The 55,316-nt window shown below is 70.8% G+C and carries 51 protein-coding genes and 7 pseudogenes (1 of these 58 running past the window's edge); 28 read left to right on the forward strand and 30 right to left on the reverse strand.

The genetic code is table 11. From position 1 onward, the window contains the following. Positions 1-525: 525 nt before the first annotated feature. Positions 526-765 (reverse strand): hypothetical protein, encoded by a 240-nt coding sequence (locus ACPU2J_RS35315; RefSeq protein WP_423835059.1) that lies wholly within the window; start codon positions 763-765, stop codon positions 526-528. A 256-nt stretch (positions 766-1,021) separates the two neighbouring features. Here ACPU2J_RS35315 and ACPU2J_RS35320 point away from each other — a divergent pair, with 256 nt between their 5' ends. After that, positions 1,022-3,556 (forward strand): Helicase associated domain protein, encoded by a 2,535-nt coding sequence (locus ACPU2J_RS35320; protein ID WP_423835060.1) that lies wholly within the window; start codon positions 1,022-1,024, stop codon positions 3,554-3,556. Between the two features lie 31 nt (positions 3,557-3,587). On the opposite strand, the gene ACPU2J_RS35325 is transcribed toward ACPU2J_RS35320, so the two are convergent. Together ACPU2J_RS35325 and ACPU2J_RS35330 are read right to left on the reverse strand one after the other, a co-directional pair. After that, entirely contained in the window at positions 3,588-4,358 is a 771-nt protein-coding gene (locus ACPU2J_RS35325; protein ID WP_423835061.1) for a hypothetical protein, read from the reverse strand. 76 nt (positions 4,359-4,434) lie between these two features. Beyond that, positions 4,435-4,626 carry a hypothetical protein gene (locus ACPU2J_RS35330; RefSeq protein ID WP_420077933.1) on the reverse strand — a complete coding sequence of 64 codons (192 nt, stop codon included), beginning with the start codon at positions 4,624-4,626 and terminating at the stop codon, positions 4,435-4,437. Between the two features lie 339 nt (positions 4,627-4,965). On the opposite strand from ACPU2J_RS35330, the gene ACPU2J_RS35335 reads away from it, so the two are divergent. After that, complete coding sequence (locus tag ACPU2J_RS35335) at positions 4,966-5,178, forward strand: hypothetical protein (RefSeq protein ID WP_420077934.1); 213 nt, start codon at positions 4,966-4,968, stop codon at positions 5,176-5,178. 56 nt (positions 5,179-5,234) lie between these two features. Here the strand turns inward: ACPU2J_RS35335 and ACPU2J_RS35340 are convergent, their stop codons facing one another. From ACPU2J_RS35340 to ACPU2J_RS35350, 3 genes are all read right to left on the reverse strand, one after another. Then, on the reverse strand, positions 5,235-5,690 hold the full coding sequence (locus tag ACPU2J_RS35340; protein ID WP_420077935.1) for a MarR family transcriptional regulator: 456 nt from the start codon (positions 5,688-5,690) through the stop codon (positions 5,235-5,237). Beyond that, complete coding sequence (locus ACPU2J_RS35345; RefSeq protein WP_423835062.1) at positions 5,687-6,172, reverse strand: MarR family winged helix-turn-helix transcriptional regulator; 486 nt, start codon at positions 6,170-6,172, stop codon at positions 5,687-5,689. Before ACPU2J_RS35345 ends, ACPU2J_RS35340 begins: the two co-directional genes overlap by 4 nt. A 99-nt stretch (positions 6,173-6,271) precedes the next feature. Next, positions 6,272-6,919: a TetR/AcrR family transcriptional regulator gene (locus tag ACPU2J_RS35350; RefSeq protein WP_423835063.1), complete on the reverse strand. Its 648-nt coding sequence runs from the start codon at positions 6,917-6,919 to the stop codon at positions 6,272-6,274. 161 nt (positions 6,920-7,080) lie between these two features. On the opposite strand from ACPU2J_RS35350, the gene ACPU2J_RS35355 reads away from it, so the two are divergent. Together ACPU2J_RS35355 and ACPU2J_RS35360 are read left to right on the forward strand one after the other, a co-directional pair. Next, positions 7,081-8,568: a serine hydrolase domain-containing protein gene (locus tag ACPU2J_RS35355; RefSeq protein ID WP_423835064.1), complete on the forward strand. Its 1,488-nt coding sequence runs from the start codon at positions 7,081-7,083 to the stop codon at positions 8,566-8,568. A 161-nt stretch (positions 8,569-8,729) separates the two neighbouring features. Continuing rightward, positions 8,730-9,164, forward strand: coding sequence for a MarR family winged helix-turn-helix transcriptional regulator (locus ACPU2J_RS35360; protein ID WP_423835065.1), 435 nt, complete (start codon positions 8,730-8,732; stop codon positions 9,162-9,164). Between the two features lie 162 nt (positions 9,165-9,326). Here the strand turns inward: ACPU2J_RS35360 and ACPU2J_RS35365 are convergent, their stop codons facing one another. Next, the gene (locus ACPU2J_RS35365; protein ID WP_420077940.1) at positions 9,327-9,878 is read right to left on the reverse strand and encodes a dihydrofolate reductase family protein; all 552 of its coding nucleotides are present in this window, start codon (positions 9,876-9,878) and stop codon (positions 9,327-9,329) included. A gap of 78 nt (positions 9,879-9,956) precedes the next feature. After that, positions 9,957-10,502 (reverse strand): dihydrofolate reductase family protein, encoded by a 546-nt coding sequence (locus ACPU2J_RS35370; protein ID WP_423835066.1) that lies wholly within the window; start codon positions 10,500-10,502, stop codon positions 9,957-9,959. Between the two features lie 171 nt (positions 10,503-10,673). Between ACPU2J_RS35370 and ACPU2J_RS35375 the strand changes: the two genes are divergently transcribed. The 4 genes and pseudogenes from ACPU2J_RS35375 to istB all read left to right on the forward strand — a co-directional run bounded on the left by ACPU2J_RS35375 (position 10,674) and on the right by istB (position 14,789). Next, positions 10,674-11,597, forward strand: a complete 924-nt coding sequence (locus tag ACPU2J_RS35375) for a LysR family transcriptional regulator (RefSeq protein ID WP_399823656.1) — start codon at positions 10,674-10,676, stop codon at positions 11,595-11,597. Between the two features lie 256 nt (positions 11,598-11,853). Then, positions 11,854-12,323: pseudogene (locus ACPU2J_RS35380) on the forward strand (transposase); the annotation flags it as partial. 139 nt (positions 12,324-12,462) lie between these two features. After that, complete coding sequence (locus tag ACPU2J_RS35385; RefSeq protein ID WP_423835067.1) at positions 12,463-14,019, forward strand: ISL3 family transposase; 1,557 nt, start codon at positions 12,463-12,465, stop codon at positions 14,017-14,019. After that, positions 14,016-14,789 carry an IS21-like element helper ATPase IstB gene (gene istB / locus ACPU2J_RS35390; protein ID WP_420077943.1) on the forward strand — a complete coding sequence of 258 codons (774 nt, stop codon included), beginning with the start codon at positions 14,016-14,018 and terminating at the stop codon, positions 14,787-14,789. Before ACPU2J_RS35385 ends, istB begins: the two co-directional genes overlap by 4 nt. Before the next feature lie 105 nt (positions 14,790-14,894). Here the strand turns inward: istB and ACPU2J_RS35395 are convergent, their stop codons facing one another. The 4 genes from ACPU2J_RS35395 to ACPU2J_RS35410 all read right to left on the reverse strand — a co-directional run bounded on the left by ACPU2J_RS35395 (position 14,895) and on the right by ACPU2J_RS35410 (position 17,815). Beyond that, complete coding sequence (locus tag ACPU2J_RS35395; protein WP_423835068.1) at positions 14,895-15,617, reverse strand: anti-sigma factor; 723 nt, start codon at positions 15,615-15,617, stop codon at positions 14,895-14,897. Continuing rightward, positions 15,601-16,149 carry a sigma-70 family RNA polymerase sigma factor gene (locus ACPU2J_RS35400; protein WP_420082259.1) on the reverse strand — a complete coding sequence of 183 codons (549 nt, stop codon included), beginning with the start codon at positions 16,147-16,149 and terminating at the stop codon, positions 15,601-15,603. The genes ACPU2J_RS35395 and ACPU2J_RS35400 overlap by 17 nt, the downstream gene beginning before the upstream one ends. Before the next feature lie 56 nt (positions 16,150-16,205). Further along, positions 16,206-16,901, reverse strand: coding sequence for a class F sortase (locus ACPU2J_RS35405; protein WP_423835069.1), 696 nt, complete (start codon positions 16,899-16,901; stop codon positions 16,206-16,208). 83 nt (positions 16,902-16,984) lie between these two features. After that, positions 16,985-17,815, reverse strand: a complete 831-nt coding sequence (locus ACPU2J_RS35410) for a DUF4397 domain-containing protein (RefSeq protein WP_423835070.1) — start codon at positions 17,813-17,815, stop codon at positions 16,985-16,987. A gap of 222 nt (positions 17,816-18,037) precedes the next feature. Between ACPU2J_RS35410 and ACPU2J_RS35415 the strand changes: the two genes are divergently transcribed. From ACPU2J_RS35415 to ACPU2J_RS35425, 3 genes are all read left to right on the forward strand, one after another. Beyond that, positions 18,038-18,574, forward strand: a complete 537-nt coding sequence (locus ACPU2J_RS35415; protein ID WP_420077947.1) for a hypothetical protein — start codon at positions 18,038-18,040, stop codon at positions 18,572-18,574. Positions 18,575-18,843: 269 nt separating this feature from the next. After that, positions 18,844-19,158, forward strand: a complete 315-nt coding sequence (locus ACPU2J_RS35420; RefSeq protein WP_423835071.1) for a hypothetical protein — start codon at positions 18,844-18,846, stop codon at positions 19,156-19,158. 63 nt (positions 19,159-19,221) lie between these two features. After that, the gene (locus ACPU2J_RS35425; RefSeq protein WP_420077949.1) at positions 19,222-19,494 is read left to right on the forward strand and encodes a hypothetical protein; all 273 of its coding nucleotides are present in this window, start codon (positions 19,222-19,224) and stop codon (positions 19,492-19,494) included. A 99-nt stretch (positions 19,495-19,593) separates the two neighbouring features. On the opposite strand, the pseudogene ACPU2J_RS35430 reads toward ACPU2J_RS35425, so the two are convergent. Further along, positions 19,594-20,741, reverse strand: a pseudogene (locus ACPU2J_RS35430) (IS256 family transposase); the annotation flags it as partial. A gap of 1,016 nt (positions 20,742-21,757) precedes the next feature. Here ACPU2J_RS35430 and ACPU2J_RS35435 point away from each other — a divergent pair. Continuing rightward, entirely contained in the window at positions 21,758-22,345 is a 588-nt protein-coding gene (locus ACPU2J_RS35435) for a hypothetical protein (protein WP_420077950.1), read from the forward strand. Between the two features lie 230 nt (positions 22,346-22,575). On the opposite strand, the gene ACPU2J_RS35440 is transcribed toward ACPU2J_RS35435, so the two are convergent. Continuing rightward, entirely contained in the window at positions 22,576-23,025 is a 450-nt protein-coding gene (locus ACPU2J_RS35440) for a hypothetical protein (protein ID WP_423835072.1), read from the reverse strand. Positions 23,026-23,499: 474 nt separating this feature from the next. Between ACPU2J_RS35440 and ACPU2J_RS35445 the strand changes: the two genes are divergently transcribed. Further along, positions 23,500-24,114 carry a hypothetical protein gene (locus ACPU2J_RS35445; RefSeq protein WP_423835073.1) on the forward strand — a complete coding sequence of 205 codons (615 nt, stop codon included), beginning with the start codon at positions 23,500-23,502 and terminating at the stop codon, positions 24,112-24,114. Positions 24,115-25,064: 950 nt separating this feature from the next. Here ACPU2J_RS35445 and ACPU2J_RS35450 read toward each other — a convergent pair. The 4 genes from ACPU2J_RS35450 to ACPU2J_RS35465 form a co-directional block, all read right to left on the reverse strand. Then, positions 25,065-25,697 carry a hypothetical protein gene (locus ACPU2J_RS35450; RefSeq protein WP_423835074.1) on the reverse strand — a complete coding sequence of 211 codons (633 nt, stop codon included), beginning with the start codon at positions 25,695-25,697 and terminating at the stop codon, positions 25,065-25,067. Between the two features lie 802 nt (positions 25,698-26,499). Then, positions 26,500-27,654, reverse strand: coding sequence for a hypothetical protein (locus ACPU2J_RS35455; protein WP_423835075.1), 1,155 nt, complete (start codon positions 27,652-27,654; stop codon positions 26,500-26,502). 313 nt (positions 27,655-27,967) lie between these two features. Continuing rightward, a complete protein-coding gene (locus ACPU2J_RS35460; protein ID WP_420077971.1) occupies positions 27,968-28,141 on the reverse strand; it encodes a hypothetical protein in 174 nt (57 codons plus the stop codon). Between the two features lie 447 nt (positions 28,142-28,588). Further along, positions 28,589-28,804 carry a hypothetical protein gene (locus ACPU2J_RS35465; RefSeq protein ID WP_423835076.1) on the reverse strand — a complete coding sequence of 72 codons (216 nt, stop codon included), beginning with the start codon at positions 28,802-28,804 and terminating at the stop codon, positions 28,589-28,591. Between ACPU2J_RS35465 and ACPU2J_RS35470 the strand changes: the two genes are divergently transcribed. Continuing rightward, positions 28,797-29,075, forward strand: coding sequence for a hypothetical protein (locus ACPU2J_RS35470; RefSeq protein WP_423835077.1), 279 nt, complete (start codon positions 28,797-28,799; stop codon positions 29,073-29,075). The two genes, ACPU2J_RS35465 and ACPU2J_RS35470, sit on opposite strands and share 8 nt — an antisense overlap. A gap of 277 nt (positions 29,076-29,352) precedes the next feature. Here ACPU2J_RS35470 and ACPU2J_RS35475 read toward each other — a convergent pair whose 3' ends face one another. Then, the gene (locus tag ACPU2J_RS35475) at positions 29,353-29,667 is read right to left on the reverse strand and encodes a winged helix-turn-helix domain-containing protein (RefSeq protein WP_420077974.1); all 315 of its coding nucleotides are present in this window, start codon (positions 29,665-29,667) and stop codon (positions 29,353-29,355) included. Further along, positions 29,667-30,140, reverse strand: coding sequence for a hypothetical protein (locus ACPU2J_RS35480; RefSeq protein WP_420077975.1), 474 nt, complete (start codon positions 30,138-30,140; stop codon positions 29,667-29,669). Before ACPU2J_RS35480 ends, ACPU2J_RS35475 begins: the two co-directional genes overlap by 1 nt. Positions 30,141-31,083: 943 nt before the next feature. On the opposite strand from ACPU2J_RS35480, the gene ACPU2J_RS35485 reads away from it, so the two are divergent. The 3 genes from ACPU2J_RS35485 (at position 31,084) to ACPU2J_RS35495 (ending at position 34,002) form a co-directional block, all read left to right on the forward strand. Then, a complete protein-coding gene (locus ACPU2J_RS35485; protein ID WP_423835078.1) occupies positions 31,084-31,845 on the forward strand; it encodes a hypothetical protein in 762 nt (253 codons plus the stop codon). A gap of 552 nt (positions 31,846-32,397) precedes the next feature. Further along, on the forward strand, positions 32,398-33,720 hold the full coding sequence (locus ACPU2J_RS35490) for a hypothetical protein (protein WP_420077978.1): 1,323 nt from the start codon (positions 32,398-32,400) through the stop codon (positions 33,718-33,720). Positions 33,721-33,777: 57 nt separating this feature from the next. Next, positions 33,778-34,002, forward strand: coding sequence for a hypothetical protein (locus ACPU2J_RS35495; RefSeq protein WP_423835079.1), 225 nt, complete (start codon positions 33,778-33,780; stop codon positions 34,000-34,002). Positions 34,003-34,285: 283 nt separating this feature from the next. Here ACPU2J_RS35495 and ACPU2J_RS35500 read toward each other — a convergent pair. After that, a pseudogene (locus ACPU2J_RS35500) lies at positions 34,286-36,029 on the reverse strand (AfsR/SARP family transcriptional regulator); the annotation flags it as partial. Between ACPU2J_RS35500 and ACPU2J_RS35505 the strand changes: the two are divergent. After that, a pseudogene (locus tag ACPU2J_RS35505) lies at positions 36,030-36,200 on the forward strand (alpha/beta hydrolase); the annotation flags it as partial. A gap of 238 nt (positions 36,201-36,438) precedes the next feature. Here ACPU2J_RS35505 and ACPU2J_RS35510 read toward each other — a convergent pair. Next, a pseudogene (locus ACPU2J_RS35510) lies at positions 36,439-36,864 on the reverse strand (MerR family transcriptional regulator); the annotation flags it as partial. Positions 36,865-37,130: 266 nt separating this feature from the next. On the opposite strand from ACPU2J_RS35510, the gene ACPU2J_RS35515 reads away from it, so the two are divergent. Continuing rightward, positions 37,131-37,775 (forward strand): NAD(P)-dependent oxidoreductase, encoded by a 645-nt coding sequence (locus ACPU2J_RS35515; protein ID WP_423835080.1) that lies wholly within the window; start codon positions 37,131-37,133, stop codon positions 37,773-37,775. Between the two features lie 3 nt (positions 37,776-37,778). After that, positions 37,779-39,092 carry a multidrug effflux MFS transporter gene (locus tag ACPU2J_RS35520; protein ID WP_423835081.1) on the forward strand — a complete coding sequence of 438 codons (1,314 nt, stop codon included), beginning with the start codon at positions 37,779-37,781 and terminating at the stop codon, positions 39,090-39,092. Positions 39,093-39,111: 19 nt separating this feature from the next. On the opposite strand, the gene ACPU2J_RS35525 is transcribed toward ACPU2J_RS35520, so the two are convergent. Further along, positions 39,112-39,276 (reverse strand): hypothetical protein, encoded by a 165-nt coding sequence (locus ACPU2J_RS35525; RefSeq protein WP_423835082.1) that lies wholly within the window; start codon positions 39,274-39,276, stop codon positions 39,112-39,114. An 862-nt stretch (positions 39,277-40,138) separates the two neighbouring features. Here ACPU2J_RS35525 and ACPU2J_RS35530 point away from each other — a divergent pair. After that, positions 40,139-40,903: a hypothetical protein gene (locus ACPU2J_RS35530; RefSeq protein WP_423835083.1), complete on the forward strand. Its 765-nt coding sequence runs from the start codon at positions 40,139-40,141 to the stop codon at positions 40,901-40,903. Between the two features lie 643 nt (positions 40,904-41,546). Further along, the gene (locus tag ACPU2J_RS35535; protein ID WP_423835084.1) at positions 41,547-41,819 is read left to right on the forward strand and encodes a hypothetical protein; all 273 of its coding nucleotides are present in this window, start codon (positions 41,547-41,549) and stop codon (positions 41,817-41,819) included. Between the two features lie 132 nt (positions 41,820-41,951). On the opposite strand, the gene ACPU2J_RS35540 is transcribed toward ACPU2J_RS35535, so the two are convergent. The 3 genes from ACPU2J_RS35540 to ACPU2J_RS35550 form a co-directional block, all read right to left on the reverse strand. After that, positions 41,952-42,824 carry an alpha/beta fold hydrolase gene (locus ACPU2J_RS35540; RefSeq protein WP_423835085.1) on the reverse strand — a complete coding sequence of 291 codons (873 nt, stop codon included), beginning with the start codon at positions 42,822-42,824 and terminating at the stop codon, positions 41,952-41,954. After that, positions 42,821-43,414: a TetR/AcrR family transcriptional regulator gene (locus ACPU2J_RS35545; protein ID WP_423835086.1), complete on the reverse strand. Its 594-nt coding sequence runs from the start codon at positions 43,412-43,414 to the stop codon at positions 42,821-42,823. Before ACPU2J_RS35545 ends, ACPU2J_RS35540 begins: the two co-directional genes overlap by 4 nt. 231 nt (positions 43,415-43,645) lie before the next feature. Continuing rightward, positions 43,646-45,142, reverse strand: coding sequence for a DHA2 family efflux MFS transporter permease subunit (locus tag ACPU2J_RS35550; RefSeq protein ID WP_399823646.1), 1,497 nt, complete (start codon positions 45,140-45,142; stop codon positions 43,646-43,648). A 301-nt stretch (positions 45,143-45,443) separates the two neighbouring features. Here ACPU2J_RS35550 and ACPU2J_RS35555 point away from each other — a divergent pair, with 301 nt between their 5' ends. The 3 genes from ACPU2J_RS35555 to ACPU2J_RS35565 all read left to right on the forward strand — a co-directional run bounded on the left by ACPU2J_RS35555 (position 45,444) and on the right by ACPU2J_RS35565 (position 47,243). After that, positions 45,444-45,737 carry a hypothetical protein gene (locus ACPU2J_RS35555; protein WP_423835087.1) on the forward strand — a complete coding sequence of 98 codons (294 nt, stop codon included), beginning with the start codon at positions 45,444-45,446 and terminating at the stop codon, positions 45,735-45,737. A 200-nt stretch (positions 45,738-45,937) separates the two neighbouring features. After that, on the forward strand, positions 45,938-46,276 hold the full coding sequence (locus tag ACPU2J_RS35560) for a hypothetical protein (RefSeq protein ID WP_420077986.1): 339 nt from the start codon (positions 45,938-45,940) through the stop codon (positions 46,274-46,276). Between the two features lie 157 nt (positions 46,277-46,433). Continuing rightward, positions 46,434-47,243: a class I SAM-dependent methyltransferase gene (locus ACPU2J_RS35565; protein ID WP_423835114.1), complete on the forward strand. Its 810-nt coding sequence runs from the start codon at positions 46,434-46,436 to the stop codon at positions 47,241-47,243. A 38-nt stretch (positions 47,244-47,281) separates the two neighbouring features. Here the strand turns inward: ACPU2J_RS35565 and ACPU2J_RS35570 are convergent. Continuing rightward, a pseudogene (locus ACPU2J_RS35570) lies at positions 47,282-47,416 on the reverse strand (RidA family protein); the annotation flags it as partial. Between the two features lie 445 nt (positions 47,417-47,861). On the opposite strand from ACPU2J_RS35570, the gene ACPU2J_RS35575 reads away from it, so the two are divergent. The 3 genes from ACPU2J_RS35575 to ACPU2J_RS35585 all read left to right on the forward strand — a co-directional run bounded on the left by ACPU2J_RS35575 (position 47,862) and on the right by ACPU2J_RS35585 (position 52,379). Continuing rightward, positions 47,862-49,499 (forward strand): PQQ-binding-like beta-propeller repeat protein, encoded by a 1,638-nt coding sequence (locus ACPU2J_RS35575; RefSeq protein WP_423835088.1) that lies wholly within the window; start codon positions 47,862-47,864, stop codon positions 49,497-49,499. 117 nt (positions 49,500-49,616) lie between these two features. Then, positions 49,617-51,668: an ATP-binding protein gene (locus ACPU2J_RS35580; protein WP_423835089.1), complete on the forward strand. Its 2,052-nt coding sequence runs from the start codon at positions 49,617-49,619 to the stop codon at positions 51,666-51,668. A gap of 108 nt (positions 51,669-51,776) precedes the next feature. Beyond that, a complete protein-coding gene (locus ACPU2J_RS35585; protein ID WP_420077990.1) occupies positions 51,777-52,379 on the forward strand; it encodes an HD domain-containing protein in 603 nt (200 codons plus the stop codon). A gap of 364 nt (positions 52,380-52,743) precedes the next feature. Here ACPU2J_RS35585 and ACPU2J_RS35590 read toward each other — a convergent pair whose 3' ends face one another. From ACPU2J_RS35590 to ACPU2J_RS35600, 3 genes and pseudogenes are all read right to left on the reverse strand, one after another. Then, entirely contained in the window at positions 52,744-52,902 is a 159-nt protein-coding gene (locus ACPU2J_RS35590; protein WP_420082534.1) for a hypothetical protein, read from the reverse strand. A 111-nt stretch (positions 52,903-53,013) separates the two neighbouring features. After that, a pseudogene (locus ACPU2J_RS35595) lies at positions 53,014-53,235 on the reverse strand (anthrone oxygenase family protein); the annotation flags it as partial. Between the two features lie 180 nt (positions 53,236-53,415). Next, positions 53,416-55,316 carry the 3' portion of a tetratricopeptide repeat protein gene (locus ACPU2J_RS35600; RefSeq protein WP_420077991.1) on the reverse strand. 19 nt of this gene lie beyond the right edge of the window, so the window shows 1,901 of its 1,920 coding nt (coding positions 20-1,920); its start codon lies off the right edge, out of view; its stop codon occupies positions 53,416-53,418.

Consider the following 55,316-nt stretch of genomic DNA (forward strand, 5'->3'; position numbering starts at 1 on the left):
AAAGTTGAAGTGGCGCAGGCAGGGTAACCGAGCGCTGGCGCGCTCAGGAGAGACGCCCTCCGCTGCGCTCCGGGCGGGCGGTGCTGACGCACCGCCGGATTCCCGCGCAGGCGCGGGAATTGATGGGCCGCGAGCGGCCCATCGAGAAGCTCGGCGCAAGCGCCGAGCTGGTGGCGCTGACGCACCACCAGATGCCCGCGCAAGCGCGGGCATTGACGGGCCTTCGGCCCGCCAGGGGTGTCCGCTTACGCTCCCACCCGATCCTTCCGGCTGCGCCTCCAGGATCCGGCCCGCTGCCGCGGGCGCCGGCAGCAGTGGGGTGCACTGGTGGTGTCAGTGGCCCCGGTTAACGTCCTCCTTCGACGGGGTCGGTGGCGAAGCCTCCAGCACGGGAAACCAAACGGCATCAACCTCCCGGCTTGCGCGGGGGTGGTTACGGCCTAACCGGCGCCGGGGCAAAAGGGCCACGCGAACGCTTGCCGGCGCCGACCCAGGCCCGGATCGCGGAGAGCTAGGACGCTCGGCCTACTGCCGCCAGGCTTCATCCTCCAGGCGGTCCAACCGCGCCTTGGTCGACTCCTTGCTGCGCACGAGCTTCCACGTCTCCTTCATGCACTCCCAGAACGCAGCTATGCCGCCGGCGATGAAGAGCAGCCGGAAGGGAAGCCACCAGCCTTCCTCGGACAGTCCGACACCGCACATGCACACGCCCATGAACAGTGGCCCAACGATCTTGCGCAGCCACAGCTCGAACCCGTCCAGCAACTTCCCCACCCCTACCTGAACCGAGCTCACCCCCGGACGGGGTGATGCTCCAGGTTCATGATCAGGCACCCGTGATGAGCGCGGACCCATCGGGGCTGAGTCGGATCGAATCGGGCGGCTGGGCCAGTCGGCCGCGGTACAGTCTTCTGTGTGCATCACGCTGTATGTGATGCGTGTAGGTGTGTAGGATCCCGAGAACATCGCCACCCCCTCCCTGGCGGGTCTGCCCGCCGCTTCTAGTTCCGTGGAGTGCCGAGTGCAGAAGTCTGGTGACATCGTGCTGCGTCCTCACCAGGAGGAGGCGGTGGAGGCGATTGTCGGGGGGCTGGATATCCCGCCGGGAAAGCGGATTCCGGAGGCGGGACTACGGGCTACGGTCGTTTCCGCGTGCGGGACCGGGAAGACTTTTATCGCCGCGGCGGCGGCGCTCCGGCTGGCGCGGCACGGGCGGGTCCTGGTGCTGCTACCGACGCTCGATCTGCTGACGCAGACGGTGCGGGAGTGGCGGCTCGCCGGACACACCGGGCCAGCTGTCGCGGTCTGCTCCCTGGAGGACGATCCGCAGCTGTGGCAGGACGGTGTACGGACAACGACGTCGGCGCCCCAGCTCGGGCTGTGGCACGGGCGCGGCCCGGTGACGGTGTACGCGACCTACGCGTCGCTGCCGGTCATCGCCGAGGCGCATGAGGGCGCGTACGGGCTGCCGATGGACGTCTTCGACCTGGTGATTGTCGACGAGGCGCACCGCACGTCCGGGTCGGCGGGGAAGGCGTGGGCGGACGTCCACCGCCAGGAGGTCATCCCCGCGATGCGTCGGCTCTACATGACCGCGACCCCAAGGGTCTGGATGGAGCGGGCGCCGCGGTCCCGGGCGCAGGAGCGGGGGCAGGAGGAGGCCCGCCGGCGCGCAGAGGAGGAGCGGAGGGAGGGGGCTGAGGCGGAGGGGCGGGTGTACGTGGCCCGGCCGCGGTGGGACCGGCTGCCGAAGGACCTCGCCTGCTCGATGGACGATCCAGCAGTGTTCGGGCCTGTTGTCTATGAGCTTTCGCTTGCTTCGGCTATTTCCCGGGGGCTTTTGGCGAAGTATCAGATTGTGGTGGCGGAACTCACCGACCCTGTCGTCACACCGCAGCGGCTGAATAGTGAGGAGCGGTACGAGGAGCAGTTGCGGGGGCAGCGGCTGGCGGCGACGCAGACCGCGCTGCTGGAGACGATGGCCGAGCACGGGCTCCAGACCACCATCACGTTCCACCACCGGACCATGGAGGCGGAGGCCTTTGCCGTAGGGCTGGAGCGGGTCGCGTCGCGGCTGCACGCCGTCGACCCCGGGCGGCATCCCGGGCGGGTGTGGGCCGGCTGGCTGTGCGGGGAACACGACGGCTCCCACCGGCAGACGGTCCTCGCGGACTTCGGGCGCAGGGCAGGGCGCGCCGTGCTCTCGAACTGCCGGGTCCTGGGCGAGGGCGTCGACATTCGGGCCACCGACAGCGTGGCTCTGATCGATCCGAAGGGGTCGGCCGTCGATATCGTCCAGGCGATCGGTCGGGCATTGCGGCAGAAGCCCGGTGAGGGGAAAATGGCCACCCTGATCGTGCCTGTTTTTCTGCGGGAAGGCGAAAAGCCGGAGGACATGCTTTCGTCGGATTCCTATAGGCCTTTGGTGCGGGTTTTGGCGGGATTGCGGGCGCATGATGAAAAGGCTGTGGAAATGCTTGCTATTCCGCAGGCGAATCAGAAAAGGATCGTGGACCCGTCTCGGCCGGTCGGGCAGGAGCCGGAGGAGGGTGAGGAGGAGTCGCGGCTGCTGCTGAAGTTCGCGACGCCGCGGGACCCGGCGCTGATCGCGAAGTGGATCAGCTACCAGGTGATCAACACCGAACGGCAGGACTGGCGTCGGGGAGCCGAGGCCGCGCACCGGTACCGGCAGCGGGAAGGGGATCTGGAGGTCCCGTACGAGCACGTGGAGGCGGCGGGGGCGTTCCCGCTGGGGCGGTGGCTGTCGGACCAGCGGCGGGCGTACCGGGCCGGGACCATGACCGGCGAACGGGCGGCCGAGCTGGAGGGGCTGGGGATCGTGTGGGACACCGCCGACGCCGGCTTCGCAGCCAACCTCGGCGCGGCGCGGGCCTACTACGAGCTCCACGGGAGCCTCGCGGCGCCGCGGGGCGCCACGATCATGGACGTCCAGATCGGGCAGTGGCTGACGAACATCCGCCGCCCCGGCGGGCTCGGGAAGGACCCCGTACGCGCGCAGCGGCGGGCCGCGGCGCTGGCCGCGGTCGACCCGGACTGGAACCCGGCCGCACTGGGGTGGACCGTGGACTGGCAGCGGCACTACGCCTACCTGACGCAGCTCCTCGCCGAGGGCGCGCGCCTGGCCGCGGTCGTGCCCGGGGTGACCCGGCACGGGGACGACGTCGGGCGGTGGCTCGCCACGCAGCGCAGGAACTGGGCGCGGCTCAACGCCGAGCAGCAGCGCCGGCTCGGCGAACTCGGCGTGAAGAAGGCCTCACGAGCCCGCAAGACGGCGGTGAAGACGGGTGCGGCGTCCGGGCCGCGGGCCGGTGGGGAGGCCTTCCAGAAGGGCTTGCAGGCCCTCGCGCAGTACGTGGCGCGTACGGGATCGGTGACGGTCCCCAGGGGACATGTCGAGACCGTGAACATCGACGGCACCGAGCACGCCGTGAAACTCGGCATCTGGCTGACCAACACCAAGAGCAGGCGGGCCAAGCTCAACCAGACACAACTCGACCTTCTCGCGGAGCTCGGCATCCACTGGGCGCAGCCGTAGCGGGGCGGCTGCTTGTGAGGAGGCCGTGGCGTCAGTGGGCTGTGGCCCGCATGGTGTACCTGTTCTGGACGTGTTTCAGGAAAGCGTGGGTGTGTTGAGTGAGCGGCCGGTGCTCGCTCTCGTCGATGACCAGCGCCATGAGCACATGGTCGGGGCCTCCGGGTACGGCGTCGCGCAGCATGGAGGCGCGGAGGTTGGGCCAGTAGCGGCCGTGGGCGAATCCTGAGGCGGCGCGCCAGGCTGCGCTGACCTGGCGGGACTGGAGGCCGATGCCGTCGGCGGCTTCCGCTATCAGTTTCCCCGCTTCCGGCTTGGCGAGTCTGCCCTGGATGCCCAGGGACGAGGCCAGGTCGTCGATGTCCTGGACGCGTTCCCGTCCCGTCTTGCCACCAGCGGTCGGCACGTGGTTGGTGTCTTTCTCATGCTGAGCACGGTTTCTCATGTCCTCTCGCCACAGGCGCAGGGTCCGTTGGCGACGCTCGGCACGGTCGTTGCCCCCGAGGAGCCAGGTAGCGGTCGCAAGGTTCTCCAGAGCGCCGCGCATGAGGGTCCACGGACTCGAGGGATCCACTTCGCCGTGCAGCACGATCCTGCGCAGCGCGTCCGCGTGCGCGACTGCCGCGGTGAACGAGTTACGGATCAGCGTGGATGCGGCGTACGGGCCCAGCGGCGCGTCGTCCGTGGCCAGGCTGCTCGATGGCTGCGGCGCTGGCAGCTGCCGGTACGCACCCTCCCCTCGCAGACGCTCGATGTCCGCGAACAGAGGCTGAAGATAGCCGTACTTGAATCCAGGCGGTGTCATGGCCGCAGGGTAGAACCGCCCACTGACAAACAGGCCGGGCCTGAACGCGTGGCACCAAGGACCAGCACCGGCGGGGTTACCTGTAGTGGGCTGCCCCGTTGTAGGACATGCCCAAGGCCGCGGTGAGCTGTTTGATGTCGAGTTCGGCGGCGAGGGGGAGCAGTCGGGTGGAGCGCAGGATGCGCGGCAGCAGGCCGGCCGGGGCGAGGCTGTCGCGGGTGTGGGCCGCGCCGGCTGGTTCTTGGGTGGTTCTGGTCAGGCGCGTCACGGGGATGTGCGGGTTGTCCGTGCGCAGCGAGGTTCGGTGGCGGAGGCACCCGCCACGCAGTCCGCTTTCCCGGACGCACCCTCGACCTCACACTCGATGAGGCAACGTGGAAGGCGCTGACAGCCTCGCCGGCACCGACATCACCCAAGCCTCTGCAGGCGAGCGAGCCGCACTGCGGCTGCGCACCGTAGGCCCTCCTGCGGTCCGCTGCCTCCGACAGAGCCGGGCACTCCTGGCCCAACCTTGCTCCAGTCGCCAGCAGGGTGTGCGCCCCGGGTAACCCTGAAAACTCGCGTAGGTGCCGCGGTAGTAGCAACTCCAGTAGCTCACGACCCGCCGTTGAAGGTGCTGAACCAGATCTTCGGTTTCGTGGAGCCGTTGAACGAGACCGGCCAAGGCTTTCCCACCAGCGGTCCGGCCGCCTGGGCACTGTGGACGACGTACGCCCCGCTCCTCGCCTGGGGCCCGCTCCTCGCGGTCCTCACCGTGGCCTACCACCGACGCCGCCGAGCGAACGACGGATCGGCTGCCGCTCGGCCCGAAGCCGGATAGCCGGTCTTCGGGCAGTCGATCGGCCTCGGTTATCGGTTACAGGGCCGGTCCGGAGGTCAGGCGGTCAGCGCCGCAAGCTCCGCGTTGGCGCGCTCGGCGACCAGGTCGAGGACGCGCCCGGCGGCGGCCAGGTCCTCGGCGGGTATCCCGCCCCAGATCCGTGCGCTGATGGGGCCGGTGTCCGCGCCGGCGGCGGCGAGCAGCGCGCGTCCCGCGTCCGTGGAGTGCAGGTGCGTGCCGTCCGTGGCGAGCAGTTGCCTGTCCAGCAGCCCGTCGAGGGTGGCGCGGATGTCGGCCGGGTCGGCCTTGAGGGAGTCCCGGATCTGGTCGATGAGAGCGTCCGGCGTCAGTGGGGCGTCGGTGGTGATGGCGGCGCGCAGGGCGACCTGCTCCTGGAACGTGGCGCCGTGCCGGGCCAGGACGTGTTCCAGTAGGCCGCGGGCGGCGTAGTGAGCCAGGCCGAGGGCCCGGGCGTCGGCAACAGGTGCGGGGTTGGATGCGGTGGCGGTCATGGTGTGCTCCTCTGGCCGTTCGGCGGGAATGGGGTGAGAGGTGCATCGAGCAGGGTCCTCAGCTCGTCGGTGAAGGCGCGCGTCCGCGGGGCGCCGAGGCCGCCGAGCGGCTCCAGCAGCTGCTGGTGCAGTTCCTGGACCACGTCGATGGCCTGCCTCGTGATGGCCTGGCCCTGCTCGGTGAGGGTGAGCTGTACGGCACGCGGGTCTCGGGGATCGCGGGTGCGGTCGATGAGGCCGGCCGACTCCAGGGCGCGTGCCAGTTTCGAGACGTACAGCGCCTCCAGGCCGGTGTGGTCGGCGAGGCGGCGCTGGCTGGGCCGCTCGCCGGCACGCTGCATGCCGTGCAGTGATGAGACCAGCGAGTACTGCGCGTGGGTGAGGCCCAGCGGTGCCACCGCGCGGTCGACCGCGACGCGCCACTTGTTGGAAAGCCGCCACACCAGGAATCCGGTCGTGGGGCCCGGCGATACCTTGCTCATGCCGAATAGAGTAGATGCCTATTATGTTCATGGCTACTATTTTCGGGCGGGCATGACGGCCCACCCGTCGCCCGGCAACCCGCGGACGACTGCCCGCCTTCAGGGGTGCGCCACCTGCCCTGCGTACTGGCGGCACTCGCCGGTGAAGACGGTGGCGATTTCGGCGTCGAGCAGGGGGGCCACCAACCGGGCCACCGCCGCCCCCGCGGGCTCGCGGTAGACCTGAAGCGCGAGCCCCTCCATGACTGCGACGAGGCGTACGGCGGCGGGCAGCGGATCCAGGCGCTCGTCGACCTCGCCGCACTCCTTGCCGTTGTGGACGGCGCGGGCGATGTCCTCGCGCATCTTTCGTGCGGTCTCGGTGTCGACCTCGGCGAGGGCCGGGGCGTCGAGGGCGCGGCCGGCGAAGGCGCGGGCCACGCGGTACTCGGTGCGGCGGGCCTCGTCCAGGGGGATGCACTCGGTCATCACCTCTGCCATGACCCGTGCGATCGGCAACCGGTGCTCGACGCCGTCCCTGATGCGTGCCTCGACGCGGACGCGAATGCGGGCGGAGATCTCGCGGAAGGCGTGGAGCAGCATCTCATCTTTGTTTCGGAAGTAGTGCTGCACCAGGCCCACGGACATGCCCGCGGTGGCGGCGGTGCGCGCGACAGTGACGGCGTCGAGCCCGCTCCGGGAAATCAACTGGCTGACGGCGTCCGCGATCTGACGGCGGCGCTGTTCGTGATCGGCGGTTCTCGGCACTTGATAACCGTACCAGCGTACGGTTATAACCATATCTCCATACGGTTATCCGCCGTGCCCCACGGAAGGACGAGCTCCTCATGCCCAGCCTGCTCCGACCAGCCGCCGCAGCCACAGCCTCCTTCCTGCTTGCCCTGCCGCCCTTAGGCGAGGCGCCGGCAGTGGCGCACCCGCCCGCCCCGGCGGACCGCTTCGCGGCGATGGACGCCTATGTACGGGAGCGCATGGAGGCCACCCGCGCGCCCGGACTCTCCTACGCCGTGGTCGGACCTGACGGGCCGATCCACGCACGAGCCTGGGGAGTGGACGGGCACGGCGAACGGGTTACGGCCGAAACCCCCTTCCTGTGGGGCTCGGTCGCCAAACCGATCGCGGCGAGCGCCGTGATGGCCCTCGTACAGGACGGCCGGATCCGACTCGACGACCCGGTCGTCGACCACCTGCCGGCCTTTCACTTCGGCGGCGAGAGCCATGCCAGTCGGGTCACCGTGCGCCACCTGCTCCAGCAGACCGCCAGCCTTCCCGAATCGGCCACCTTCAAGGTCACCGACTGCGTCGAGGCCGACTGCCCGGGCGCGGCGGAGCGCGTCGCCGAGCTGGACGAACTGCAGCCTCTCGGCCCGCCCGGCACCACGTACGCGTACACCAGCGCCAACTACCTCGTCCTGGCCGCCGTGGTCGAATCCGTGACCGGCCGGTCCTTTGCCGACCATCTCAGGGACAGCGTCCTGCGCCCTGCCGGCATGCACGGGGCGATCGCCGACCGAACGTCCTCGCGGGAGAGGAACCTTCCGCCCGGGCACCAGCTCCTGTGGGGCGTACCGTCCGCGATCGCCGACGGTGTGGACGACGACGGCGCCGCCTACGGCTACACCGGAGGAGACCTGAACGACCTCGCAGCTTTCGCCTCCCTCCAACTCCGGTCAGGGAAGGCCGGCAAAAGCACGACCGTCCTGACTCCCGAGTCCATCCGTCTCATGCGTGAACCAGGCCGGCTCCACCCGTCCGGCGCCGAAACCGGATACGGGCTCGGTTGGCGCGTCGGCGGTCTGGAGGCCCCCCTCGACACCGCGATCTGGCACACCGGTGCCACCCCCGGCTACTCCGCCATGATCCTCCTCCTGCCGGACCAGGACCTCGCCCTCGTCCTCCAGCAGAACCTGCACGGCCTCCTTCACGACGGGGCGGTCATGCAGGTCGGCTTCGGCGCCGCCCGCATCCTCGCTGGAGGCGCCGCCCCCACCGGTGCACCCTCGGCCGCGCCCTACCACGCCACCGTCTGGGGCCTCACCGCCCTGGCCCTCGCCCTCCTCGCCGCAGCCTTCCGATCAGTCGCCCTGCTCCGGCGGCCCGCGCCGCGTCGCGTCGCCCGCACCGTCCTGTGGTGCCTGGCCGGCGCCCTGCCCTGGATCGCCCTGGTGGCCGCCCTCGCTCTCGTGGGCCCCCGGGCCCTATGGATCTGGATACCCGACGCGTTCATCGCCCTGAGCACGGCAGCCGCCGCCGGAACCGCCACCATCGCCCTGAGGCTCACGGCCGCTTACACCGGCAGGAGCACCAGCAGGAGCGCCAGAGGGGCGGATCGGCCGGACGTGCGGACCGCGCGGTCTCATCCGGACCCCTCCCCTCACAATCGAACAACAAGGTGACGCACCGCGACCCCTCCCCCCACCCCAAGGGGGTGCCCACGCTTCACCAACCGGTGAAGCAGCCTCAGAAAATAGTAGCCATGTACTTAATAGCCATGTACATTATCTTCACGGAAGCGGCCCTCCCAGGGCCGCCTCGAGTCGCCTTGGAGGAGCCACCCATGACATCCGTCCTGAACCCGCAGATCCTCGGCCAGGCCGAGAACGCGCACCGCGCGATGCTCGACAAGATCCTTGGCGCCCACCCGGGCATGACATACCAGAAGTGGGTCGGCCTGACCCTGACGTCCGGGGCCGGCGGCGGGCTCCCCCGAGAAGAACTCCTCGGCCGCTTGGGTGGCGCGCTCAAGGCCGACCCCGGCACCACCAGTGCCGCCGTCACCGGTCTTGTCGCGAACGGCCTGCTCGAGGCGGGCCCCACGGACAGCGTGCGTGTCACCGCGACCGGCCAGGAACGGTTCCAGGACATTCGCAGTGACGTCGACGGCGCGATGCGGATGGCCTACGCAGACATCTCCGCCCAGGACATGGCCACTGCCGGGCGGGTCCTGGCCCAGGTCACCGAGCAGTTGAACAGGGTGCTCGCAGCTGCCTGACCCCGTCCGGTGTGGCGCGCCTCGGACGGCCTGCGCCCAAGTCGCCCGAGCCGTTCCGCCCCACACCGGGCAGGATCCCCCTTCTGCCGGGCAGCAGGGAACCCTTGCAGGGCGAAACACGCCGACCCGACAGCGCCCGGCTGGCGGACACGGTTTCGGGGACTACTGGGCCGCTGCCGCGTTCGAGCGCTCGTACGAGAGGACCACGACTCCGGTGTCGAGAGCCTTGGTGCCCGTGTGCCGCAGCCGGTGCCGGAATCCGTCGGCGGCGAGAGACCCGCCGCCGGCGATCACCGGGTGGACCCAGAAGTGGATCTCATCGAGCAGGTCGTGGTCGAGCATGGTCTTGGCGACCGGGCCGAAGCCATACATGAGGATGTCGCCGCCGGCGCGCTCCTTGAGCGCGGCGAGCTCCTCGACGGCCTTGTCCTGTGGGAACACGGTGGTTGCTCCCCAGTCACCCCCGTTCAGGGTCGACGAGACCACGTACTTGTCGATGGCGTTCATGCGGTCGGCGAACGCGCCGGCCCGGCCGGACCAGGCGGCCGCAAAGTTCACGTAGGTGTCGCGGCCCATCAGCAGCGCGTCGGCATCCCCCAGAAGCTTGGTCGCGTAGCGGTCCAGTTCGTCGCTCCAGTAGTCGAAGGACCACTGGTCGAGCTTTTCGATGTCACCGTCGAGGGAGACGTAGGTCGAGTTGATGATCTTGCGCATAGGAGTTCCGATCTCTTGTCTTGGGACAGTGAACCGAGAGGGGTTCAACGAGGAGCCGAGTTTCGCGGTCCGGGGTGGTCACGGGGCCTTGGCCGGTCGGTAGTCGAGGACGACCGCTCCGGAACTGAACGCCGCCGTGCCCGCGAGCGTCCACGTGGTTCCGACCGCACCGTCGCAGAACAGGCGCCGCCCGGTGCCCACGACGACCGGGTGGACGAACAGCTTGAGTTCATCGACGAGACCGTTCGCGACGAGGTGGTCGACCAGGGTCACGCTGCCGTAGACGAGGAGGTCTTCACCGGGCTCGGACTTGAGCAGGGCCACCTGCTCGACGACGTCGCCTTCGAGGATGACGGTGTTCCACTCCGCCTTGTCGAGCGTGGTCGTGGCCACGTACTTCGGGATGCGGTTCATACGGGCGGTGAAGGCATCCGACTCGTCGCGCATCGGCCATGAGGCGACGAACTCCTCGTACGTCACACGGCCGAGCAGCAGCGCGCGGCTCGCGATCAACTGGCCGTGCTGGTATTTGGCGTGCTCTGCGTTCCAGAAGGAGGACGTCCACGAGGGTCCTTCGACCACTCCGTCCATCGATACGTACATCACGACGACAACCTTGCTCACGACGGCGGGCTCCGTTCTCACACGACAGGGGCGAACGCCCCGCGGAGGCACCCGCAAATGGCGGGGGCGTGCACGATGGCGGTATCTCTAGCGTTCAAGATCGGCCAGCACACGACAAGACCGGATCACAACACGCTTGTTGAGCGTGAGTACACGGACAGAGGTGGGTACATGTTGGAACGTTTCGAGCTCGAGGCCTTCCTCACGCTGGCGGAGGAACTGCATTTCGGACGGGCCGCTGAGCGCCTGCATGTGACCACGAGTCGGGTCAGCCAGATCATCAGGAGGCTGGAGCGCCGCGTCGGCGCACCCCTGTTCGCACGCAGCAGCCGCAGCGTGGAGCTGACCGGGCTGGGCCGGCAGCTGCGCGAGGACCTGCTGCCCGCGTACCAGCAGATAACCAGCGGGCTCGCCCAGGCCATCGCGACCGGCCGCGGTGTGCGGATCAAGGGCGTGGTTCGGGTCGGCTGGTCCGGTCCGTGGTGCGGGAATCTGGTGGTCCAAGCCGCCGACCTGTTCCGTGCCCGAAACCCGGACTGCGCGGTCGAGATCCAGGAGATCCAGCTCCGCGACCCGCTCGGCGCCCTCCGGGCCGGCACCGTGGACCTGCAGATGACCGAGTTCCCGGTGCACGAGCCCGACATCACCACCGGGCGGCTCATGTTCACGGAACCACGCTCGCTCCTGGTCCCGTCGGACCACCCCTTCGCCCACAGGACGTCCGTCTCGCTCGAAGACCTCGCGGACACATGCCTGATCACCATCGCGGATGCAGACATCCCCGTGTACTGGATGGACCGGTACTTCCCCAGGCGGACACCCTCGGGACGCCCCATCCCCCAAGGGCCGGCGACGAACTACTGGCCGGAGGTCCTGGTCCTCGTCGCCTCCGGCGTGGGTGTCAGCACGGTCGCCGCCCGAGCCGAGCAGTTCCACAGCAGACCGGGAATCGTCTTCGTTCCGTTCCACGACGCCTCGACCATCGACTACGGCCTGATGTGGCCGACAGCCGGCAACAACCCGCTCGTGGCCCCCTTCCTCGCCGTGATCGACGAGATCGCACCCGCGAGCGACCACCAAACCGGGACCTGGTAATGCTCGCCAGGTTGCTTGGTCTTGCCTGTTTGCGGGCAGCTTTCGCCGTATGAGGCTGGGGGATGGAACGGCTCCGGAGCGAGTGGGTCGGCGCACTCCTTGAGCGCGGCGAGCTCCTCCACGGCCTTGCCCTGAGGGAACACGGTGGTAGCCCCCCCAGTCGCCCCCGTTCAGGGTCGACGAGACGATTGAGGCCTGATCCTTTGGAGTGGACACCCTGACAATGGATCTTGATGGTCCAGGGAGGGATGTCCAGGTGGGACGCAGGTCTCCATATCCGGAGGAGTTCAGGAAGGACGCGGTCCCGCTCTACCGTGCCGCCGCCGGGAAGAGGACCTACGCGGCGGTGGCCTCGGATCTCGGCATCACCGCGGAGTCGCTGCGGACGTGGGTGCGCAAGGACGAGGCCCAGGCCGTGCCCGGACGCCGTGACACGGGTGGCGAGGCGGAGGAGCTGGCCCGGCTGCGGGCGGAGAACGCCCGGCTGCTGAAGGCCGAGAAAGAGTGGCACCTCGAGCGCGAGATCCTTCGCCGGGCGGCCGCGTATTTCGCTCGGGCGGTGAAGTGAGCCCTCGCCGCTGGGACTTCATCTCCGACAACCGCGCCGACTTCGGCGTCAAGCGGATCTGCCGGGTGCTCGGGGTGTCCCGCGCTGGCTTCTACCGCCATCTGGCCACCGGGCAGGCCCGCGCCGAGCGCCAGGCAGAGGAGAAGCGGACCGTGGCTGGCTGCGTAGGTGAGAACCGGCTCTGGTCCACTTTCCGTGGGCGCGTACGCAGCGTGACTGTTGATCTTCGATGGATGCCGTGCGATGTCGCCCGGAAATCGCCTGCGGTGAGTGGGGGCTGACCAAGAGTGCTTCGGCGTGAACGAAGTACGGACAACGCTCGAAGAAGTGCTGCTCGCATCGGTTGAGGGCGTCCACGTGGTGGCGGTCGAGGTGGCGGAGGCCGGTGGCCGGGTGGAGGCCTGGTCGACGATGGGCGGGGCGTCCTGCCCAAGCTGCGGAATGTGGTCAGTGCGAGTACACGGGTCGTACCTGCGGTTTCCTCGTGATCTTCCGACCGCCGGCCAGCATGTGGTGTTGTCCTTAAGGGTCCGCCGGTTCTCCTGCACTGACACGGCCTGCCCTCGGCGGACCTTCGCCGAGCAGATACCTGGCCTCACCCGCCGGTACGGAAGGCGAACCGAACGGCTGCGCTCGGCCCTCGCATCCGTCGGCCTTGCCTTGGCCGGACGCGCCGGCGCCCGGATGGCCGATGTCTTCGGCGCACCGGTCAGCCGCAACACCCTCCTGCGGCTGATCGCCTCGCTGCCGGATCCTGAGGCAGTGGTACCCCACGTGGTGGGCGTCGACGAGTATGCGCGGCGCAGGGGGCGGATCTACGGCACCGTGCTCGTCGACGTCGAGACTCGACGGCCGGTGGACCTGCTGCCGGATCGCGAGGCCGACACGCTGGCAGCGTGGCTGGCGAAGCGGCCCGGCATCGAGGTCATCTGCCGGGACCGTGCCGTCTTCTACGCCGAGGGCTCCACCCGCGGCGCCCCGCAGGCCCTCCAGGCCGCTGACCGGTGGCATCTGTGGCACAACCTTGGTCAGGCCGCTGAGAAATGTGTCTACCGGCACCGCGGCTGCCTGCGGCCCGCACCGGCCCGGCTGGCGGAGCCGGACGAGGCTGAAACGTCGCCTGATTTGCCTTCGCAGCCATGGCCTACGGGCCACCGGTTCGCCGAGCGCACCCGCGCCAAGCACGCGACCGTCCACGCGCTCCTGGCTGCCGGGCACAGTAGGAGGTCCGTCGCCCGGCAACTCGGCATGGGGCACAGCACCGTCCTACGGTTCGCCGGCACGGCTACGCCTGAGGCTCTGTTCACCGGACAGTGGCAAAACCGCCGGACGGCCCTCGACCCTTACAAGCCCTACCTCCATGACCGCTGGCAAGACGGCTGCATCCTCTCCCACGCCTTGGGCGACAGCGATCCGCTGCCCGGTCCGGACATGGACCTGGGGCAGGCAGCCTCCGGCCACGTCAAAGGGCCTGCCACCCTGGCACTGCCCTGGGAGCGACTGGACGACGACGGCTTCGAGCGCCTCCTCTACGACCTCCTGCGCAGCATCCCGGAGCACGAGGACGTCCAGTGGCTGATGCAGACCCGGGCGCCCGACCGGGGTCGTGACCTCTCCCTGGACCGTGTCCTCCGAGACGGCTCCGGTGGTGTGCGGACCGCGCGCGTCATCCTCCAGGCCAAGCACTGGCGCAGCCGGTCGGTGAACGCCCCTGCGGTGAGCGAGACCGCCACCGCGGGGAAGCTGTGGAGCCCCCCTCAACGACGTCGCCGCTGTCACTACGCGCCTGCATATCGATCATCCGCCGAGCGTATCGGCGCCCACCCAGACCGACGAAGGAATTTGAAACCATGACGTTTCCGCAGGCCCCGGCTCTGTCCGAGGAACTCGACAAGCTCATGCGTCGCATGCGCCTGCCCTACATGCGCAAAGCGGCCCCCGACGTTCTGGCCACCGCACGCGCCCAACGCTGGGATCCCGCAGAGGTCCTGCGGCTGCTGATATCCGAAGAGGTCACCGGCCGCGACGCCGCCACCCGGCGTCTTCGGCGCCACTCGGCGAACTTCCCCACCGGCAAGACCCTGGGCTCCTGGCGATCCGAGGACTCCACCATCCCCGAACCCACCCAGAACTCCCTGATCACCCTGGAATGGATCGGCCGCGCCGAGAACCTGGTGATCGCCGGCCCCTCCGGCACGGGCAAGAGCCACTTCACCGAGGGACTCGCCCAGGCCGCGATCGAGAAAGACCTGCGGGTGTCCTGGTTCACCCTGGAGACGCTGAGCGCCGCCATCGGCAAGTCGAAGGTCGACGGGTCCACCGCACGAACCGTCGCCCGGATCTGCCGCGCGGACCTCATCGTCATCGACGACATCGGCCTCCTGCCCGTCGGGGAAGACGCCGCCGAAGCGTTCTACCGCATCATCGACGCCGCCTACGAACGACGCTCCATCGCTGTGACCAGCAACATTCACCCCTCGGGCTTCGACACGATCATGCCGAAGAACCTCGCGGGCGCGAGTACCGACCGCCTCATGCACCACGCTCACCTCGTGACCACCACCGGCGACTCACACCGCCTCGCCGAGGCCCTCGCCGGGAAGGGAGTGATCCCCCTGAACTGACCCCCACCCCCAGGAACACCACTGGCCACACGCCTGGACTTCTGATGGCCACCAGCCTGGACACCCAACGGCCACCCACCTGGCCATCTCAATGGCCGTTGACACTCAGCCTGCGTAGGCGCCTCGGACGATGCTGTCGCCGGAGTGGTCCGGCTTGCCGTTGTACGGCTGGATCGAGACGTCCACGACGGAGTACTCGCGAAGGTCGATGTTGTCGGGGACAGGCAGGGTGGCGCGGCCGTCGGGGCCGAGGACGCCCATGGAGACGAGTTTGGTGTGGCTGTTGTCCATGAGCCAGACCTCGAAGTAGCCCGAGTTCTCGGGCAGGCCATTTACGGTGATCTGAAGCGATCGCCGCCCGCTGCGGTCGGTGAGGTTGGCGTAGCCGGCCGAGCTGGCACGCAACGAGTCGAGTCGCTTGCCCCCGGCGAGGGGCTGCGTTGTGGAGGTGTCGGGGCGGGTCATCCACCAGGTGATCGCGCTTCCCGCTGCCGCGCCGAGGAGTGCGGTGCACGCTGCCAGAGCAACGGCGAAACGGCCGATACGCCGTGCCGTCCTGGAGCCGGCCGGGACGAACTCGTGCGGGCGAGGTGGAGAGACGGGGAGATCCGCAAAGCGCAGTTCTGTCGCGATGGAGTCCCACATGCCGTCCGGGGGCGTGAGCAACTCACCATCCGCAGGGGTGGTGTGCAGGGTGGTGACGACACGGCGCAGGGTGTCGAAGTCGTGGCGGCAGGCTTCGCATTCGTGCAGGTGGAGGGAGGCTGCGGGGTCGGTCTCCTCCCCGAGTGCCATCATTGTCAGGGTTTCTTCATCGGTGTGCTTCACCGTCCACCTCCAACCGCTTCTTCAGACGCATCAGACCACGCCGGGTGTGTGTTTTGACCGTTCCGAGCGGCAGTCCGGTGCGCTCGGCGATCTGTGACTGGGACAGGTCTTCGTAGAAGGCCATCTTGAGAACGAGCTGCTGGTGCTCGGTGAGGTTTTCCATCTCCCGTGTGAGCGCGACGTAGTCGACCACCGACTCGGACGCTGGCTCCGAGCCTTCAGAGATCTCGGCTACTGAGGTGAGGGCTTCGACGTTCCGCTGGTTGCGTGACCGGCGGTTGAGCGCGTCGGCCACCTTCTTGTGGGTAATGCCCAGCAGCCAGGTCTTGAGGGATCCTCGCTGCGGATCGAAGGTCTTGCGGCTGTTCCAGGCTCCGACGAATACCTGCTGGGTGACGTCCTTGGCTTCTTCGGCGTCACCGAGCTTCCGCGCGGCGATGGTGTGGATGAGGGTGCCCCAGCGGCGGTACGCCTCCTTGAGGCAGGGTTCATCGCCGTCGGCGAACCCCTTGCCCAGCTCGTCGTCCGGCATCGTGGTCACGGCGGCAACACTAGCGGCAAGGACTTGCATGCCGCCCCACCCGGTCGTCACTTCATTACCTCCACCGCCGTGACGACCAGGTTGTTCTGATAGCCGCCGCGGTCCGCGAGGTACGGGCCGGCGCATGTGATCAGCGTCAGGACCGCGGGTCCCTCTCGGTCAAACACACCAGGGTCCACCACGAGCTCCTTCTTGCCGAGGGTCCGGCGCGCGGTGATCTCGTAGCTGATGGTGGTGCCGTCCTCGCGTACCACTTGCACCTGGTCGCCCTGCCTCACCTTGTTCAGGCCGAACAGGACTCCGAGGCCGAGGCCCTTCGCGTCGACGTGCCCGACGATGACCGAGGAGCCTTGATCAGCTCCGGGGGCCGGGGAGTAGCGGTACCAGCCGACCCGGTCGGGATTCTCCGGTACCTCCATCTGCCCGTCCGCGGCCACACCCACCGGATCGACCGGGGCACGTAGGCCGAGTCCGGGAATCGCAAGCGCGCGTGGCGTCGGAGGAGTGCGGAAGGCGGTGACATCGGAGGAGGCGACCGGCTCGGGTCGTACGGGCCCCGATGAAGGGGGCTGTTCCTGCCCTGACGGCAGCGGGCCGACCTGCGACGCTCCGAAGTCAGCAGTGCGGGACGGGCGGTCTGCGCGTGCAGTGGCGAGGAGCACAGCGGCCACCATCAGGATGACGCCGAGCACAGCCGCGACTGACCCCAGGGCCTTGCGGTGTTGTACGGAGGCCATGCCCATGTGCGGCCTTTCCGGGTGGAGGAGCCGTCCTGCGCGGGGCTCGCACAGGACGGCGTGTACAGGGTGAGGGTCGGAGGCGCGGGTCAGGCGACGTCGTTGCGGCGGCGCAGCAGGTAACCGGATGCGCCGATGGCGAGGAGGGCGCCGAGGGACAGGGCGCCGACCGTCATCTGCTGGTTGTGAGCAGCGGCCTGGCCCGTCTCGCCGGCCGGGACTCCGTGGGGTGCGGAGTGCATGCCGGTGATGGACTGGGTCTTGAGGGCGAGGTTCTTGTCGGTGGCGCTGCCCCAGGCGTAGACGATGGTGTTGCTGCCTTCGGCGAGATCCAGGGGTGCGGGGCCGATCGCCACGGTGCTCGTACCCGCGAGGACGACGTCGGCGGAGACCTTGCCGGCTGCTACCTCGCCCTTGGCCTCCTTGGGGTTCTGCAGATCCTTGAACACCGGTGCGCCGTTGGCGCGGACGTCGACGGCGGGGGCTGCGGCAACGTGCCGGACGGTCACCCTGGCCTTGCCTGCGGGAACCTTGGAGGTGTCGTTGACGAACGCGTCGAGCGCGGGCTTGCCGTCGACCGTCAGGTGCGCCACCAGCGTGGCGTTGGCACCGGCCGGGACCTCGACGGTCTTCTGGATGGCCGGGGTTCCCTTCGGGCCCTCTCCGTCCTTGAAGATCTTGATGTCGTACGAGCCGGCGTCCAGCTTCATCGGTTCGGTGAGCGTGCCCGGCGCGAAGTTCTGGAGCAGCTCCTTGTCGCCTGCGTACACGTCCACGGTCAGTCCGGGCACCGCGTGCAGCACCGACACCGTCGCCTGCTTGCCGGCGTCGGCTGCGGCCAGCGCGGGGGCAGCGGTGGTGACGGACAGCACGACGGCGACGCCGGCCGCGAGAACCGCACCCGTAGAACGAGCGTTCATAGCGATCATCCCCATCATTCGGTCGAGAAGAACTCGATCCCTGTGTGTGGGGAGGCATTCCGCCGCTCCATGCCGATCGGTTTCACCCAACCCTTGAAGTTTTCACAACCACCTGACGTGCCCGCTGGGATTGCGAGCCCCGGCCCTTGGCCCGGTTCCTCTCGCCGGCCGTGCTGGCCAGCCGGTGCGCGGCCGGGGTCAACGGGCGTAGCGTGGTGGGGTATGAGCGAGGTTGTGGAAGCCAGGGGTCCGATGGTTCCGCCGAGTTACCCTCCGAAGTCGCCGCCGCAGAAGAAGCCGGTGGAGCCGCCCCGGCCGCAGCCGGTGACGAAGCCGAAGTCCCTCACCGGGGTCCCGCCCCGACTGGTCGTCACCAGCCGGCGGGCCAGGGTGCTGGCATTCCGCGCGGACCAGTGGGCGGCGAAGAAGGCCGCCGCGCAGGCAGCCCTCGCCGTCGCCGAGTGGGACTACCCGCTGCTGGACGAGCACGACTTCCTCAAGACCGTCCACGGCCTCGTGGACACAGCCGTGACGGCCGGCGGGAAACGGGTTAGCGTCCACCTCGCCGACCAGGACGACAAGATCCTCGTCGTGGCCCTCAACCACCAGACCAGTGAGCAGGACGCGGCGGGATCCGTGCCAGCGGAGGTCGCGGTACTGCGCACTGTGGACGCGTGCGGCGCCCATACCGACCACGACGGTCACGCCTGGTGGGCGCTCCTCGACGCCCGGCCCCGGCCGAAGAAGCGTCTGGCGTAGCAGGGAAACGGGTGCAGGACGCAGTGGGCCGATTGGCCCCCTAGAGCGGGGACAAAAAAGGCCGGGGTGGATGCTGTCGACCGGGGCGTGAGCGGCGGCGTGTGACGGCGGCCGGAGTCCTGCCCGCGGTCGACAGCGCCACGGGGCCGGGAGCGGCCCGTCCGAGGACGGCTCCCAGCAGTGGCTATTGCACCCCTCTTCCGGTTCAGGCGCAGCGTTGACGCGCGGATATGGGCGTGAGCCGCACCCGGACAGGTGCTCGTGTCCTGGTGCGTGAGCCGAAGCACGATAGCTGTCACCGTCGGCCCCAGCGGTACGCCCTGCCCGCGACCGAGGGCAAGCGCAACGACCCGAGATGGCCGGCCTTCGCCCGGCGCCACGGCTTCGACATCGACCACTCCGTCCAGTGGGAAGTCGAAGCCCTCCCACCCGACGAACTCCAGCGCCTGGTCCTCGCCGCCGTCGCCCCCTACATCGACCGCGACGTCCTCACCCGGCAGATCACCCGCAAGAAAGAACAGCACCACACCCTCGCCGCCTTCCTGAACAGCTGGGACCCGGCAGGCGGGTCAGGACCGTCATAGCGCTGGCCGGGAGGCCCGGCGACCGCGCCCCGGCTGTCGGTAGCAGCTGGGAGGCTGAGACACATGGACAGGGATGAGGAGCTGCTGCGCGGCCGGATCTACGGCGAGGACCACGACCACCCGCGTCCCGGCCCCAAGCCCGGCCGGACGTACGTCGAACTCGTTGGCGGCCCGCTCGACGGCCTGCTGCTCGACATCACCGGCTGGACAGCGGACGAGATCCAGACCGGCGTCGCGCTGATGACCGAGCTCGGGCAGTTCCGCGGCGGCCGGGCCCTGCACGACCCACGCCCCGGCGAGCGGAACCGCTGGGACTGGTCCGGCGACACGCCCTGACTTCCGCTCGTACGGCAAACGACTCGTTCCCGGGGCCGTCGCTCCTGTCTACCAGTGGAACCGTGGATTCTGCGCTCGCCACTGCGCGAGACGCTCGTGGGCGGCCTGCTCGTTGGGGAAGTGGCCGCGGGCCTTGACCGCCCGGCGGATCCGGGCGTTCACGGACTCGATGGCGTTGGTCGTGCAGACGATGCGGCGGATCTCGGTGTCGAAGCGGAGGAACGGGGTGAACTCTTCCCACGCGTTCTCCCAGAGCCGCACGATCGCCGGATACTTCTTACCCCAGGTGTCGGCGAACTCGGCGAACCGGTCGAGGGCCGCGTCCTCGGTCGCCGCCGTGTATATGGGCTTGAGCACCTTGGCGATCTTGTCCCGGTCCTGGCGGGCCGCATAGCGGAAGGAGTTCCGCAGCAGGTGGACCACGCAGGTCTGCACGACCGTGCGGGGCCAGACGGTCTCGACCGCGTCGGGCAGGCCCTTGAGTCCGTCGCAGACGAGCATGAGGACGTCGTTCACGCCGTGGTTCTTGATCTCGGCGAGGATGTGCATCCAGTGCTTGGAGCCCTGACCGCCGTCGCCGGCCCACAGCCCCAGGATGTCGCGGCGGCCTTCGACGGTGACGGCCAGGGCGACGTAGACAGGCCGGTTGGCGACGGCTCCGTCACGGATCTTCACGTGGATCGCATCGATGACCACCACCGGATAGACGGCGTCCAGGGGCCGGTTCTGCCACTCTGCCATGCCCTCGAGGACCTTGTCGGTGATCGTGGAGATCGTCTGGCGGGAGACCTCGGCGCCATAGACCTCCGCGAGGTGGGCCTGGACCTCGCCCGTGGTCAGGCCCTTCGCGGACAGCGATATGACCATCTCGTCCACGCCCGTCAGGCGCTTCTGCCGCTTCTTGACGATCTTCGGCTCGAAGGACCCGTCGCGGTCGCGGGGCACGGATATCTCCACCGGCCCGACCTCGGTCAGGACAGTCTTCGCGCGGGTGTCGTTGCGGGAGTTGCCGCCATCTTCCCGGCCGGATCGTGCTTGTCATAGCCGAGATGGCCGGTGATCTCACGTTCAAGGGCGGACTCCAGCAGCCGCTTCGTCGGCTGCTGCAGCAGCCCGCCGTCACCGGTCAGCTGCAGGCCCTCGGCCTGGGCGCGGCTCACCAGCTCGTCGATCAGCCGGTCGTCCACCGCCCTGGCCCGCTGCGGCGCAGCCGCCTCGACGGCCTCGGTCACGTTCTCACTGGTCATCGGTGCATCTTCCTTGATCGGGAGTTACACCGAACGATTGCGGGGGCGGGCGGCGAACACCCCGGCCCGTGCGACGGCGGGCTGGGCTGCTGCCGGTGCGCGGGCACGGCCGGCTTCCCCCGGCCACCGCTGTCAAGCCCCGACTTCCCGTGCCGTGCCATGGCCGGCGAAACCGGCGCTAATGGAAGACCGAACCATGTCGCCACCAGCAGCCGTCTGCGGAAGGACCCCCCACGATGCGCCCCTCCCGACCCCGCCACCTGGTTCCGCTGGTCGGTGTGGCCGCCGCGCTACTCGCTGGCCTCACGACCACTTCCGCTTCCGCCGCCCCGGATCCCCGCTCCACAGTGACCGCCGCCGCGCGCCAGGCCCCCGCTGCTGAAGCCCTCCCCGACCAGGCCCTGACCTACATAGACCCCACCCGGCCGGGCGGCTCCTCGGCCAAGGACCGCCAGCGAAAGCGCGGGGGCTACTGCTGGGGCCCTATTTCCCTCCCCTGTTATCGCTATTCGCCAACGCCTTCCACCGGCCAGACCGGCCATGACGCCACTCCCGACCCAGCCGCAGGCATAGCCGACGTCATGATCTGGGGCGACAAGCGCAACCCCGCCTCAGGCATCGCCGACGCAATGACCGGCTAGGTGTATTGATCACGAGCGTTGTTAGCACGGGCGGCCCGCATCCGGTCGAACGACTCGTTCGCGGCCACGGCCTCGTCGTAGACGGCCTCGATCTCGGCCTGCCGCTTCCGGGCGGCCTCGGCCCGCTGCTGCTCTAGCTGCTCCCGGTGCTGTGCATCGAGGCGGGCGACCTCAGCGTTCTGGATGAGCTCGTTGCCGGCCGGGAAGTTCAGCGACGCCGAAGAGGACGATCCACTCGAACTCCAACAGCTCCGTGAGGGCTGGCTCGCAGAGCGGCTCGCGGAGGGCTCGCGAGATGGTGCCGGTCACTCCGGCGTGACCTGACCAGCGGAAATTCGGTGGTGTGGGGTACTCGGCGCGTGTGACGGTTCGGCCATGGGCAACTCTCAGGCGTACCCCGTCTTCCGTACCAGCGACGCCGCCACGGCGTACGCCAAGGCCAGGGAACTGTGCACGCTGTTGTGGGAACGTGAGGACCGGGTCTGTCTCTTCACCGAGTTGCTGACGGTGCAGGATGTCCGGCGGATGGCGGCGGTCCTGCCTGGAGCAACGTTCGAGTACACGGGGTGGCGGACCGGCCCGGCGGGCGAGGACCTCTGGTTCGATCTCGACGTCACGACGGCGGACGACCGCGCTCTGGAGCCACACCTGCCTCTGGACATCTTGGGGATGAAAGCTCCGGTGGGCGTGGAGGACCGCTTCGTGGCGGCACTGGGCCGGGGCATGGCCGCCATCGACTGGTACGGCTCGTGGCCGGATCGTCCGGAGGCGGGCCAGTACGCGGATCCGAAGTACGACGGTGTCCAGGTCGTCTTCCACGGCGACAATCCCGATTTCGCCTCCCCGACGCACGACCACACCGTCTTCGTCCACGTGAGCAAATGGGGCTGCCTGTCTCGGGCCCAGGACCTGGCCTCCCGCATCGGCGGCAAGGTCCTGGGCGAGCCGCTGCGCGGCTGGTGACGGAACCTGGTCCGGTCTCGGTACTGGTGCCCTCATGTGGAGGTGTCGCAGCTTCTCCGGTGGTCAGCGGCTGTTTGCCGACGCCCTCGGTCAGGCCGAGCGGAACAGATGTGTTGCCCCTGTCGCCGAGCGCGCCAGCGCGGAGCTCGCGGCGTTGACCGCCTGACCACCAGACCGGCCCCGTCACCGGTATCCGAGGCCGCTCGGCTGCCCGAAGACCGGCTATCCGGCTATCCGGCTTCCGGTCGAATGGCAGCCGGTGCGTCGTCGGCTCGGCGGCGTCGGTGGTACGCGACGGTGAGGATCGCCAGGAGCGGGCCCCAGGCGAGGAGCGGGGCGTACGTCGTCCACAGCGCCCAAGCGGCCGGGCCGCTGGTCGGGAATCCTTCGCCGTTCTCGTTCAGCGGTTCCACGAAGCCGAAGATCTGGTTCAGCACGCCATACGCGCAGAGCATCATGATCAGCGCTGCCCCGAGTGCAGACGGGATGACCACCGCCGGGATCGGGATCCTCCTACCGCGCAGCTTCGGCACCCAGTCGGGGACGACTTCGCCCCACGGCCGCACCAGCCCGAGTGCGAGGAGCGCGAGTCCCTCGGAGACCACGGACAGCCCGATCACGTACGGGCGTTCCCACACCGCCCACTGGTAGTCCGCGTCGTAGCCGGCCAGGCCAAGCACCAGCGCGACACGCCACAACCCGGAGGGTAGGACACACAACGGAATGGCATGAGCGACGCGGACCGCCCAGCGGGGGACGGGCTCCACCGGCCTGAGGCCGGCCGGAGCGCCGACCGGCATCCCGGCTGCCGTTGCTGCCGCTGTGCCCCTGATAGGCGTGCTCATGTGTGCCCTCCCCCGACGAACTCCGACATTGTCGATCTTCGTGTGCGGAGCGGTGCTGGTCGTCCGCCGCCGGGTTGACAGGCCCTCACCCATGCGAAGGACACCGAAAGCGACCACAGGATGACCAGAGCAAGGCCGCAAAAGCCAAGACATGCCAGGGCCTCGGAGGAACACCCGAGGACTCCCGGCAGTCGATGCTGTCGGCGCGTACAGAGTTGGCCCAGCGTTCGTCGGTGAACTTCGCCCAGCAGCCGGTGGAGACGGGACCGCGGGCGCCGGCCGGCACCCGCGTGTGGCAGGGTGCCGTTCATGTCCTCCGGCATCTCGTACCCCGTCTTTCGCACGTCCGACCCCACAGAGGCCCTCGCCGTGGCATGGCGGCTCATCGCGCTGGGTGAGTGCGAGTACGCGGAGGTCTCGGTGGAGGCAGAACTCTGCACGGTCCCGGAGGTGCTGCGGCTGCGCCGGGGACTGCCGGACGGCTGGTTCCGCACGGAGAACGACGACTTCTGGGCGCGCGAGCGTGACGATCCGACGCAATGGCGCTACGAGTACCGCGCGTCCGAACTCTCCGGGGATCCGGACGACCTCGGCCCCATGCTGCCGATCTGGGTGTCGGTGCTGGACCAGTCCCTCGGCAGCGTCGAGGACTCGTTCGCCGGGCTGGTGGGTGCCAACTTCGGTTCGATCAGCTGGCGGCAGCTGATCTGGCCGCAAGCGCCGGAGCTCGGGTACGACGGCCGCGTCGAGCACGACAGGGTCACCCTGGTGCTCAACTGCAACGCCGAAGGAACGGACCTGGAGGCCGGCACGCACACGCTGTGCATCGGCCTCCAGCGGGGGCCGGAGGCTGAGGGATACGCCGCCTGGCTGGCCGGGCACCTCGGCCGGACAGTCATCGGACCGTCGTACGAAGCCTTCTGACGCGACGGAACCCCCACGACCGGCTGGACGGTACGGGGCTGCAGTGGTCACCATTCCGGTCCCCACGGCATGCCTGCTGTCACCTCTCCGCCGTATCGTGGACGAGGGGCTGGTCGGGCCAGCGCCGCAGACATGCGAGGGCTCTCAGACCGGCCCGTTCGTGAGCTTGGATGGCCCAGCCTCAACCCTCGCCGGGCAGCCCACGCTCAAAGCAAGGCCATCTCGGCGACGGACGGTGCCACCAGCAAGGGCCGTGTTCCCCGCGGAGGTGACGTACTTCTGTGAGGGACACCAGCCAGCTATTCTCCGCTGCCGAGACGCCGAGCTACTCAAAGGGCGGCGGGCCGCTCGGACAGATCCAGGTCGTCGGAGACTGTGAGGCCTTCGGTCAGCGGCCCCCACATCGCGCGGGCGTCCGCGCTCACCGCCACCGGCTCCGCAGCCGGGGCCCGATCGGGAGCAGCGGGGGCGGGGGTGGCCTCGGGCCCCGCAGGCGCGGCGTACGGGTTCGCGGCGGGGGCGGGGCGGGCGGCGGGCACCCCGGCGGCCGGTGCGGCGGCGGGCTGGGCCAGGAGGGCGGCGACGGCCTGGTCGACGCCGACGCCCTGGCCGTGCGCGGCGGTCAGGAACCCAGATCAGAGGGATTCACTTCGCTCTCTACCGGCTGAACAGCAGTCTCTTGAAGGACACCATCGTGTGCGTCCTCCAGGACACCGAGGACGACGAAGGCGCGATCAATACCCTGCTCACCGCCTTGGGGATCGGACCCGACGCAGTGACGTACCGGGGAAATGTACGAAGCGACGAGGCCCAGTGACTGCCTGTCGGACACCAATTAGGAGTCAGGACCCCGGCATGTTTTGGTCCCGAGCCGCCAGGTAGTGGGTCCAGCTGTCGTTGGCGTAGTTGGCCCAGCGGTTGGCAGTGCTGGGGTGGAGGCCGAAGAGGTCTCAGGTGCGGTTCTCGTCGACGAGCCCGATCAGGACATTCCTGTCCGGTACGTCGAGTGCCGGTATGCGCAGCCAGTGGAACGGGAACCCGTACGCGCCGTCCTCGGCCGCCCTGTACTCCATGCGCAGCAGCGCACCCAGCTCGCTCTCGTCCTCGTGGGCGATGACGACGCTGTAGCGGCACGAGGTGATGCTGTGCCAGGAGATGTTCTTGCCGTCGTGGCGCAGCCCGTCCGCGGTGGCGGTGAGCGGGCCGAACTCCACCTCCTCGCCGGCCGCGAGGGACCCTCTGGCCCGGGCGAGGTGCAGCGCGGTGACCGGGCCCCGGATCCGGTCCACCAGAGGTGCAATGGCGGCGGGCGGAGACGGGGGCATGCGGCCCGAGAGGAAGACGGCCTCGGGTGTGGCGATGGGCGGGTGGGTCATCCGCGAGGCGAAGACTGTGCCGTCGGTGAACTCCATCCGCAGGGCGTGTACCCACTGCGTGACCACCGTGCCGTCCGGTGCATGGCTGGCGTCGACGTCGTTGGCGCACCACAGGCGGGCGACCTGCGCCCACCGGTGCACGTGGGGGCTGGCCGTGCGGTCGTCCTTGGTGAGCACCACCCGGTCGCCGAACGCGGAGAGCGTCATTGCCTGCGGTCCGTCGGGCCCGGCGGCTTCTCCGGCCAGCGTCCCGTGCACCGGCCCGGCCGGCAGTTCACGTCCCGGTCCGGATCGTGGTTTTGCAGTCTCCGGTACGTCACGCTCACGCGTGGCCCGTCTGCGCCACCAGGCAACCATGTGTCCCTCGCTCGGTAAGGCGTCCCGGCTCAGCCGGTGTTGTGCGCCTGAGGTCCCCGACCCGGCCCGACCCGGCGTCCGCTCTCTTCCCGGGTGGGTTCCGTTGTCCGCCCGGTGCCGGTCTTCCCGCCCTGTCCGCGCCACGCCGTCCTGGTCAGGGCCGGCAGAACGAAGTGCGCCCGTGGCATGCCGGCGTGGCCCGCCCGCCATGCGGCCGCGAACACCAGTCCGCAGCAGGCCCCTGTGGTGGCAGGCAAGGAATTCTGCACGGTCGGCTCGCTGCCCCCGGATCACAGCGGATGGCAGGCTGCAGGCCATCAGGGGCGCCGGACGGGATGCCCGGCTGAGCGGGGGCAGGGGCGGGGACTTCTGCCAGGAGGGCCAGGGCGAGGGCCGTGACATCGGCGACGGAGCGGGTGCTGGCGGCCTCCTGCACGATCCGGGAAGCGAGCCCGGCCCTTCCCCGCCGGCCTTCGGGCCCGTGACCAGAGCGGCTGTCTCGGCCGGGGGCCGCTTCACGGCGGCCTGCCCTACTGATCCTCAGCGGGCCTCCAGACCGCCCGCCCCGGTAGCGCACCCGCCCGAGCGTTTCCGCCGCCCCGCCCAGCGCCCGTCACGCCTGACCGTCCCACCGCCGTGGCTCGTCATGCCGTCATTCTGACGGCTGGACACCCTCCTCGGGGTTCCCGGCGGCGAGTGCTCCGGCGCGCAGGCGTTCCAGCACGTCCGCCGGGGTGATCATGTACGCCTTGCCGGCGATCGACTTCTCGAACCCGGCGCGGGTCAGTCGCCACACCCCGCAGGCCTCCCGGCCGGTGACGCCGAGGGAGTTCTGCACCCGGGGATTGAACAGGTCGAGGTGGTGGAGGGTCAGGCCCGGCTTCACCGACTGCGCGGTGCGGGCGGATCCCGCCTGCTCGTGGTTGGCGAGGACGCTGATCACGTGCGCCACGTGGAGGGCGGGCAGTCGGCCTTGGGGGGCGTCGGGGTGCCGGAAGACGTGCTGGGAGCTGTACGAGTCGGTCTCCGGGCGGACCTCGAAGGGCGTGTCGGCGAGGGTCCCGAGGAGGTCGAGGACGGATCCGCCGCCGGCGACGGCGCCGCCGAGGGCGTGGCGAACCCGGTCGACGAGGCGGTCCTCGTCCTCGAACGCCTCGTACTCGGACCGCGCCAGATCGACTGCGTGCTTCTGATACCAGTCCGGGATCCATTCCGGCACATCGTTGGCTTCGTCGACCGGGCGGGGCGTTACGCCGGCCATGTCGTGCGGGGCGTGCGCGTCGAGGCGAATCAGCGCGCGGCCGGGCAGGCGGGTGTACAGCGGGCTGTCGGGGACCAGGACCTGCGTGGCGTTCAACCACAGGCGCAGGTCCGGGCCTTCGTCGCCGGCCAGGCGCCAGATCGCTTCCAGGACCTCGTCGTCGTCCTCCGCGACGCGGACGGGAGCGCCGAAGCGCTGCGTGACGGCGTCAACGTGCTCGCGCCACGCGGTGCGCGCGAGGGCGAGGACTTTCGGGTTCTCCTCGGCGTTCTCCGCCTCGATCACGCAGGGCACGTAGCGCGCCATCCGCACGGGGTTGAGGAAGTCGCTGCCCCGCCCGTACAACTCGAAGGGGGTTCCGGAGCGGCTGTGCAGGGTGATGACGGAGTCGATCTCGATCTGGGTGAAGTATTTGACCTCGCCCATCCATCCTGCGAGGTCGCCCTCCCGGACCGGGGGCCCGGACCACAGCACGGGGTTCGGCAGGCCTATGAAGGTGGCCGCGTCCCGAACCTGCCCCGGTGTGTCCTGCCAGGCAAATCTCACGATTGTTCTCCCCGTTGAGCGATGATCAGCTGATCATCTTAGGGGGGGTTTTTCGGCCACGGCCGCCATGTTTCCCGAAACGCCGGGATCCCGCCCGGTCTTTCGACGGGACGGGATCTCGTGACGTTCCCGAGAGCTACTCGCGAAGTACCGTCTGTGGGCTGTTCGAGGCTGCACGGACGCGTAGTTCGGTGAACCGGCGCGGACGGGCCGGTTCACCGGTAACGGGTCCGGCGGCGGGCAGGCCACGGCCCGGCGTGCGCACCGCTCGACCCGTGCGCGGCTTCGCGGTCGGGAGCTGGGGGCCGGCCGGTCAGGGCGGCGGCGGCGCGCGGCCGGCGGCTTCTGGGGCGGCTTTCGCCTGTGCCCGGCGCTCCTGCGCGCGGTGCCAGTCGGCGGCGGCCTCCACCGCCTCCACCAATGCGGTCAGCAGGGTGAGGACGACCTCGGCGCCTCCCCCGCGGCCGGCGCGCGGGGCATACTCCAACGCTCGCGCGGCCGCCTGCCATCCGGCGCGGGCGCGGCCCTCCAAGCTGCGGACGCCGGGATGCGCAGGGGCGTCCCGGCCCTCCTGGCCGCTACGTGTCGGCCGGGTCCGGCAGCCTGTAAGCGTGGCGGAGGGCCACCTGCAGTTCCTCCAGCCCGTCGAGGTCCTCGTGCGAGGTCCTCGTGCAGCGGGGGCCCTGATGTCGGGGACGGCCGCCCGGGCCGCCCACGCCCGCAGAGCGCGCAGCGCAGTCTCAGCTTCGGCCGCGGTCGTGCTCGCCGCGTACACCGAGCAGCCCTCGTTCTCGAGGAACTCCCCCGCCTCGGACTCGGGACTGCTCCGGGTAGGCCTGCAGTCGCGGCCCTTGCCGGATCGGGGCCGGATCGGGAGCAGCAAGGGCGGCGGGAGCGGCCTGCGGCGCGGTGGACGCGGCGTACGGGTTCAGGTTCAGGGCGGGGGCGGCCTCGGGCCTGCGGGCGCGGCGTACGGGTTCAGGTTCAGGGCGGGGGCGGCCTCGGGCCTGCGGGCGCGGCGTACGGGTTCGCAGTGGCGGCGGGGCGGGAACAGCGGGGGCTGCGTACGGGAGACCGGCAGACCGGCCGGCAGCGCGACGGCGGGCAGTGTCCGTTCGAGGTGAGCGTCGTAGCCTCTCCCCGTGCCCACTCTCCTGGACCTTCTGCAGTCTCTCGACGAACAGCCCTCTGAGGGGCTGATCCACGCAGCCAAGCCCTGGACAGCCGCCTCTGCAGGGGCCGTCGCAGCGCTCGACGAACCGCCACCCGGCCTCGACTACCTGCTCGAAGCAGAACTGGTCCACGACGTCCTCGAGGTGTGGTCCTCCTGGCGCGACGGAGCCCAGCCCACCGCGGCAGAGAGATGCGAGGCGGTCATCCACTACGCCGAGTACGACGCCTACCTCGACGTACGCCTCTGAACACCGCCCGCATCCACTGCCGGGCCGGGCCTCCCCGCAGCAGTGTCGGCCCACTGGTCGGTGCCCGCCGCGAGGTGCAGGCCTGGCTGCCACCGCCTGGCAGACGGTCCTGGCGGCCTGCCCGGGCCGGGGGGGCGGAACAGGCTCAGGCCGGCCCCGGGCCGTCGACACGCCTGTACCCGCGGGAACTTCCGCCCCGGGCCCCGCGTCGTACCGGGCATGATCGAATCCGCGGACGGCGAGGGCGTGGCCGACGTGCCCTCTCCTCGCACGCGATCTAACCGAAGTGGCCGGAGCCCGGATTCCGCGCCGCCGCCACGATCCGCTCCAGCGCCCAGGCGTGGCGCTGGAATGCCTGGCGTCCGTAGGCGGTGAGGCGGAGGTGGGTCTGCCGTCCCGTGCGGTTCCGTGTCTTGCGGACCTCGACATACCCGGCGGCTGCGAGCGCTGCCACCTGCTTGGACAGTGCCGAGTCGCTGGTGCCGACCGCGTCCCGGACGAATCCGAACTCCGCCCAGTCGGCCGGAGCCAGGAGCGCCACCACCGAGAGGCGCGCCGGAACATGCAGGAATTCGTCGAAGTCGGGATCCATCAGACCTGAGCGTCCCTGCGGATGACGGTCCCGACGAGAGGGCGCACAACGTAGGAGGCGGCAACTGCCGTCAGGGCGGTGACGGCTGCGGCGAGCGTGTGCCGTGCGGGAAGGGCGAGAAAGTGGGCGGCGATGACCACCGTCCAGAAGAGCACGGCGAGGAGGACTCCTGTGGCCGTGTAGAACAGCGCCTCCGAGCCGACGGCCTTCCGGCGGACGGGGGCACGACGCCGGTACACGAAGAGCCCTCCCAGAACCAGGCCGTTCCCCGCCAGGACCGCGGCGGTGTTCCAGGGGCTCGGCAGGTCGAAGGAGGAGCAGACGGCGAACAGACCCAGCGCCGCAGCGATCAGGTAAGGGCGTGAGTAGGCGTGGCGCAGGTATGCGTCGAGGGTCTGCTCCTGATGGCGGTGTATGGCGTCGAGGGCAGCCTGAGCGTCGTGGTGGGGCGCACGAGCGACGTCTTTGGTCATCGATCCTCCAAGTATTTTCTCATGAGGAAAATACTACCTTCTTTCCCGTCAGGAAAAAGGTGGTGGCCAACGCACCGAGGTACACCGGGCCCGACTCGGCGCCGCAGCCCGCTCGTCACCTGCTGCCCGCTCCCGGACGCCCGCGAGCGGCCACGGGCGAGAGCCGACCAGGAGGCCCGCTTCCCGCTCCGGTTTCGCGCTCCGGCAGGACCCCCCGACCATCGCGACCACCCGGGAATGCGCGGCCGGCTGCACCTTGAGCTGCTTCAGGGCGCGGGACCGGCCGCCGCAGTCAAGGTCGCCTGAAGGACCGCAGGTTCCTGTTCTGCAGTCCAGCCCGGCCCGCCGGCTGTGCCGGTATCACCCACGCCCGGCACCTGGGCCGCGGCGAGCACATGAGCGACACCGTCCAAGCCGTCGCCGGACTGCTCTCACACCCCGAATGCGGCAGCAACTGCCCAAGTCCTCATCGGTCCGATCGGCCCGATCGGCCCGATCGGCCCGGAGATGGTGTATCACCAGCGCTTCCGCTCCACGGACTTCCGACTGCCCAGAGTGGTCTTCTCACATGAGACGCTGCACCGGGACACGCAGGTCAAGGACAACGAAGAGCTCATCGCCACAACTGCGCACACCGCCTACTACGGGCAGTTGCCCCTTAGAGCAGCCGCGTCTGGCGGCTTCCCGCACAGAACAGTCCTGAAGGCTCAACACCGGGCTGATGGCGCTGTTGAACACCCGCGGCGCCCACAGTCGGCAGCGGTTGGCGCGTTCCACCGGAAACGTGCGGCCCGGCGCCGCTGCCACCTTCCTCAGCCTCACCCCGGACGGCAGAAGACCGATCCGACCACTGCGGCGGGCGGTATGCCGGCTGCTCGACGGGGTGGCCGGTTCCCGTACCATGCACCGCACTATTGAACGTGCTCAAATTTCGGGGGCTCTGGTGGGGGGAAAGACGAGGGGACGCCGGCTCGCCGTCGTCCTGTGGCCAGTGCTCGCGGTGGAGGTCGCGGGCCTGGTGGGGACGTTCACGCTCGCGGACACCGCCGTGCCGGTGCCGAAATACGACGGCCCTCTCGTCAAGGAGTGCGCAGTGCTCCTCGTCCTGGCCTTGGCGGTCCTGCCGGGCGTGGTCGCGGTGCTGGCGCTGCGCGACGGCCGTAACACCAATGCCGTCTGGCGGGCAGCCGCCTCCTGGATCCTGGCGCTCGCACTCCTGGTCATACTGCTCAGGGCGGGCACGGGGCTCCGGGTCGTCTGGTGCGCCGTCACGATGGCGGCCTCGTGCGCGGCCACCGTCCTGTGCACCGAGAGCGCGACGGGGCTGCCGGTCCGGCCGTCCCGCGCCGCAGCCGTCATCGCCGTCGTCGCGCTGGTGGCGGCGGTCAGCGGCTCCTGCTCCGGTCCGTACACGGACTATCCAGGGGTGTGGACCGCCCCGAAGGACGCTGCATCCCTGACCCTGACCGAGCAGACGGCGGCCGGGCAGGGTGGCCGGTACACCCTGCGGGTCGGGACGTGCACGGAACAAGGCAGATGGGTCCTCGACTACCCACAGATGTCGACTTCGGTCCAGATGCGGCTGCACCGGGAAGGCGAGCTCTCGTGCGTTCCGACCGCACCGGACACCTGGGTGCGCATCGTCGGCGGCACCCGAGCGGCTCCGGTCATCGCGCTTCCCGGGCTGCTTCTGACGAAACAGTGAGCGGGGCCCTCAGAGCCGTTCGGGGCGGCCCCCGGCCACCGGGCACGGGACGCCGCCGGGCTGCCGATCCCGACGGCGACGCCACTCCGGTGGCGGGTCGTCACGTGCTCCCGAAGGCGGGCCGGCGCTGATCTCCCTACCGTCTCCGGCACCGCCGCAGGCGCAGCAGTGCGGGCCGCCGCCCGACGGGGCGACGGCCCGTCCGGTCCCCTCACGCGGACCCGGCATCGTGCAGGGCCCACGGGCGGCGGTGTGCTCGTCGCGTTTGGCCGGGACCGAAGAGGAACTCCAGCAGCGTGGAGGTGTCGTCGCCCGTCTCCGGCTTCTTCGGCATCACTGTCGTCCCAGGCTTTCGGGAGTTCGCCGTGCGTTCCGGAGCCGTACGTGCCCGAGCCGCCCGAAGTCCTCCCGGCGCCTCCCGCAGGGCCGCTGCGGCGCTGGGGCCTTCCCCCTCCACGCCCCACATTTCACGTGGAGGATGGGGCGGGGGTGCTGGTAGCGTCCATCTGCTGATCGCCAGTCGGCGACACAGCGGTTCACATGGGGGGAACAGTGGCAACTCGTCGTGCCCTGCTGGCCTGCGCCGCAGCGCTGGCCGCCGGGAGTCTCGTACTGGGCGGCACCACGGCCGCGCACGCGGACAGCGGAGTCACCGGCATCACGGTCCAGGAAGCTCGCAACGACTGGACCAACAACGGCAAGATCGTCCTGTCTTTGACCGCGCCGAGCGCCGTCAAGGACGTCAAGGTCAGCCTGTACTCGATGGAAACCCAGCAGACCGTGGCCACGGTGGGGAACTTCGAGCTGACCTCCGGCACCGCCGAGAACGGGACGTGGAAGAACCGCGGGCGCATCCAGTTGCCCGATCTGGGCAGTTACCGCATCGACGTGTCGGCCTCCGACGAGGGTGGCGACACGCTCTCCGCGGCCGGCGTGGGCTACTTCTACTACGCCGTGCAGACGAACCTGAAGGACACGAAGGTCGACCGGACCACGGTCGACTACCAGCACCGCACCGTCACCATCAGCGGTCACCTGATGGGGCAGTGGCCGGGTTCCGGTGCCATCACGCCGATGGGCGGGCTGACCGTGGAGGTCAACTCGTACAGGGAGCACGCGCAGGTGACGACCGCGGCGGACGGCAGCTTCTCCGCCACGCTCCCGGTCACCAGCCAGTACCAGAACAGGATCGAGGCTGCCTTTCGGTACGACCCGAACCACGTCTTCTACAACCAGTCCGCCTCGAAGACGTTCCCGATCAAGGTGAAGAAGACCGCCACCAAGATCCTCCAGACCCCGAGCGAGAGGAAGGTCCCGTTCAAGGGCACGGTGAACTCGACCAGCGCCACCCTGCTCTGGAACTCGCCCACCGGCTGGCAGCCGCTGGCCGGCAAGACGATGGGCTCCAACTCCTTCGGCGACTTCGTCGAGCGCACCACGGACGCCGGCGGCAACGCGCTCTTCCCCGCGACCCAACCGCTCTGGGGCAACTCCTCGATCGCGGTGGGCTGGAGCAGCGACGACCTGTTCCTGGCCGACGCCCAGGCGAGCGTGGACATCATGGTCGTGCAGCCCGCCGCGTTCCGGTCCCTCACCGCGACCCGCTCCGATGCCGGGACCGTGGAGGTCGGCGGCAGCATGGAGTTCGAGAGCGCGACGCCGGGCACGATCCCGGTGAACATCCAGTACTCCGCCACCGGCAGGGGTGGCTGGACCACCGTTGCCACCGCGCCGGACGCCGGCTGGAACGGTGAGGGCTACGCCTTCTCCGCCACCGCCCCGCAGGCAGGGGCGGGTTACTGGCGTGCGACCTTCACCGGCGCGCCCCAGTTCGACAACGCCGTGAGCCAGGTCGTCTACGTTGCCGCTCCCTGACGGCCCCGCGGGCCGGTCCGCAGCCCCCGCGGCCGGCGGCCGGTCCGCGAGCACGGCATGACGAAGGACCCGCCTGCGGTCGCAGGCGGGTCCTTCGCGCGTCCCCCGGCCCCGCCCACGCCGGGCCCTGCAGCCGGCTACGAGATGCGGTCCGCTGCCCATCACGCCCTGATCGCCACCGCCGTACGGCCGGGCAGCCGGTGCCCCGTCGCCTTCTTCGCCCTCCCCGAACGCGGCGGACGCGAAGGGCACGCCGACCACACCACCGTTGCCCGGGTCTGATCCGGCCTGGCGCCGGCGACCGATGCCTTCCGTCGGTGGAGTGCGGCGGGCTCCCTGATCTTCAGCAGCCTCGAAGGGGAATGGCGCTCCGCTGGATAGCCCCGGCCCGAGGGGCGCTGTCGTTTCTCGGTTCTGGCAACAGATTGGGGAGTGGTCACGGAGCGTTCTCGAGGACGTGTCCGGGTGATTTTCCGGTTTCCTGGCTCTTCGGGGTGTTCGGCTTCCTGGGGAGGCGATGGGGCGGTGGTTTCTGCCGCCCGCACGGCTCGCGGACTGTGGTCGCCTACCCCGCTCCGGCGCACGCCTCGGCCTCTGCCAGGTACCGCGCCACCGGGTCCAGGGTCAGCATTCCGCCGGCGGCACCCGCGTGTTCTGCACGGGCATCACGCAGGGCAGCGGCAGCGTGGGCGGCGATTCCGCGCTCGCCGAGGCGTACGGCGGCGCGGACGGTCAGGCACCACATTGCCTCCTGCATGTGGTCACGCGGTGGTTCGGGCACTGTGGCGAGGGCGGTGCGAGCTTGCTCCCACCGGTTCTGGGCGAGCAGCACGAGGGGTTGCGTCCAGGGCCTGTACGGGCCCCAGTCGAGGTGCGGGTCGGTGGGTGCGGGCCGGTCGTGCAGCAGGCGCAGTCCCAGGAGGGCGAGCGGGAAGAGTCCGCGGTGCAGCCCCGGCATTCCGGCCGTCCGGAGGGTGTCCTCGGCGAGGCGGTAGTGCGCTGCTGCCGTGGCGGCGGTCGGTCCGCCTGGTTCGGCGCTGCGGGCGGCCGTGGCCCGGGCCCTGAACCACCGGGTGAGGATGGGGACGAGGGGCGCCTCGGTGGTGGCGGCGAGCCGGTCGGCCGCGTCGGCGTGCGAGGTCGCGGTGTCGAGGTCGCCCAGGGCCGAGGCGGACTGCAGGCGGACGAGTCGGCCGAGTACGGCGAAGTCCGGCAGTCGGTGCCGGGTGGCCAGGTCGAGGATCTCGGCGCCGGTCCTGTCCCGTGCGGCCGCGAGCCCGGGGCGGGTGAAGGACTGCAGGAACACCCCGTTGAGGGCGAAGGCGAGCAGGGCGGGATCGGCCAGGTCCCGTGCCAGGTCCTCGGCCTGACGCGCCGCCTGCAGCGCGTGCTTCTGCTCGGTCGCGGAGAGATCGGCGCTGCGGCTCTCGACGGCGATCGTGGCCAGGAGGCGGGCGCGCAGGTCGGCGGGGCCGTCCGGGCCGAGCCCGGTGAGTGTGTGCTCAGCAGCCGCGACGACGGTGCGGGCCTGTTCGGGGTCGTCGGCCCGGCTCCAGAGGGCGGGTACGTCGTAGGCTCCGATGATCCGGGCGGTCAGGGAGAGGTCTCCTGTGCGTTGCGCCGCGTGGATGGCGGCGAGGCGGTCGCGCCGGGAGTGGACGAGTGCTTCGCCACCCGCCAGTGCGAGGGGGCGGGCCAGGTCCACGGTGGTGCGCGGGCCGAGCCGGATGCCAGGGCCGGTCCACGCGGTTGGTGTTCCTTCGGGGGGGCACGGTCCGGTTGAGGATGTCGGTCTCCAGGCGCGGGAGGGTGCCACCGGGGTCGAGTCCGAGTTGGTCGACGAGCATCGCGCGGGCGCGGCGGAGGGTGGCCAGCGCGTCGGCCTGACGGCCCGCGCGGTACAGCGCGCGGGCAAGCAGCTCCCAGGCCGGCTCGCGCCACGGGTGTTCGGCGGAATGGGCACCCAGTCCGGCGACGAGGTCGGCCCCTCCCCCGGCGTCGAGGAGGATCCGGGCGTGCAACTCCACACCTTCCAGCCGCAGTTCCTCCAGCCGGGTCCGCTCGCGCTGGGCCCAGGGGGAGGCGGTCACATCGGCGTAGGCGGGTCCTCGCCAGGCCGCGAGTGCCGCGCCGAGGTCGGTCACCGCGTCGGGGTCGCGGCGGGCCCGGGCCAGGGTGTCCTGGAACCGGTGGACGTCCACGTCCTCGCGCGGCAGGCGCAGCGTGTAGCCGGGACCTTCGGTGACGATGACGCGCGGCGGGTGGCGGGGCGGTCGGTCGGGTTCGAGGGCGCGGCGCAGCGCGGCGACGTGACGGTCGTCCAGCAGGACTGAGGTGCGCGGCTCGGCTACGACGCTGTCGGGGTGTGGAGGGCGTGGGCGCCGGATCTGGAGCACCGGCTGACCCGCGCCGGACATTTCATGGCCGAAGAGGCACCAGACGAGATCGCGGCCGACATCCGGGGCCTGCTGGCCCGCTGAGCTGCTGCTCTCGATGCGTTGGCTGGGGCACGGCCGGTCGGCGAGCGCCGGGTTCTCGGCGACGGCATTCCCGGTCTCGCCGGTGGCGGGGCGGCGCGTGGTCCGGTCGGGCGGGGACATCTCGGTGAGGCCCCAGCTTGCTTCGAAGAGGCGGGCGGCGGACGGCCGGGGGCGCAGCTGGGTTCCTTCCGTGACCCGGACCCGCCCGAGGACGGTGGCGTGGAGGGGATAAGGCGGGTCAGTCCGGGCCGGTACCCGTCCAGGCTATGAGCAGGCGGAGGCCGAGGTCTGCCGTGTCGAGGTGGGCGAGGTGGCTGTTGCGCTCGGCCCACCGGCCGGAGTGGAGGTCGTCGCGGAGGCTTCGCACCGCCCGCCCGACCCTCGTCCACACCGACATGGCACGGCGGACGTGCTCCTCCAGATACGCCCCCGGTCTGCGCCAGTACGCCTCGAACAGGCCGTCCGTGCAGTCCCACGGGATGGGCACCGGCTCGACGCGGGCGCCGATCGTGTCGGCCATCCCCGCAAGTGAGGGAAATTCTGCGAGGACGGTGGCGAACTCGGGCAGGTAGTCGCGGGTGAGCCAGAACCGGTCCTGCCAGCCGGGCTCGTCGGTGTCGAAGGTGAGTACCACCACGCGACGTGCCACGCGCCGCATCTCGCGTTTCGTCGTAGTCCAGCTCCTCGCTGATCAGACGCGTCCTGGTGAGGGGCAGGGGGATCCTCCAGTCGCCTCCGGGAGCGCGGCCCAGGTCCAGCACGCCCAGGCGGCACTCGGCAGCGGTGAGCAGGGCGAGGCGAGTGCGCTCGTCGTCGAGGTCCGGGTCCTGGGTGGTGCGCGCTGCTTCCGGCACGCCGCCGACGAGCGCGGGCAGCCCTCGTCGCCGACGGCCGGCCCGTCCTCTGACCATCAGGAACAAGGAGCAACACATGAAGATCGTCCTGTTCGGCGCCGGCGGCAACATCGGCCGGCCCGCCACCGAGGAACTGCTGCGTCGCGGCCACACCGTCACCGCGGTCACCCGGGCCGGCCACGTCGACGGACTGAAGCACGAGGCCCTGACCGTGACCACCGGTGACGTCACGGACGCCGCCGTGGTCGCCGGCCTCGCCGCATCCCACGACGCCGTACTGTCGGCCGTCGGCCCCCGGATCGGCCAGGAGAACGACCACGCCACGATCGTCGGTGCCGCCCGTGCGCTGATCGACGGACTCCGCCGAGCCGGCGTCACCCGCCTGGTCACCATCGGCGGTGCCGGCAGCCTGCGTACGCCGACCGGTGCCCGGGTCATGGACGACCCGGACTTCCCCGCGCTGTGGAAGGCCAACGCCGAGGCCCAGTCCGAAGCGCTCGACCTCTACCGCGGCGTGCACGACCTCGACTGGACGTACGTGTCGCCCGCCGCGGTCATCGCGGCGGGCGAGCGGACCGGGGCCTACCGCAGCGGCGGGGACACCCTGCTCACCGACGACGAAGGCAACAGCCGCATCTCCTACGCCGACTACGCGATCGCCCTGGCCGACACCGTCGAGAGCGGCACCGCGATCCGCCGCCGCATCACCGTGGCGTACTGAGCCATGAGCAACGACGCCGCCGGCCGGCAGACCCGGTTCACCGTCCTGCTCGCCGCGCTCGTGGCCCTGGGACCACTGTCCGTCGACGGCTACCTGCCCGGACTGCCGGACCTCACCGTCACCGCCTGCCTGGCCGGGCTGGCCATCGGGCAGCTGATCGCCGGGCCGCTGAGCGACACCTACGGCCGGCGGCGTCCGTTGCTGGCGGGCCTCGCCCTCTACACGATCGCCAGCGCGCTCTGCGCGGTGGCGCCCGACCTTTGGACCTTCGTCGGCCTGCGCCTGGTCCAGGGCACAGGCGGGGCGTTCGGCATCGTCATCGCCAACGCCATGGTCCGCGACCGCACCTCCGGAACCCGCACCGCACGTCTCTTCTCCGCACTGACCTTGATCACCGGCCTGGCGCCGGTGTTCGCGCCGGTCCTCGGCGGCCAGCTGCTGCGCGTCACGGCCTGGCCGGGGATCTTCGTGAGCCTGGCCGTACTCGGCGCCGTGATGCTGGCGGCCTCCGCCGCAGGACTGCCCGAGACCCGGTCCGCCTCCGCGTCACGCCGGCCGCTGCCGGCCGTCTTCGGGCAGCTGCTCGGCGACCGGGTCTTCACCGGGTACGTCCTGGCCAACGGCCTGGTCTTCGCGGCGATGTTCGCCTACATCGCCGGCTCGCCGTTCGTCCTGCAGGAAATACACGGCCTGTCACCACAGCAGTACAGCGCCGTGTTCGCCGTCAACGCCGCCGGACTCATCGCGGCCGCCCGGACCAGCGGCCGGCTGGTGGCCCGGGCCGGCGCCCGCCTGCTGCTGCTCGCCGGTCTGCTGGGCGCGACAGCCGGTGGCACCACGGTCCTGGGCGCCGTACTGACACGGGCACCCCTGCCCGTGCTCCTGATCGGCCTGTTCGTCCTGGTCTCCAGCGTGGGCCTGGTCATGCCGAACGCCGCAGCCCAGGCCCTCGCCGACCACGGCGGACACGCCGGGTCGGCAGCCGCTCTGCTCGGCTTCAGCCAGTTCGTGTTCGGCGCGGCACTCGCTCCGCTGGCCGGCGCGGGCGGCGCCACCGACGCCCTGCCGATGGGAATCATCGTCGCCGTGCTGCCGGCGCTCGCCCTGCTCGCACTCGGCGTCCTCACCCGGCCGAAGCCCGGCGAGCGCACTCGCGGGCCGGCTCCCCAAGGACCCGCCGGGCACCGGCGACCGCGCCGGACGGCCACGCCGGTGGTGCGCGGTTCCGCCTCGGCGACGGGAGGCTCCACCGGTGCGGGTGCCCGGGCTCGGTGGGGCAGGCGAAGAGGTTCAGCAGGCCGTCTCGGCCGACCGTGAGCTGCGTGGGGCAACGGTCTTATAGGTGCTCGGCGACGTCCCGTTCCTCGATGGGCATCCAGCTGCCGTCGACGCCGCGCCACTGCCGGCTGTCGACGGTCAGCAGCAGGACCATGGGTGCGGCGCAGGTTCCGCAGTCGATCGGGTGGGGGCCGGTCGTGTGCCAGGAGGGGAACCCGCCCACGCGGCAGCCCCGGGGAATCGACAGGTCGTGGTGGTAGGTGACCGGCTCGTCCAGGCCGCGCTTTTCCGCCGTGCGTTCCTCCGCTTTCTGCCAGGCGTCGATCCTTCTCCACAGCCTGGTCGGCAGCGAGCCGGCATACGGGTGGGTGACGACCCCTGTTCGGGGTGCAGTACGCAGGGCTCGGCGACCGCACCCTCGAAGCCGACGAGCAGCAGCTGCGGAGGTGTGTCCGGCGGCACGGCGACCCTGTCGGAGTGGCGCCGGCGCACGTGCGGGGCCGAGCCGTGGCGGCTCGGGCCATGTGCCTCGAACGGGCACCAGAGCCTGGAGCAGGTCGCAGCCGTCCGGGCCGGGCGGGAGGCCGGGCACGTCCCGCCGGTCCGCGACGCGGTAGCCGCTGCTGTGCTTGTGCGGCTCGGTGCAGACCGGCCACGGTTCGCCGGCCGGCCACAGCAGAGGACGACCGAGCTGACCGATGCGTCCGGACGTCCCGGCCGCGGGTGCAGGCGCGTCGTCACACCGCGAAGCGCCCCCAGCTCCGGGAAGAGCTTCTCGACGTGCACGGGGCGCGGCGGTGTGGTCCTGGTCATGGCGGAGACCTTGAGTCACCGGACATGATCACGGGTGCCTGTGCTGTCCGTCCTGTACGGAGCCACCTGGCCGCCGGCTTCGGCTTCGGCGGCACGTGAGGCGCCCGGTCCGCACCTGGGGACCCAGGGCGGACCGGGCTTCAAAGGGGCTTGTCCAGGACTTCCGCAGGGGGCCGCCGGCGTTCTTTCCCCCTCCCCGGGGAGGGGGAAAGAACGCTGGTTAGAGTGCGGGGCGGACCGCTCAGGTCCGCTCGCGCTCTGGGGGTTTTCGCGTGTCCGAGTACCGTCTCGTCCTGTCCGCAGCACTGGTCACCGCCGGCTGTCTGCTGGTCTCGGCCTGCGCAGGCACCCCCGCTCCCGGCAGCGCCGACCGCCCGGCGGGCGGCACGCGTACTTCTGCCGCTGCCGCCCCCTCGAAGCCGACGCCCACCGCTGCGTTGCCGGCACCGGGTACGGCAGGCGAAATACCGGACGCCGCGCGACTGGCGGAACTGGCGCTGCAGCCGGGCGAGACCGCCGGGGTCCTTGAGGACGGGGGCAGCACCCACGTCCTGGACTGGGTCGAGGGGAGGCCGCTGTCGCCGGCCGAGCTGAGGGACCCCTGTACGGCCATGTGGGGCCTGCTCCGTCAGCGAGGCGCTCAGGCCGCCGTCTCCCAGACCTTCGACACCGAGGAGCCGGGGAGCCCGACGGTCAACTTCCTGTCGTCCTATCGCGGGACCGACGCCGCGACGGTCTTCGGCCGGCTGCGCACGGCACTCGCGGGCTGTCCCTCGGTGGAGGAGGACGGCCGTACGGTGGCGATCCGGTACGAGGATCTCGACACGGCGGGCTTCCCCGAGGACACGCTGCGCATCCGGATGACGATGACCGATGCGGGCTCCACCGGCCCCGCCGAGATCATCGACCGCATCGTGGCCCGGGTCGGCGTGTGCATCACCGACCTCAGCGCGACGGGAACGGAACCGTACCCAAGCGTCTCCGAGGCTCCCGTGCTGCGCCAGATCGACCGTCTCCGAGCCGCTCAGGGACTCTGAACCCGGCCTGCCCGACGGCCCCGTCGTGTCACTGCTGGCCTTGGGCGGGAGTCTCGCGGGATGCGGCTGCCACACTCTTGATTCTTGTGGCAAGCCCCAGTGCTACGAGGTTGTCCTGCCCGGGCTCCTCGCGCGCTACGTGCGCGTCCGGCTCCAACTGCAGAGAGTCGACGCGAACAGGAAGGATTCATGGCCAGGAAGAGCGCGGTATAACCAACCGCTCCTCTTCCTCGTCCACGCCCAAAAGTGCGAGCAGGTTTCCCCTCTGTGCCCCCCGGTCGGCGGTCCAGATCGAACAGACAGTCCCCGCGATCCTCAGATGCCCGGACCTGAGTGTCGACGAATATTTGGGGGTTGCCGGTTTCCTGAATGTACCGCCGCCGGGGGTGACGGCTCCGGCGAGAGTGCGTGCCAGCGGTGATGTCTTCGGGGTGGTGACGCGAAGTCGCTGCAGGATGAGGAGTTCGCATGTGCAGCAACCTGCGCGCACATGGCCTCGTGGGGGCCTTCCGCATACGACAGAGTCGTTCTTGCGAAGAAACACCAGAAGCGCAGAGCTCACCCAGCCATAGCCAGCCCGACGCCTTTTGGATTCAAGTACTCCCAAACAGACAGCCATCGCAATGAAGAAAAGGAACTCGACATGACCCGCACGATGCGACGTGCCCTGCACGGTGCAGTCCTGGCCACCGCCGCCCTCGCCGCGACGGCCCCTCAGGCCTTCGCCGCAGCCCCTGTCCAGCAGTCTCTCAGCAGGCCTCCCGTGGGCTACGTTCTTGAAGAGTCCTTCCACGGCACGGCTGCGGCTTGCCAAACGACGGGCAGGGCCGGCATCGCGCAGAACACATGGACCGCGTACTTCTGCTACCAGGCGCTTCCCTTCTCACCCTTCCAGCAGCTCTACATCAAGAAGTAGCGCGACAATACAGAGACCGGCTGCGGCAGCTCTCCGGCACGGCGTTCCCCTACTGGAGTAAGGCCTGCGCTCCTGCCCGACACCGCCGCACAGGATGTCATGCCACCCGGCTCTGCGTTCCGCCTCGAGGCATCACGCCCTGCGCGCTCGTGCGGTGAGTGTTTCTCGCAGGAGGTCGGCGAACTCGGCCGGGTGTGTGGTCAGGCCGGTGTGGCCGCCGGGGAAGTGCAGGAGTTCGGTGCCGAGGTGCTCGGCCAGGAAGGCGGCCGGGCGGTAGGGCAGTTCGCCGTGCGAGTCCTGCCCGCAGGCGAGGACGAGCCGGTCGGACAGGGCTGCCAGCCGGTGGATGTCGGGGGTGTAGGACATGAAGCTCGGTACGATGCGGCCGACGAAGTACGGCAGGTCGGCCATCGTCTGGCGGGCCCGTGCCGCTGCCTGTGGCGGAAGCTCGATCTCGGCCCTGGTCTCGGCCTCGGCCTTCGGTTCGACGGGGGCTGCGTCGTCCTTCTTCAGGCCCGCGGCGAACACGGCCATGGCGGGCATGAGCCCCTGGGTGCGGAAGGTCTCCTGCACGCGGGCGATCAGGGCGCGATGGTCGCGGGCGTCGGGCAGGACCTCCACCACGGGTGGCTCGTGCGCCACCAGTCGTTCGACGCGTTCCGGGTGCGTGGCCAGCAGGTGGAGGGCGACGATCGCGCCCGAGCTGGCGCCGAACACCCGGGCGGGCTCACCGGGCGAGAGCAGTTCCAGGATCCGGAAGGCGTCGTCGGCGTGCTCGGCCACGTGCTGCTCGGCCTCGGGGTCGTCCAGTGTGCTGCGGGACATGCCGCGCGGGTCGTAGGTCGCGACGGTGTACCGGGCGGCCAGGTCGTCGGCGATGCCGTCGAAGGAGGCCGCGCCGCCGGTTCCTCCGGGGATCAGCAGCAGGAGCGGGCCCCGGCCGCGTACTTCGTAGTGCAGGGTCGCGCCGTTCACGCGCAGGCTGCCGGGGGTGGGGGCGGTCATGCGGAGTCTCCTTCTCGGGACGGGGGCCAGTGCTCCAGGAGGGTGTGGAGGGCGTCGAGCGCGCGGATCCACGACTGCTGCGGCGAACGCTCGTGGGCGAAGCCTCCTGCGGCTTCGAGGGCGACGAAGCCGTGGAAGGTGCTGCGCAGCAGCCGGACCGCGTCGGTCAGGTCGGGCTCGGCCAGTCCGTAGGCGCGCAGCATGCCGTAGGTGAGCTCGACGGCGCGTCGTGGTCCGGCTGCGTGGGCGGCGAGTTCGGGGTCGATGCGGATCGGGGTCTGCGTCGCCGTGTAGCGCCCGGGGTGTGCGTGGGCGTACTCGCGCCAGGCGTCGGCGTAGGCCACCAGGGCTTCTCTGCCGGCGCGGCCGGAGGTCGCCTCCGCGATGCGGATGGTCTTCTCGTCCGCTGCCAGCAGTGCGATCCGGCCGCGTAGGTCCTCCAGGTTGCGGACGTGGGCGTAGAGGCTCGCGTCCTTCACGCCGAGCCGCCTCGCCACCTGCGACATGGTCACCCGGTCCAGCCCGACCTCGTCCGCCAGCTCGGCGCCCGCGAGCGTCACCCGCTGCGCCGTCAGTCCTGCCCGTGCCATGCACCCTCCCAGCGTTCCTAGGGGTTCTAGTTTTAAACTAGGACACCTAGGAACGGGAACTTCCGGCTCCTGTCTGCCCACTCCCCCGGTGCTCCGGGAAGTGCAGGGCGATCTCGGCAGGCTTGGTGATCATCTCCGTGCGCTCGTACGGGCCCACGCGCTGCGCCCCCACCCCGGTCGGGGGTGGGGGCGCGGCGTGTGGGGGGCCGGGCGGGCCGGTTCTGGAGGGGCTCAGGGGGCGGGGACGGTGGTGGTCTTCGTGGTTCCGTCTTCGTCCCGGGCCTCCGGCGCGGCGGGCTGTTGCGGGACGGGTGGGGTGCGGATCAGCAGGGCGACCAGGACGGCCAGGACGCCGAGCCCGGCGCCGACGCCGAATCCCCACTGGATGCCCGTGGCCAGGGCGCCGGTGGCGTCGGCGCCCTCGGCTGCCGCCGTGGCCGCGTGTCCCGACATGACGCTGATGACCAGGGCGGTGCCGGCGGCGGCCGCGACCTGCTGGAGCGAGCCCAGGATGGCGGAGCCGTGGGGGTAGAGGTGGGGAGGCAGTACGGCCAGGCCCGAGGTGAAGACGGGGGTGAAGACGAAGGCCATGCCCGCGCTCAGGGCCACGTGGAGGGTGAGGACCAGCCACGGTGAGGTCTGCTCGCCCGCGAAGGCGAACAGCGCCAGGCACAGGGCGGTGAGGGCGGCTCCGGGTACGACCAGGCGCGGGGCGCCGAACCGGTCGTAGAGCTTGCCGACCTGCGGCCCGAGCAGGCCCATGGTCAGGCCGCCGGGGATGAGGAGCAGCCCGGTCTGCAGTGAGGTCAGGCCGCACACCTCCTGGAGGTAGATCGGCAGCAGGATGAACGCGCCCATGAGGGCCATGAACGACAGGCACATCAGGGCGAGCGCCACGGAGAAGTGGCGGAAGGTCAGGGTGCGCAGGTCCAGGAGGGGGGTGGAGGAGCGCTGGAGTGCGAGCTGGCGCCATACGAACAGGGCTACGAGGACGGCGCCGGCCAGGGTGGTGGCCTCCGGGGGGACGGGGGCCTGGGCGGCGTTCTCGGCGCCGAGGCCGCTCAGGCCGTAGACGAGGGCGCCGAAGCCCGCTGCCGCCAGGGGGACGGACATCCAGTCGATGGGGGCGGCCTGCGGCTCGCCGATGTTGATCAGGTTGCGCTGCCCGAAGACGGCCATGGCTCCGGCGATGGGGAGGACGGCCAGGAAGAGCAGGCGCCATGACCCGAGCTGCAGCAGCACGCCGGAGACGGCGGGGCCGAGGGCGGGTGCGACGGAGATGACGAGGGTGATGTTGCCCATGACGCGGCCGCGGTCGTGCGGGGGTACGAGGGTCATCAGGGTGGTCATGAGCAGCGGCATCATGACGGCGGTTCCGCCGGCCTGGATGACGCGGGCGGCCAGCAGTACGGAGAAGGCCGGTGCGGCCGCGGCCAGCGCCGTGCCGGTGAGGAAGAGGGCCATCGCGAGGGCGAAGGCGGTCCGGGTGGTCACGCGCTGGAGGAACCATCCGGTGACCGGGATGACGACGGCCATGGTGAGCATGAAGGCCGTGGAGAGCCATCCGGCGGCCGCGGCGGTGACGTCGAAGTCGCGCATGAGCCGGGGGATCGCGTTGACCATGATCGTCTCGTTGAGGAGGACGACGAAGGTGGACAGCACGAGGATCCGCAGGACGGCGGTCACGCGGGCGGGCGGGAGGGTGGGTGTTGCGTGTGGTGCGGGCATGGTGCCTTCCGTCATGTGTGAGTGTCCTGCGTAGCTGGCGGGTCACACTGACAGACTGCGCCGCCGGGAAGAACTCATCGGTCCCCCGATCCTGGCGGGTGCCGCCGTCCGGGCTCAAGCGATTTCGGCGCACCGGGCACCGGGTGGGGCCGCCGCTGAGCGGACCGGCCGGGCAGGACGGCCGGGGGGTGTCCGCCGACGGTCCTCCGGCGCGACGGGCACGGGGGTTCCCGCCGCTTCGTTGCGCGGCAGCCTGAAACCTCATGGAACCGGCGAATGAACTGTTGAGAGAATGCCCGCCATGCCCAGTCCCACCGCACAAGAGCTGCTCGCCTCCATCAGCGGGCTGTCCCCCGAGTCGGCGCAGCAGGCAGCCGACCGCATCGACGAATGCAGGACCCTCCTCGCGGCAGGTGTCGGCATGGACGCCGTCCAGCAGCATCTGAAGGACGAGGGCATCTCCGTCATGACCGCGGTGCTCATCACCACCCGGCTGATCGGCGACCACCCCAGCAGACTGCTGGCTGCGCGACTGATCGTCGAATGCAGCCCGGCACGCACTCCCGACAGTGCGCTGAGCCGGCCCCGACGCTGACCGGCGCCTCTGCCGGGCGGCTGCGCGGCCTTCCCGGCACGATCTCCCGCCGAGGTTTTCCGTGGTGACGGCGGTCGCGAGTACGGGCCCCGAGCGGGGGCGGCGGCGGCCGTGCTGCCCCCGATATCTCCGCGCCGGGCCCGGCAGCACGTGCGAGGATCGGAGGGAGTTCGCCCTGTCCGCTTTTTCCGAGGCCGCACATGAAGATTCCGTTCACCCCTTTCCGGCGCAAGCGCGGGACCAGGGTCACCTACGAGGTGACCGGCACCGGCTCCTTCGAGGTGACCTATGCCGTCGGCGATCCCCTGAAAGGGGAGGAGAAGCACGTCAAGGCCGGCGTCACGCCGTGGAAGCAGGAGGTGGTGATGTCGGGCATCGGCGCGATGCCCATGCTCACGATCGTCACGTCCGGCCCCGAGCACCCCGACGGCTGGCTGCAGTGCACGATCTCCGTCGACGGGGAACTCGCGGTGGAAGGGGCGGTGTCCTCGCGGTCGGCGAGTGCGACCTTCACGGCTCTGCCCGGCGCGACGGGCTGACGGCAGCGCGCACCGGAAATCGGAGGCGGTGGGGGTGGCGTTTCTTCTAGCCTCGACCCGCACCGACCGCACTGACCGCACTGACCCGTCGAGTACCCGCAAGGACTTTGTGACCCACTCCGATCTCCTCGCCCAGGCCCTCTCGCTCGCGGCCGGCATGGCCGCCGCCGATCACAGCCCGGACAGCCAGCTGTCCCAGACCCGTCACCGTGCCGCGCTCGTCGCGGGCTGGAACATCGCGCCCGGCTCGACCGTCCTCGAACTGGGCTGCGGCCAGGGCGACATGACCGCCGTCCTCGCGGAGGCGGTCGGGCCCGAGGGGCGCGTGGTGGCCGTGGACGTGGCCGCGCCGTCCTACGGGGCGCCGGTCACGCTCGGGGAGTCGGCGGCCCGGCTCACGGCCGGGCCGCTCGGGTCCCGTATCGACTTCCGGTTCGGCACCGACGTCCTCGACCCGGCGGTCGGCTTCCCCGCAGGTGCCTTCGACCACGTGGTGCTCGCCCACTGCTCCTGGTACTTCGCCTCGCTCGGGCAACTGCGGGACACGCTGGCCCGCGTGCGGCCGTGGGCGCGGCGGCTGTGGTTCACCGAGTGGGACCTGACGCCCGCCTCCGGCGAGCAGGTGGCGCACCTGCTCGCCGTTCTGATCCAGGGGCAGACCGAGGCCGCGGGAGCGCACGGCGAGGGCAACGTCCGCACGCCCTTCTCCCGTGAGAGCCTGCTGCGGCTCCTGCCCGGGGCCGGCTGGACGGCCGACGGCAGTCAGCCGGTGGACACCGGAGGGCTCCAGGACGGGGACTGGGAGATCGAAGCGTGCCTCGACCTGGTGGCGGGAGCCGACGGGCAGGTGGCCGCGCTGCCCGAGCCGGTGCGGCAGCTCGTCCTGAGTGAGGCCGACGTGCTCCGGGCCCTTGCCAAGCCGCACGGCAACCGACCGCTCGGCGCGTATTGGGTCACCGCGCACTGACGTACGGCCCGGGCGGCCGGTGTGGGCGGACGCTCCGTTCAGTCGGGCAGTGCCACGGTGAGGTCGACTTCGACGAGCTGCCCGGTGAAGCCGAGTTGTGCGACGCCCAGCAGGGTGCCGGCGGTGGTGAACGCGGGCCCCAGGCCCGAGTCGGTCAGCCGGCGCCAGGCGGCGCCTGGCCGGATGGGGTGCCGGTGCGCATCGTGTTGTGTTCCGCCGCCGTCCAGGGGGTGCAGAACGCCGGCGGGGCTGAAGGCCCCGCCGGCGTTCGTGCGTGCTGCGGTCTACGGGAGCCGGATGAAGAACGCCGTGATGGTGTGGTCGGTGTTCATGGTGAGCTGGGCGGCAGGGTGTTGGGCAGTTCCACGCCGTCGACCGCCCAGGCGTCGAAGCGGTAGCCGGGGTTCGGGGTGGCCCAGACGGTGACCTGGGGCGGGGTCGTAGGGGCCGAACTGGCTGACCGGCCGTGTGTGGCTGAAATCCGTTGGTGCGCGCCGCCGTGCGACGGGATCATGGGCTGCCGCCTCGAAGCCGTGCCACCGCCAAGCCGTGCCGCCGCGCCGCTGTGACGCGTACGGGTGGGCGGCTGTTTCCGTACCGACCTGGGAGGTCCCCCGTATGACCCTCGTGCCGACACTCCGACGTGTCCTCGGTGACGGCCCGTTCGCCGGGATCGGAGAGCCTTCCGTGGCCGTCCTCGACGAGCGCTCGGGGACCGTCGCCGTGGGCGGGGACCTCGGACACGTCCAGTGGAGCGGCAGCGGGACCGCGGACTCCGGGTGGACGGGGCACCGGATCGGGGTCTACGAGCGGGACGGGCTGCGGTGCCGGCGCCTGGTGCGGTCGGCGTACCCGGTGCGCGCCCTCGCCTTCCACCCCGTTCTTCCCCTGCTGGCCGTCGGTACGGGGCGCTACGACGGCGGCTACTCCTTCGAGGGCGAGCTGCTGCTGGTCCGCCTGGACTCCGGCGAGGTGGTATCCGCCCTGCAGCACCCGCGGGAGGTCCTCGGCGTGGAATGGTCCGGCGAGACGGCGCTTTCCCTGGTCCTGGCGCCGTGTGACGACTGGGAGGACCCGCAGGCGCACGAGCGGGGCCACACGGTCGTCGTGGACCGCCCGGACTGGGGGGCCGTCGGGCGGGGGACGGTCCGTGCCGAGGAGCTGGCCGCCGCCCCCGCACAGCCGGCCGCCCGGCCGGACGGCGCGGAGGCCCGCCGGGTCCTCGCGGACCTGGCGGCGTCGGCGGGCCGGCAGTGGTCCGTACGCCGGCGGGTGTGGGCGGTGGAGGGCACGCAGGACGGCCGGACGCTGGCCGCCCTGGACGGGGTCCTGGCGGAGTCGTGGCTGCCGTCGGGCGAACTGCACTGGTCGGTCGGGGACGAGGAGGGCGGCAGGCAGCTGGTTCCGTCCCCGGACGGCACCTCGGTCTGGACCAATGCCGAACGGCGCGGCCGCCGCAGGGGCAGGCGCTGGGAGACGTCCCCGCCCCGGGTGGCACGGATCGCCGTCGAGACGGGGCAGGTGCTGGAGACCCTGAGCCCGGGGGTGTTCACGGTCCTGGTCGCGGGCGGCGGGCGAACGGTCCTCAGGCCGTCGGACGGCCGCGGCAAGCGCGCCGACCGGTTGCTGATGTTCGGCCTCGAGAGCCCCGCGGACGGCCCCGGGGGCGGTCCGGAGGCCGGTCCGGAGGCCGGTCTGGAGACCGGTCCGGAGGTCGGTTCCTTCGACCTGTTCAACCACCCGTTCGCCGTCCGTCACGCCGGCAGCCCGTACGTCCTGGTGGGGACCGACCCGGATGCGCCGCACCGGGACAAGTGGGTCGCCGCCGTGGGCGCCGACGGGACCCTCCGGCGGCTCTTCCCGCACTCCTGGGTGCCGGCCGAGCACCATTTCGGGGGGCCCGCGGTCGAGATCGGGCAGTCGCTCGTCCACGCCGGCGCCGTCCACCACGGTCACGGGCTCCAGCCCGGCGGCGCCTACGTCGTGCGGCGCTCCCTGGACGGCTCCGTGCAGTGGCAGCATCGCACCGACCGTCCTGCCACTGCCCTGGAGACGGACGGGGGCACCGTCTACGCGGCCTACAACTCCGGTGAACTGACAGCCCTGGACGCCGCCGACGGCTCGGTGCGGTGGCACACCGGCCTCGAGGTGGACGGAGCACCGACCACCGCGCTCTCCCTGGCCGTGACGCCCCGGGGACACCTGCTCGCGGGGACCGTCGACGGCCGGATCCTGGAGTACCGGCTCCGGCCGTGACCCGTAACGGGCAGAATGCCGCGGGGTGTTCGGTGCGGCCTCGCCGTGCCGGCCGGGCGGCGGGGTGCCCGGCCTCCTCGGTTCCGGTTGTGCGGGGGCGTGCCGGAGAATGGCGGCGTGGACAGTTGGATTCCGCCGGTGCAGGGCTCCTTCGTGGGGCGAACGGACGAGGTCGCCGAGCTGACGGCCGGGCTGCGGGCGCACGGCCTGGTGACCCTGGTCGGTGGTGGTGGTGTCGGCAAGTCCCGGCTGGCCGCCCACACGGCGCAATGGGCTCCCGGTGAGCCGTACGAGGCCGTGTACTGGGCGCCGTTGTGGTCGTTGTCGGGCCGGCCGCTGTTCGCGGCGGCGGTGGCGGACGCCTGCGGGCTCACCGACCATTCGACCCGGGATCCGGGAGAGGCGCTCGGCGGCTGGATCGGCGGGCGGCGGGTTTTGCTCGTCCTGGACTCCTGCGAGCACGTGCGGGAGGAGTGCGCCGCGCTGGTGGAGGTGCTGCTGGCCCGCTGTCCGCGTCTGGTGGTGCTCGCGACCAGCCGTGAGTCGCTGGGTGTGGAGGGCGAACGGGTGCAGAGGGTCGGCCCGTTGGACCCCGAGACCGACGGGCTGGAGCTGTTCACCGAGCGGGCCGGGGCCCTCGGGGTGCGGTGGACGGGGCCTGGAGAGCGGGCGGCGGCCGCGGCCGTGTGCCGGTGGCTGGAGGGCGTGCCGCTGGCTCTGGAGCTGGCCGCCGGGATGCTCGGGGAGCACGGGGTGGGCGAACTGGCCGCGGGGCTGGGCCGGCGGCTGGAGCTGGGCGGGAGCCCGGAGCCGGGCGGGAGTCGTGAGATACCGGTGGGCCCCGCGCGGCACCGGGCCCTGGTGACCACGATCGGCTGGAGCCACGAGCTGTGCAGTCCCGCCGAACGCCTCTTGTGGGCGCGGCTGTCGGTCTTCCGGTCCCACCCGACCCCGGAGGCCGTGCTCGATGTGTGCGGCGGGGGGCCGCTGGGGGCGGCGGTGCTGGGCGGGGCGCTGGCGGGGTTGCAGGACAAGAGCATCGTGGCCGTCGGGGACGGCCGGGTGCGGATGCTGGACACCGTCCGCGAGTACGGGGCGATGTGGCTGGCGGAGATCGGCGAGAGCGGGGTCCTGGCCGACCGGCACGCCGCCTACTTCAGCCGTGCGGCGGCGGCCGCCGACGAGGCGTGGTGGGGGCGGGGACAGCGGCGGGCCTACGCGGGGCTCGCCCGCTCCCACGACGATCTCTGCGCGGCGCTGGAGCACTTGCTGCTGACCGATCCCGAGGAGGCCATGGCGATGGCCGGCCGGCTGGGGTTCTTCTGGGCGTGCTGCGGCCATCTGCACGAGGCGGGCCACTATCTGGACGAGTTCCTGCAGCTGGTGACGGCGCCGGCCGCGGTGCAGGCGAAGGCGCTGTGGTCGCTGGGGGTGGTGCGCTGTCTGCAGGGCGGTTACGACGTGGCGCAGCGGCTGGGCCGGGAGGCCCGGGTGGTGGCGGAGGTGGCCGGGGAGAAGGCGCTGGTCGCGGACGCGGCGTATCTGCAGGGGCTGGTGCTGCTCCTGCGCGGCAAGCCGCTGACGGCTCTGCACGAGGCGGACCGGGTGCTGTCGGACGCGGTCGCGGGGTCGGCCGCGGGTGCGCGCTGCCGGCTGCTGCGGGTGTTCGGTCTGACCGGGTCGGGGTTCCTGGAGCAGGCGCGGGCCGAGGCGGAGGCGCTGCGGGCGGAGTCGGTGGCCGTGGGCGAGTACTGGGCCCGTTCCTATGCCGACTACCAGCTGGCGGTGATCGCGCTCTACGAGGAGCGGGCGGCCGACGCGGCGGGGCACGCGCGGTCGATGCTGCGCGGCAAGCAGGCGATCGGGGACGCCTTCGGGCTCGCTCTGGGGCTGGACCTGCTGGCGGTGGCCCTTGCCGAGCAGGGCCGGGGTGAGTTGTCGGCGTGTGCGTACGGTCTGGGGCACCGGTTCTGGCAGATGGTGGGTCATCCGCAGCGCGGTACGCCGGAGTTGGGTGCGCTGCGGGAGCGGGGTGAGCGGTCGGCGCGTACGCGGGTGGGTGATGCGGTGTACGAGCGGGCGTACCGGCGTGCGGTGGCGGCGGACCCGCACCGGATGCTGGACGGCATGCTGTCCGGCGCGGTCGACGGGCGTGCGGGCAGGGCGTAGGCGCAGGGGGGTGCGGGGCGGCGGGGGGCGGGGCGGGCTCCCGGCTTTCGGGGCCTGCGCGGGCTGTATGCAGCCACCGGTCACCGGTCACCGGTACTGTCGGCGGCGATGACTTCGATACGTTCCGACGCCCTGTCCCGAGCCCTTGACGGCCCAGCGGAACCGTCCTTGAGACCGCTGCCGCCCGTGGTGGCGGAGCTGTTGCGCTCCCTCGGGGCTCCGGCCCGTCTGGCGGCGCACCTGCGCGCCGTGCACGACGTCGCCGGCGAGCTGTGCGACTGGGTGGGGAGCCGCTGCCCGGGCCTGGCCGTGGACCGCGATGCCGTCCTCTTCGGTGCGGCGACCCATGACGTGGGCAAGACCCTGCACCCCGAGGAGCTTTCCGGACCCGGTTCGGCTCACGAGGCAGCGGGCCGGGTCCTGTTGCTGGAGCGGGGCTTCGCGCCCGGCCTCGCCCGGTTCGCCGCCACCCATGCGGCCTGGGACGGCCCCGATGTGACGGTCGAGGACCTCCTGGTCAGCACGGCCGACAAGGTCTGGAAGGACAAGCGTGTCCCCGGGCTGGAGGACAGGCTCGTGCGGGCGCTGGCCGCGGCGACGGGGCGTGAACCCTGGGAGGAGTACCTCGCGCTCGACGACCTCCTCGCCCGTCTCGGCGCGGACGCCGCGCGGCGGCTGGCCTTCCAGGCGTCCTTCCCCCTCGGTCGGTGACCCGTGCGGGAGCGGTCCCGCAGCCGGTGAAGGCCCTGGGGCCGCTCCCCCGCGTGTGGGGGTTCGTAGGGTGGGGCTTTCGGGGTGGTGGCTGAAGGCGGAGCGGGCCGGTGTCCGGTCGCGGAGGGGTGGTGGGGATGGAGTACCTGGTGGTGGCGGGGATCGGGGTCGCCTGGGGGCTTCTGCAGCTGTGGCGGGGTGGCCTGTTCGGCCGGAGGCGGGTGCGGGGGCCGGAGCGTTCGCGGGCGCGGGGGAACGACGGCATCGGCTTCTCCTGGGGGAGCGATTCGTCGTCCTGTGGTGGCGGCTCGTCCTGCGGGGGCGGTGGTGGCGACTGATGCCCGCGCCCCGGGCCCCGTGGGGGTTACTTGGAGGGGACGGCGTCCTTGGGGGCGGTGTGCCGGTTGGTGACGACCGGCTTGTCGACGGTGATGGTGCCGACGGGGAGGGAGACGGGGTCGGGGTCGTTGTTGCCGATGGCGACGATGATGTCGATCCGCCCTAACCCGGAGCAACGCGTCAAACGATCACCTAACTCCCTGCACATTACATGCGTATGTCGGGGGGCAACATGACGAGAACCGGTTGCCTGCGGAGGTCTGTCGGCAGGGGTCGGCGGCACCGCGGCCGCGTGTCAGGCGAGGGCGGCGGCCAGCAGGGTGAAGGCGGCGATGATGACGGCGACGCCGACGTAGTGGTAGCGCTCCCAGCGGTTCGTCTGCTCCTTCCAGTCGGCGGGGCGGTTCTCGGGGGTCCAGGTCTTTCCCCGGTCATTGATCGGGACGAGCAGCAGGACCGACATGATCACGCTGAGGATCAGCAGTGCGCCGGCGGTGACGACGAGGCCGGTTCCGGGGCGGAGCCGGGTTCGCTCTCGTCGTGCTCGCGGCGAACTCCGTCGCGCGACGGGCCGGTTCCAGGGCATGACCGTCCGCTCCCGCGCGGAGGTGAGGAGCACGGGAGCGGCGGTCGGCGGATCCGGGCGGTGACGGCTGGGCGTGTGGAGGGCGGCCTCGTTTCTACGGAAAGTGCTTGTTCAGGTGCTCGTCCGGTCGGGCTGGACGATCGTGAGTTCGGTGAGCCATTCGAGGGGGACCGCCGCCTCGTGGCTGCCGACTTCGAGGGTGAGCAGGGACACTTCTGCGGACAGAACGGTCAAGGGCTCTCCCTCGAGGACGTTCCCGTCGGTCATTCGCGCCCTGACTCTGGCCCTCGGAGTCCGTTCGATGGCGGGGCCGATCTCTTCGAGGGCGGCGCGCACCTCTGCCAGGGACAGAGTGCCGGGAGGTTTGGGCATGACGCTCTCGGCCTCCGCTTGGCGGACACTCAGTGCCGCAAGGTCGGCGAGCGCCGTCTCCTTCCGGGGAGAGGCGATCGCTGTGAAGAGTTCGGCGGCTTCTTCGCAGACGGCTCGGGCGGCGCCGAACGAGTGCATGTGTACCGCGATTTCTCCCAGCGAGAGAAGAGCGGTGCCGAGGTCCTCACGTTGCTCCTCGTCTCCGCGGAAGCAGTCGACCGCTCGGTGGTAGGCGATCAGTGCGGTGACGACGTCGCCGGCCTTCATCGCGTTGCGTGCTTGGCCGAGGAGGCAGGGGGCCTTCTTCAGATGTCCGGAGTGTGCCTCCAAGGCCTCTGCGTAGCCGGTGGCGGCTTCGGCGGGCCGATCGGCGAGTTCGAGTACGAAGGCGCGGGCGGCGAGCGCGACGGCGAGGAACTCCGAGTCGTCCGGTGCGCTCAGCCTGGTGATCAGGTTGTCCAGTGTGGTGAAGGCCCGGGTGAAGTTGCCCCTGCGTGCGGCGCGTTCGGCCGAGGTGACGGCGTTGAGGGTCGTGTGGTGCCGTTCTTTGTTCCTGGCGGTCCGGGCTCGTTCGGCGGCTTCGCTGCGCAGGACTTCGGCGTCGTGGGGGCGGCCCGTCGAATCCAGGATGGTGGCGGCAGCAGCGGCGTATTCGTCGGTGGGGCTTCCCGGACCGGCTGCGCCGTCGAGGGCGGAGCGCAGGGTCAGGGCGTCGGCCTTGCCTATCAGATCGCCGGTGTCCAGGGCTGTTTCGTAGGCCTTGCGCTGATGTTCGGCTGCTCGGTCCTGGTGACCGACGCTCAGCGCGATGGCTCCGGCCGTGCTGTGCAGTCGGCCGGAGGCCCGGCGGTCTCCGACCTGTTCGGCGAGCTCGGCGCTGCGCTCGGTGGCGGCCAGGGCCTCCTCCAGCCGGCCGAGCTTTCGCAGCACGTCGGCGGCTCCTGCCGTCCAGCGCTGCTCGCTGATCCGGTCGCCGAGGAGGAGTGCGAGCCTGATCGCCCGGGCCAGGTTCTCGAGGGCTTCCTCGTGTCGTCCTGCCCTGGTCAGGGCCAGGGCGAGATTGCCTCGGGCCACGTTCTGGCCGGCGCGGAAGGGTATGCGTTCGGCTGTGGACAGGGCTTCGTGACATGCGTCGATCGCTTCGTCGATTCGCCCTTGGTCGTTGAGCACACCGCTGAGCGCGCAGAGTGCCATCACCTGGGCCTTGCGCGCTTCGGTGTTCACCTCCCGGTACGTGCAACGGCGCAGGAGGCGGAGCGCGGCCCGCGCGTACGCCTCCGCCCGTACCAGGCGGACGGCGTACTGCGCGTTCTGGGAGAGGGCGAGGAGCAGGTCGACGTGGGCGACCACTCCCTGGGTCTTGGCGTAGCGCAGGGCCGGGCCGGCGCCGAAGTCGAGCTGTGCCGCCGACAGGCGCCGGCGGCGCAGTTCGGTGCCGAGGAGGAAGAAGGCGTAGGCGAGTCTGCCGTCGTCGAATCGGTTGGCGGCGGCCCATTCGTGCGCGGTCCGGATCTGGGGCCACTCCTGGTCGAATGCGGTGGTTGCGGTCTCGTACCGCTTGTCGAGTTCGTCTCCGGCCATGGTGGCGAGTCGTCTGACGTAGTGTTCGGCAGCAGCCAGCTGCCATTGCACGTGTTCGG

The sequence above is a fragment of the Streptomyces manipurensis genome, assembly GCF_049570255.1.
Taxonomy (GTDB): Bacteria; Actinomycetota; Actinomycetes; order Streptomycetales; family Streptomycetaceae; genus Streptomyces; species Streptomyces manipurensis.

Excerpts from the sequence above, each read along its gene's own strand:
- ACPU2J_RS35325 (WP_423835061.1), bottom strand. The coding sequence starts at position 4,358 with ATGACACCGCCTGGATTCAAGTACGGCTATCTTCAGCCTCTGTTCGCG.
- ACPU2J_RS35340 (WP_420077935.1), bottom strand. The coding sequence starts at position 5,690 with ATGACCGCCACCGCATCCAACCCCGCACCTGTTGCCGACGCCCGGGCC.
- ACPU2J_RS35345 (WP_423835062.1), bottom strand. The coding sequence starts at position 6,172 with ATGAGCAAGGTATCGCCGGGCCCCACGACCGGATTCCTGGTGTGGCGG.
- ACPU2J_RS35360 (WP_423835065.1), top strand. The coding sequence starts at position 8,730 with ATGACATCCGTCCTGAACCCGCAGATCCTCGGCCAGGCCGAGAACGCG.
- ACPU2J_RS35365 (WP_420077940.1), bottom strand. The coding sequence starts at position 9,878 with ATGCGCAAGATCATCAACTCGACCTACGTCTCCCTCGACGGTGACATC.
- ACPU2J_RS35375 (WP_399823656.1), top strand. The coding sequence starts at position 10,674 with ATGTTGGAACGTTTCGAGCTCGAGGCCTTCCTCACGCTGGCGGAGGAA.
- istB (WP_420077943.1), top strand. The coding sequence starts at position 14,016 with ATGACGTTTCCGCAGGCCCCGGCTCTGTCCGAGGAACTCGACAAGCTC.
- ACPU2J_RS35400 (WP_420082259.1), bottom strand. The coding sequence starts at position 16,149 with ATGCCGGACGACGAGCTGGGCAAGGGGTTCGCCGACGGCGATGAACCC.
- ACPU2J_RS35405 (WP_423835069.1), bottom strand. The coding sequence starts at position 16,901 with ATGGGCATGGCCTCCGTACAACACCGCAAGGCCCTGGGGTCAGTCGCG.
- ACPU2J_RS35410 (WP_423835070.1), bottom strand. The coding sequence starts at position 17,815 with ATGAACGCTCGTTCTACGGGTGCGGTTCTCGCGGCCGGCGTCGCCGTC.
- ACPU2J_RS35415 (WP_420077947.1), top strand. The coding sequence starts at position 18,038 with ATGAGCGAGGTTGTGGAAGCCAGGGGTCCGATGGTTCCGCCGAGTTAC.
- ACPU2J_RS35425 (WP_420077949.1), top strand. The coding sequence starts at position 19,222 with ATGGACAGGGATGAGGAGCTGCTGCGCGGCCGGATCTACGGCGAGGAC.
- ACPU2J_RS35435 (WP_420077950.1), top strand. The coding sequence starts at position 21,758 with ATGGGCAACTCTCAGGCGTACCCCGTCTTCCGTACCAGCGACGCCGCC.
- ACPU2J_RS35445 (WP_423835073.1), top strand. The coding sequence starts at position 23,500 with ATGTCCTCCGGCATCTCGTACCCCGTCTTTCGCACGTCCGACCCCACA.
- ACPU2J_RS35450 (WP_423835074.1), bottom strand. The coding sequence starts at position 25,697 with ATGACGCTCTCCGCGTTCGGCGACCGGGTGGTGCTCACCAAGGACGAC.
- ACPU2J_RS35475 (WP_420077974.1), bottom strand. The coding sequence starts at position 29,667 with ATGGATCCCGACTTCGACGAATTCCTGCATGTTCCGGCGCGCCTCTCG.
- ACPU2J_RS35480 (WP_420077975.1), bottom strand. The coding sequence starts at position 30,140 with ATGACCAAAGACGTCGCTCGTGCGCCCCACCACGACGCTCAGGCTGCC.
- ACPU2J_RS35495 (WP_423835079.1), top strand. The coding sequence starts at position 33,778 with ATGACGAAGGACCCGCCTGCGGTCGCAGGCGGGTCCTTCGCGCGTCCC.
- ACPU2J_RS35515 (WP_423835080.1), top strand. The coding sequence starts at position 37,131 with ATGAAGATCGTCCTGTTCGGCGCCGGCGGCAACATCGGCCGGCCCGCC.
- ACPU2J_RS35520 (WP_423835081.1), top strand. The coding sequence starts at position 37,779 with ATGAGCAACGACGCCGCCGGCCGGCAGACCCGGTTCACCGTCCTGCTC.
- ACPU2J_RS35535 (WP_423835084.1), top strand. The coding sequence starts at position 41,547 with ATGACCCGCACGATGCGACGTGCCCTGCACGGTGCAGTCCTGGCCACC.
- ACPU2J_RS35540 (WP_423835085.1), bottom strand. The coding sequence starts at position 42,824 with ATGACCGCCCCCACCCCCGGCAGCCTGCGCGTGAACGGCGCGACCCTG.
- ACPU2J_RS35545 (WP_423835086.1), bottom strand. The coding sequence starts at position 43,414 with ATGGCACGGGCAGGACTGACGGCGCAGCGGGTGACGCTCGCGGGCGCC.
- ACPU2J_RS35550 (WP_399823646.1), bottom strand. The coding sequence starts at position 45,142 with ATGCCCGCACCACACGCAACACCCACCCTCCCGCCCGCCCGCGTGACC.
- ACPU2J_RS35555 (WP_423835087.1), top strand. The coding sequence starts at position 45,444 with ATGCCCAGTCCCACCGCACAAGAGCTGCTCGCCTCCATCAGCGGGCTG.
- ACPU2J_RS35560 (WP_420077986.1), top strand. The coding sequence starts at position 45,938 with ATGAAGATTCCGTTCACCCCTTTCCGGCGCAAGCGCGGGACCAGGGTC.
- ACPU2J_RS35565 (WP_423835114.1), top strand. The coding sequence starts at position 46,434 with ATGGCCGCCGCCGATCACAGCCCGGACAGCCAGCTGTCCCAGACCCGT.
- ACPU2J_RS35575 (WP_423835088.1), top strand. The coding sequence starts at position 47,862 with ATGACCCTCGTGCCGACACTCCGACGTGTCCTCGGTGACGGCCCGTTC.
- ACPU2J_RS35585 (WP_420077990.1), top strand. The coding sequence starts at position 51,777 with ATGACTTCGATACGTTCCGACGCCCTGTCCCGAGCCCTTGACGGCCCA.